This window comes from Pumilibacter muris (genome assembly GCF_943193045.1).
Lineage (GTDB): Bacteria > Bacillota > Clostridia > Christensenellales > Pumilibacteraceae > Pumilibacter > Pumilibacter muris.
In genome coordinates this window covers 173,015-230,685 of the sequence record NZ_CALPCN010000002.1, presented here as the reverse complement: position 1 = coordinate 230,685, position 57,671 = coordinate 173,015, and the positions used below count along the sequence as shown (strand labels likewise).

Sequence of the window (57,671 nt, the reverse complement as noted above, 5' to 3'; positions counted from 1 at the left end):
AACGTATCAGTAAGCCCGGTCTTAGAGTGTATTGCGGATACGAAGACCTTCCCAAAGTTTTGGGCGGTTTGGGTATAGCAATCATTTCCACAAGCAAAGGCGTTATGACGGATAAGCAGGCGCGCGCTCAAAAAGTGGGCGGCGAAGTGCTTGCTTACGTTTGGTAATAAGGGAGGCAAAGCATTATGTCGAGAATAGGAAGAATGCCCATTGCAATCCCCGCCGGAGTTAAAGTGGAGATTGCGGGTTCAACCGTTAAGGTGAGCGGACCCAAAGGCGCGTTAGAGCGCGAAATCGCAAGCAATAAAATAGAAGTTAAAGTTGAAGGCGCCGAAGTGCACGTTACGCGTTCCGACGAAAAGAAAGAAACGAAATCGAAGCACGGGCTTTACCGTCAGCTTATTGCCAACATGGTGGCGGGCGTGGTTACGCCGTTTAGCCGCACGCTTATAGTTCAAGGCGTAGGCTATAAAGCCGCAGTTTCGGGCAACAAGCTCACAATGAACTTAGGATACAGCCATCCAGTAGAGTTCACCGCTCCCGAAGGCATCACAATCGCTTGCCCCGACATTACTACCATAGTGGTTTCGGGCATAAGCAAAGAGCTTGTGGGGCAGACGGCGGCGACCATACGCAGTAAGCGCCCTGTGGAGCCTTACCACAACTACGGACTCCATTATTCGGACGAAGTTCTTGTGAAGAAAGAAGGTAAGACGGCGGGCAAGTAAGGAGCAAAGCGATATGATAAACAAACAGAATAAAAATCAAGTTCGTGTTAAGCGTCATTTGCGCGTTCGTCACAACGTGTCGGGAACCGCCGAGTGCCCCCGTTTGAACGTGTACCGCTCCACTTCGCACATTTACGCGCAGATTATCGACGACGTTGCGGGCGTTACGCTCGCGTCGAGCTCGACGGTTGCCAAAGACGTGAACGTGAAGGGCAAGACCAAAACCGAAGCGGCCGCTATTGTGGGCGCGAAAATCGCCGAAAAGGCGAAAGCGAAAGGAATCGAATGCGTTGTTTTCGACCGCGGCGGTTACCTTTACACAGGCAGGGTTAAAGCTCTTGCCGACGGTGCTCGTGAAGCGGGCCTCAAATTTTAGCGGAGGAATGCAGAAATGGCAAGACGTGAACGTGAAGAAATGAAGCCCGACGACGGCTTTAAAAGCAAACTCGTAGCGGTAAACCGTATCACAAAGGTTGTTAAAGGCGGACGCAACATGCGCTTTTCGGCGCTTGTTGTGGTGGGCGACGGCAACGGAAGCGTGGGAATCGGCACGGGCAAAGCGGCGGAAGTTCCCGAAGCAATTAAAAAGGCTGAGGGCGTGGCTCGCCGCAGTTTGGTGAAAATAGCTCTTTCCGACGGCACAATTCCGCACGAAATTATAGGCAAGTTCGGAACCTCGCAGGTTCTCATGCGTCCCGCTCCCGAAGGTACCGGCGTTATAGCCGGCGGCAGCGTGCGCGCGGTTGTGGAGCTTGCGGGAATTAAGAATATCACCACGAAAAGCTACGGTAGTCGCAATCCCATAAACAGCGTTAAGGCAACGTTCGGAGGGCTTACCGCGCTCCGTTCGCCCGAGCAGGTTGCGGCGCTCAGAGGCAAGACCGTAGAAGAAATTTTAGGATAGGAGAGGCGAAATGGCTACAAAAAAGACTGAGAACGCCGAAACTAAGAAATTAAAGGTTACTTTGGTGAAAAGCACAATCGGCAGCCTTGAAAAACATAAAAGAACGGTGCAGGCGTTAGGCCTCAAAAAAATTCGTTCCAGCGTGGTAGTTAACGACAATCCCGCAATGCGCGGTATGATTTTCGTTGTGAAGCACCTCGTTACCGTAGAGGAGGTATAAAAGTAATGAAAATGCACGATTTATCGCCTGCGGTAGGCGCAAAAAGAGGTGTGAAACGCTTGGGGCGCGGTATCGGTTCCGGTACGGGCAAAACGAGCGGCAAGGGTCATAAAGGCCAGTGGGCGCGTAGCGGAGGCGGGGTTCGTCCCGGCTTCGAGGGCGGGCAGATGCCCCTTTCGCGCAGACTTCCCAAAACGGGATTTGACAACCGCTACAAAAAAGTATACTCTATAGTTAATCTCGGCGACCTTAACGAATTCGAAGACGGCGCTGTGGTTAATCTCGAAACGTTGATTAAAAACGGAATAGTCGGCAAAGAGGAACCTTACGGATTGAAGGTGCTTGCAAACGGCGAGCTCACCAAAAAAATAACCGTGCAGGCTAAAAAATTCTCGAAATCCGCAATAGAGAAAATCGAGAAAGCCGGTGGTAAAGTAGAGGTGTTGTAATGTTTCAAACACTCGTTAACGCGTTTAAGAATAAGGATGTGCGAAAGAAAATCCTTATCACTTTGGCGCTGATGTTTGTTTACCGCTTGGGTTGTTGGCTTCCCATTCCCGGCATAACGGGCGAAACCTATGCCGGACAAGCAGGCAATTCGGGCGACATTCTTTCGTTGCTGAGTATGATTACCGGCGGCGCGCTTACTAACGGCGCGTTTTTGGCAATCGGTATTTCGCCGTATATCAATGCGTCGATTATCATTCAGCTCTTAACCGTCGCCATTCCCCCTTTGGAGCGTTGGAGCAAACAGGGTGACGAGGGTAGAAAGAAACTTAACAAACTCACAAGAATATTTACTCTTGTGCTTGCGGTGGCTCAGGCTATCGGCATTGTTATAAATTTCTCGCGCGGCGACCAAATAAGCACAACGGTGTTTAACGTTAACATGAAAAAGTGGCTCGTCTGCATTTTCGTGGGCGCTATTTTGGTGGCGGGCTCTATGTTCACAATGTGGCTCGGCGAAAGAATTACCGAAATCGGCGTTGGAAACGGCATATCGCTTCTTATCTTCGTGGGTATACTTTCAACTGCGGGTATAAGCATTGTGTCGGTAATCACCGCATGGGTTAAAGGAACCGACCAAAACGCGCCTTGGCAGTTGTTGGCATTCTTGTTGCTTGTTGTCGTGATTTTCGCGTTCATAGTGTTCGTAGACCTTGCCGAGCGCAAGATTCCCGTGCACTATGCAAAGCAAATAAAGGGACGCAAGCAATACGGCGGACAGACCACATATATCCCCATTAAAGTAAACGCGAGCGGCGTGTTGCCCATAATCTTCTCTACGGCAATACTTTCGTTCCCTCAGCTTATTATGAGTATGTTCAATATGGACCCGACGAAAGGTTTCTACAAATTCTGGACGAATTGGTTGGGAACGGGCAAGCCCATATACAGCGTTCTTGTTGGACTTTTGATTTTGTTTTTCAGCTTCTTCTATGCGCAGATTCAGTTTAACGCCGAAGAAGTTGCGCGCAACATTCAACAGTACGGCGGAAATATTACGGGACTTCGTCCGGGCAAGCAGACAAGCGATTATCTTAAAAAAATCAACAAGCGTCTCACCTTGTTCGGAGCTATTTTCCTTGCGATTATCGCAATAGTGCCCTCGATAATTTTCAACTTTGTGTTCAGCTCGGGCACTTCGATTGCGCTTGTTAACGCGTTCAGCTCCACAGGTATGCTCATAGTTGTTTCGGTGGCGCTCGAATTCGAAAAGCAGTTGCAGAGTCAGTTGATGATGAAGCAGTATCGCGGCTTCTTAAAGTAAATTGTCGCCCAAACGCAAGTCGGCGCTACGGTGCGCGTGCGTAAAGCGCACGCTTCCTTGCTTAACCCGACTTGGACGAGCTTAAAGGGGAGTCCTTTCGCGGTACACGCCCGCGAAAGTCGGATTTGGCAGCGACTATTGCGAAAATCCGCAACCCGTCTGCACCGCCTTAGGCGTACATGTCATTGCGAGCGTAGCGAAGCAATCTCAAACATAGAGTTGTAAAAGCTTTCGAACCATAAAAAAGGAAAAAATATGAAAATAGTTTTGTTGGGTGCGCCGGGTGCGGGAAAAGGCACGCAGGCGACTAAGATTGCCGAGAAATACGGAATAACGCACATATCAACGGGCGACATATTCCGCAAGAACTTAAAAGAGGGTACGCCCGTAGGTCTTAAAGCCAAAGCGTATATCGATAAAGGGCAACTCGTGCCCGACGAAGTTACTTGCGAAATCGTTGCCGAGCGCTTGAAAGAAAGCGATTGCAAAAACGGTTTTATGCTCGACGGTTTCCCGCGCAACGTATTTCAGGCGGAAGCGCTCGATAAAATGAGCGAAATCGATTTGGTGCTTAATATCGCGGTGGAGCTCGATAAGCTTATGGCGCGGCTCACGGGCAGAAGAGTGTGCTCGAAATGCGGCGAAAGCTACCATATTTCAACTTTTGCGGAAAAGAGATGCCCTAAGTGCGGCGGCGAAATAATTCAGCGCGCCGACGACACCGAAGAAACTGTTGGCAAGCGTCTCGGAGTTTATGCCGAGCAAACCAAACCGCTAATCGATTATTACTCCGCAAAGGGCAAACTTGAAAGCGTTGACGGAATGAAGCCGATAGACGAAGTGTTCGCCCAAATAGAAAAATTGCTGGACTCTCGGAATTGAGGGCGTCGGAAGCAAAATGATTACTGTTAAAAAACCGAGCGAAATAAACAAAATGCGCGTTGCGGGCAAGCTTACGGGCGACGTCCTTAAATTTATTGAGGAAAAAATCAAACCCGGAGTTACAACCGCACAAGTAAACGCCGCAATACACGAGTATATTGTGTCGCACGACGCAAAACCGTCGTTTCTCCATTACAGAGGGTATCCTGCGTCCGCATGCGTTTCGGTGAACGACGTCGTTGTGCACGGCATTCCGAGCGGCTACGTTTTGCAAGAGGGCGACATCGTTTCTATCGACGTGGGCGTGGTTAAAGACGGATGGCAGGGCGACGCCGCGCGCACGTTCGCGGTAGGAAAGATTTCGGACGGCGCGCAAAAACTTATAGACGTTACGCGCGAATGCTTCTTCGAAGGAATAAAGCACGCGCGCGACGGAAAAAGACTCGGCGACCTTTCAAACGCAATTCAGCGCCATGCCGAAAGTCACGGCTACGGCGTTGTGCGCGAAATGATTGGGCACGGTATAGGGCGCAATATGCACGAAGAGCCCAACGTGCCGAACTTCGGAAAGGAAGGAACAGGCGTGTTGCTTAAATCGGGCTATACGATTGCGGTTGAGCCTATGATTAACGCAGGAACGTTCAAGATAAAGTTCGACCCCGACGGTTGGACCACACGAACGGCTGACGGCAGCTTATCGGCGCATTACGAAAACACAATTCTCGTGCGCGACGGAGAGCCCGAAATTTTAACTCTTTAATAAGGCGGTGCGCCAAAAATGTTCGTTCTTCGACAGAGTTAGGTGTGTTAAGCCGCTTTACAAAAAGGAAATTATGTGCTATAATAAAATGTACGCCTTTGAGTTTCCGGGCGTCGGGCAGGCGGCGCAGAGCCGAATGGGGCACGACAAAGGAAGAATATATTTAATAGCGGCGGTTGTCGGCAAAGATTTTGTTCTTTTAACCGACGGAGACAAAAGACCGCTCGCAAAACTCAAAACAAAGCGTGTTAAGCATTTAAAGCCGCTCGGCGAAAGCGAGCAAGCGAAAACGGCGTTTGCAAGCGGTGGTCTTACCGATTCGGCGGTGCGGAAAATACTTAAAGAATTTTCGGGAAACGCTAAAAATTAAAAACGTTTCGCGGATTCGGCAGGGGTGGAACCCCGTATATTTATAAGGTTACGGCAAATAACTCGCTTTTATAAGCGAAAAAAAGAAAAGGAGAATTTATGCCAAAGTCCGACAATATCGAAGCAGAAGGCGTGGTGGTAGAGTGCCTGCGCAATGCTGTGTTTAAGGTAAAGCTGTCGAACGGTCATATTGTAACGTGCACGATTTCGGGTAAAATTCGCATGCACTACATCAAGATTTTGGAGGGCGATACCGTTAAAATCGAAATGTCGCCTTACGACATCACGAAAGGCAGAATAACCTACCGTAACAAAAACTGAGAAAGTCTGCGTTTGCAGTCGGTTACATTAAAAGAAGAGGTGTTTGAAAAATGAAAGTAAGAGCTTCGGTAAAGCCCATGTGCGACAGATGCAAGGTAATTAAGCGTCATGGCAAGGTTATGGTGATTTGCTCCAAATACGCCAACCACAAGCAGCGTCAGGGCTAAACGTTTTAATATGCGAACGAAATGCGTGCGGAATCCTTTAAACAGAAGGAAATTGTCCGTGCGCAGTTTTGGCGTTTAAGTACATTTTCAGTTTAACGAAATTAAAGTTTATATTGCAATAGGCGTTTCGGTTCAAACGCGACTAACACTGCAATAAAAAGAACGAAAAGCAATTTGTGCAACATTAAAAAAGCAATGCTCGCGGAGTAGCCTAAAACTTAACATTCCATAAGTTTTCGGAAAAACGCGTTTTATATATAATCACCTGATTGCGGCGCTGCGGGACTACGGAAAATCCGTTTGGGCGCAAGCATAACGTGAAGCGGCCTTCGTCGCGCAAAGTCCCGAAAAAGTTCGACATTTAACAAATTTAAGGAGAAAAAGAAAGTGGCAAGAATAGCCGGAATAGATTTGCCCCGCGAGAAGCGCGTGGAAATCGGACTAACGTATATTTACGGTATCGGCAAGCCCACCGCTCAAAAGATTTTGGCGGATACGGGCGTAAATCCCGATACGAGAGTTAAAGACCTTTCGGAAGAAGAGGTAAACAAAATCCGCAACTATGTGGAGCATAATCTTCGCGTTGAAGGCGATTTGCACCGCGAAGTTGCTCTTAACATAAAGCGTCTTATGGAAATCGGATGCTATCGCGGTGTGCGTCATCGCAAAGGGCTTCCTGTGCGCGGGCAGAACACCAAGCAAAACGCCCGCACCCGCAAAGGGCCGAAGCGTACCGTCGGCAGAGCGAAGAAAAAGTAGGAGAGCATAACAATGGCAGTTAAAAAGACTTCTTCCAGAAAGAGCAGAGTAACAAAAAATATAGATAAAGGGCAAGTGCACATTCACGCTTCGTTCAACAATACGATTATAACCGTAACCGACGAGCAGGGAAACGCCATTTCGGCGTGCAGCGCAGGCGCTCTTAACTTTCGCGGTAGCCGCAAGAGCACTCCGTTTGCGGCTCAGCAGGCTTCCGAAAAAGCTGCGGCTGCGGCAAAAGAGCACGGTCTTAAATCGGTAGACGTTTTCGTTAAAGGACCGGGAAGCGGAAGAGAATCGGCAATACGCGCGCTCGAAGTTGTGGGACTTAACGTTACGAGCATAACCGACGTTTCGCCCATACCGCACAACGGTTGCCGTCCGCCCAAACGCAGAAGAGTTTAATAGGAGAAATAGAATAAAATGGCTAAATATACATGTGCAGATTGTCGTCAGTGCCGCCGCGAGGGTCAAAAACTTTTCCTCAAAGGCGAGCGTTGCACCAGCAAAAAATGCGCTATGGAGCGTCGCCCCGTTCCTCCCGGACAGCACGGCATGGGACGCAAAAAGGCGAGCGAATACAGCGTTCAGCTCCGCGAAAAACAAAAGGCAAAGCGCGCTTACGGGTTGCTTGAAAAGCAATTCCGTAGCTACTACGAGGAAGCCGAGCGTATGCGCGGCGTAACGGGCGAAAATATGCTCGCACTCATAGAGCGCAGGCTCGACAACGTTGTTTACCGCATGGGAATAGGCGCAAGCCGCGCGCAGTGCCGCCAAATAGTTAATCACGGGCACATTACCGTGAACGGCAAGAGCGTGGATATTCCGTCGTATCAAGTTAAAATCGGCGACGTGATTGCGGTGAGCGACGCGAAGAAAGACAACGCTATTTTCAAAGAGTTGCGCGGCGCGAGAATCGTAATGCCCAAATGGCTCGAATTTAATACCGAAACTCTTGTAGGCAAAATTACAGACAGTCCGAAGCGTGAAGATATCGACCTCAACATAAACGAACAGCTTATAGTAGAGTTGTACTCCAAATAATAACGGAGTGCCGCAAGCGGCGGAAATTAAAACCGCTAAGGCGGCTTGAATGCGAGGCATAAACAGTAAAAACAGTGTTATAGGCAAACGCCGACTGATAGATGCGGCGAGTTGCCGTCAAGGAGAATTGAATGAATATGATGGAAATCGAAAAGCCACGTATTACGCTTGAGGAAAGCCCCGATTTAAGGGCGGGAAAATTTGTAGTTGAACCCCTTGAGCGCGGTTATGGCATCACGCTCGGCAACGCGCTTCGCAGAGTTCTTTTGTCGGCTCTGCCCGGCACGGCTGTGGTGGGGATTCGCATCGAAGGCGCAAGCCATGAGTTCACAACCATCAAGGGCGTTAAAGAAGACGTAGCCGAAATAATCCTCAATCTTAAAGGGCTAAATCTTAAAGCTAACTATTCGGATAAAACGCTCAAAAAGGTGTTGAAAATCGAGCGCAACACGCCGGGTATCGTAACCGCTAAGGATATAGAAATCGACCCCGAAATAGAAGTGCTCAACCCCGACATGTACATCTGCACGCTGGACGAGGGCGGCAAGCTCTTTATGGAAATGACGGTTGCGCGCGGCAGAGGTTACGTTGTGGCGGTGAACCACAAAGACGACACCCAGCCCATAGGCTACATTCCCATCGACGCTATTTTCACCCCCGTGAAAGCGGCGAGCTACTCGGTGGAAGCAACTCGCGTAGGGCAGAATATAGACTACGACAAACTTACGCTCGAAGTTAAAACGGACGGCAGCTTATCGGCGAAAGACGTTTTGAGTTTGGCAGCTAAGGCGATAGAAGACCATATCAGGTTATTCGTGAATTTGTCGGACGTTATATCGGGTATGGACATTCTTGTTTCGCGCGAGGAAGACAAACAGCAAAAAGTTCTCGAAATGAACATCGAAGATATGGATTTGAGCGTTCGCAGCTATAATTGCTTAAAGCGCGCCGCCATTCATACGGTGGAAGACCTTACTAAGAGAACGGAAGAAGATATGCTTAAAGTTCGCAATCTGGGACGCAAGTCGCTTGACGAGGTAATCGGAAAGCTTCGCAGCTACGGACTCGACTTGAAAAGCAACGACGATTAAGGAGTAAAAGTTAAACAGTATGGAACAGAGAAAATTGGGAAGACCCACCGACCAAAGAATGGCTCTTTTGAGAAATCAAGTTACCGAGCTTCTTTGGAACGGCAAAATCGAAACCACTTACGAACGCGCCAAAGAAGTGAGCCGTATGGCGGACAAAATTCTTACTATGGCGATTAACAGCTACACCGACACCTATAAAAAGGTGGAAACCCGCAAAACCGACAAGGGCGAAATCAAGGTGGAGCTCGTAAACGACGGACCCAAAAAACTTGCGGCTCGTCGCAGAATTATGAGCATTGTGTACGACCGTCAAGAACAGCGCGGCGCCAAAGAATCAGCGCTTGCGTTCAAGCAACGCACCGAACATATTCAGCATCCGCTTATTGAAAAAATCTTTAACGAGTACGCGCCCAAATACACAAAGCGCGCATCCGATTTAGGGCAAAAGGGCGGCTATACCCGCGTGCTCAAAATGGGATTCCGCAGAGGCGACAGCGCCGAAGCGGCTCTTATAGAATTAGTGTAACAAATTGTTTACAAAAGCGAACCTAACTTCAAATATCGATACGGTTCGCTTTTTGTATAGCAATTCGGCAGCGCTTTCGAACGGGGTATAATTGAATCGAAATCGGTTCGGGAGGATACAGTATGAAAAAGAACGCTAAATCCGTTGTTTTAAGCGCGGCGCTTGTTTTAATATGCGCGTTTGTGTTTTGCGGTTGCGGCATAACCGACCCTGCGGCGATAGAAGGCGAGGGCGGAATAGCGCCTGAAGGCTACGAGCGTTTGGAATATGCGGGAAGCTCGTTTTATATCCCGCCTAACTGCAAATACGATTCGCATGTGAACGGGGTGGACTTATATAGGTTTCCCGACGGCACTTTTAACGTTAATACGGTAGATAGCAGCGCGAAAGTGCAAAGAATAAAAGAGTCTAAGTTCGAGAAAGACATTAAAAGCGCGATGTCGGCAAGCGGTTTCGATTGCAAACTCGATTCGTTTAAATTTTATAAGCTCAGCGGGCTGTGGATTTTGGCTGACGAACTCACGCTAACAGAGCGCAGTTCTTCGAAAGTGATTAAGGAATATCAATTTTGCTACAATTCTTCGGGTAAACAAGTTACGTTGACTATCGCTTTCAATAATCCCGACGTTGCTGTGGAATCGGATTTTCCCGCAAAGCTCTTGTATTCGATAGCGATTTTATAAGCTAAAAGGCTTGTTATAAGAAAATGCAAACGGAAGAAAACACAACGGAATTAAACGATAAATCCGTTTCGGCAGAAAAAGCCGAGACGGATTCTTTCGTTGTGCAAGAGCAAAAAGACGTGTTGCCTAATCCGCTTGAACTTTTGCGGAAAGAGCGCGAGCGCCGAAAAAATCTTGTACGCCCCAAAATCGGCGTGTGGCGCGCGTTTGCTAATATCTTTTTTCCGCTTGCCGTTGCTTCTGGAATTTTTTGCGCGTTGTTTTTTACTTTGCCTAAACACAAATTAGCGCTTTCGCTCGGCATTAGTTTAAGCGTGCTTTTGCTATACGTTGTGTTGCGAATGCGTGCAATTCTAATTTGGTGCGTAAAAGCATATCAAGCTATTGCGCCCGACGAAGTGCGGCTCAGGTGCGTGTTCACTCCGTCATGCTCTGAGTATGCGATAGAAGCTTTGCAAAAATACGGTGTTGTTCGCGGCGTGCCGAAAATTATCAAAAGACTGCGTAGGTGCCACCCGCCCAACGGCGGCAAAGACGAACTCGAATAGAAAAGAACTTGACTTTTTAGTGTTTTAATGCTATATTAGCTTTAATAATAAGTTTATTGTTTGAGCCGAATATAAAGGAGAGCGAGAAATGAAAAGAGAAAGACATATCAAGCTTATTTTGCTTATATGCGTTTTGTTATGCGCCGCTTTTTTCGTGGCTTGCAAAGGCATGGTTAATACAAATATAGAACCGTCGCATACTCATACATATTCGGAAACTTGGAGCAATGATAATGAATATCATTGGCATGAGCCTACATGCGAGCATGAAACGGCAATAAAGGATAAAGCGGAACATACTTTTAAAAACAATATATGCACGTTATGCGGTTTTTCGGATAGCAAGATTAGCTATACTTTAAATAAAGATGGTTATACAGTGTCGGGCATAGGTATTGAAGATTCTAATGCAATAGCGGTTTCATCGACTTATAAAGGTAAACCCGTAACCGCAATAGGAGCTAACGCTTTTATAGGTTGCGTTTGGATAAAAAGTATTGAACTTCCTAATACGATTAAGAGCATAGGCGAGGATGCGTTCGGCGGTTGTAGTAGTTTGCAAAGTATAACGATTCCGTCTTCGGTTGAAAGTATAGGACGGCGCGCTTTCAACGGTTGTAGTAATTTGGTAAAAATAGAATTGCCGTTCATAGGTATGGGAAATGGCAACGATGAGTTTACGGACTTTTTTGGATATATCTTCGGAGCAAAGTCTTATTTATTTAATAAAGACTATGTGCCTGCATCGCTAAAAACGGTTGTTATTACGAACGATGCGGCGATAAGCGAAAAGGCATTTTATAATTGCACGGAGATTGAGAAAATAACGTTGCCTCAAAATTTAAAAACTATTCAAAGTAACGCTTTCGAGAACTGTAATAGTTTAACCAATATTCAAATACCGGATAGTGTTACTTATATCGGCAATTATGCATTTTATAACTGCGGGTCTTTGCAATATGCTAATTACGGGAAAGAGTTATATTTGGGAAATGAAGCAAATCCGTATTTGTGGCTTATAAATGTGTTCTCAAGTACGACGGAATGCAATGTGCATAACGATACCAAATATATGTGTAGTAGTGCGTTTAAAGGTTGCCATAGTCTAACGAATGTTGAACTGCCTAACAGTATTGTTAACATAGGGCAGGGCGCTTTCGAAAGTTGTCAAAGCCTTACAAGAATTGTTTTGCCGTTTGTCGGCAGAGATAGCGTAGGAACAAACGGCGCAAGTTATTTAGGTTATATCTTCGGAGCGCCTGATTATTATTACGACAATTATGTGCCGTCATCGTTAGAAACGGTTTTAGTTACGGATGGGACAAATATAGCGAATTACGCATTTTTTAGATGTAAGAATATTAAAAATATTATATTGCCGGATACGGTGGTACATATCGGCAAAAGCGCATTTAGCGATTGCTCCGGTTTAGTAAGCGTTAAACTTCCGAACTCAATTAAAAGTATCGGCGAAAGCACTTTTAGCGGTTGTGATAGTTTAACTGACATTACGCTGCCTCACGAATTATCATATATCGAAACTTTCGCATTTTTAGATTGTAAAAGCCTTGAAACTATTTCTTTTCCTAATAATATTGTTGGCATTGCTACTAACGCATTTGAGGATTGCGTCAGTTTAAAAACTATTTTTATTCCGAAGAGCGTAACTAAGCTTGGCGATAATGTATTTGGTGGTTGTTATGGATTAGAAAGCATTGCCGTTGAAAAGGGAAATGCGAACTATCACAGTAACGGGAATTGTATTATCGAAACGGACAGTAAAACGTTGATTATCGGTTGCAAAAACAGCATAATACCGTCTGACGGAAGCGTTACGGCTATAAAATATCTTGCTTTTGACGGCTGTTCTAATTTGGAAAGCATTACTTTACCCGACAATATAACGAGTATAGGATGGGGCGCGTTTCAATATTGCAATAAGCTTAAAAACATTAACATTCCCGACGGTGTAACAAATCTTGAAAGCAGTCTGTTTATGTATTGTAAAAGTTTAACGGATATTACGTTGCCCGATAGCATAGAAAGTATTTCGCATAGCGTGTTTAGCAATTGTTATAGTCTTACAAAAATCGTAATACCTAATTCCGTTGTCAGTATAGGCGATTTTGCGTTTGAGAATTGCGACAATTTGTCAGACGTTGTTTTGCCTCAGAAATTAACAAGTATAGGTTACAGAACTTTTAGCGGATGCAGTAGTATTGAGAACGTTGTTATTCCTAACAGTGTGATAACGGTGGGCGAAGAGGCTTTTAGCAATTGCGGGAATTTAAAAAACGTTAGTATTTCCGATAACTTGACAACAATCTCAAAACACATGTTTTCGGGCTGCAGTAATTTAGTTACAATTACACTACCTGTGTCTGTTACATGTGTTGAGGAATATGCTTTTAGTAATTGTACCAAGCTTACGAGTGTCAGTATTTCTAAGCAGGTACAAAATATTGAAAATAACGTGTTTAGCGGTTGTTTGTGTTTAAGTAGCATAAATTTCGACGGGACACAAGACGAATGGAATGCCATAAAAAAAGAGGAAGGATGGGATGCTGGTATAGGTTTCGGCTTTGATTCGAAAAAGTATACCGTTTATTGCACTGACGGGAATATAGAGAAACAATAAAAGAAAGCGGCGTTTTTAAGCGCCGCTTTGCTTAATAAAAATGTTTTCGGTATTATAGTCCCGCAAGCTTGGTTAAATGTTCAAGCGATTGAACGCCTACGGCGCGCGCCGCAACCTCGCCGCCTTTAAACACCATAATGGTGGGAATACTCATGATACCGAATTTTTGCGCAAGGTCGGGGTTTTCGTCCACATTTACTTTTCCTACGTTTACTTTTCCCGAATATTTTGAGGCGAATTGTTCGAGTATGGGAGTCTGACTGCGGCAAGGTCCGCACCACGGCGCCCAAAAGTCCACCACTGTGGGAAGTTCCTTGTTTGTTTCTTCCGAAAAAGTCATTGCGTTAAGTTCTTTCATTTTATGCTCTCCTTAATTATAAATTTTGCAATTATTTTGTTTTCCATACATAAAGACGTTTCAATCGCTTATACCGAAAAATACTCGATAATATTATTTAAGCGTAAGCTTCGTCAAGTTTTAAAATTGCCGCCTCGTAAATGTCGGGCAACTTGTTAAACAATTCGAACGGGAACGACTCGTCCACGTTGTGAATATTGGTTTCAAGGTTGGGGAATGTGGGCCCGAAAGCCACCGCGTTCGGAAGCTCGCGCGCGTATGTTCCGCCGCCGCAGTAGAGGCACTTTTTTTCGCCTCCGGTAGTTTCGGCGTATGCGCTCAAAAGCGCCTGCACCAACTTGCTGTTTTCGGGTATATAAAGGTTGGGCGACCAACGGTTCTCTGTGAGAGTGGCTGAGGGGAAGCATTCGCGTATTTTTTTCTTAACCGTTTCATGGTTTGCGCATACCGGAAGCCTAAGGTCGAGCGCTACCGTAAGTTTGCCGTCGGCTACGGTTACAATTCCCGTGTTCACCGTGAGGTTTCCCGAAACGTCGTCTTGCGCTTCTATGCTCAAAAGAGGAGCGGGGTTGGGCGCGCATAAATATTTGGTTACCGCCTTAAATTCTTCGGGAGCATATTCGCCCATAATTCCGCACAGCAGCGCAAGCATTTTCATTGCGGCGTTTTCGCCCTTTTCGGGGCACATGGCATGTCCTGCAACGCCGCGCGCTTCAAGCGCTATTCTGTCGGGGAAGAAATGCGCGGAAAAGTCTTGCGTGCGCATACCGCCGCTTATTATTATTTTGGCGACTTTGGGATTGAGAAAGAGCGAGCTGTCGGAGCCGAGCGAGCTAATCGCGTCGAACAGTTTGCTTTCTTTTGGCACGACAACCGTGCAAAGGTCGGGCACGATATTGTGGCGCATTCCCGCTTTAATCGAAACAAAGTTTTCGGCAAGCCGCTGTGAGCGGGGAAAAGTAAGCGTGAGGTGCAGTATGCCTTTTTCGCTGTTTATAATGGGAAAGTCTGCGTCGGGAACAAAGCTTGCTTTGGGAATTTCGCAGTGTTCTCTGTAATATTCGATACACTCGGAACCGTTCTCTTCGTTGCAACCCACAATAAGGCGAATGCGGTTGTTAAGTTTTTTACCGCTCTCTTTTAACCGCTTTAAGGCGTGCAAAGCCGCTACGGTAGGGCCTTTGTCGTCGGCAACGCCTCTGCCTTTTATCAAGCCGTCTTCGCAAACCATAGAATACGGTTCGTTACTCCAACCGTCTCCCGCAGGCACAACGTCGAGATGCCCGAGTATGCCGAGCATGTCCTTTCCGTCGCCGAGTTCCGCCCACCCGCAATAACCGTTTTCGTTATGCGTTTTCAGTCCGTAGCTTGCGGCTATTTCCAAAAAACAATCGAGCGCGGCGCGCGGAGCTTTACCGAACGGGGCGCCCTCTTCCGCCTCGCCCATAACCGACGGAATGGCAATCAACTTTTTCAAATCGTTGAGCATATTTAAAATTCCTCGCATTTTAGTATTCATAATAACTATACTATAATTACCGATTTTTGTCAAGGAGAGTAAAAACATGCGAAAGCGTCAGTTTTTTCTCTTGAGCAAAAAAGTAATATCTGCTATTGTGATGATTTGTAAACAACTACGAAAGAAAACAAAAACAATATGGAAGCACCCAAACATGTTATTGCCTTTTTCATTCTTTATCCCTCCTAAATATTTGTTTCCTAATTTGCAAAACCGAACGCATTTCTATTGCGGGACCGATAAAAGTAGGTGTATATATTGTAAGATTTGCCATAGCACATTACAAAGTTGACCCGAATTTAGAAAAATATAATTCTATAAGAAAAACAATTACCGTAGAGGTGGTTGAATAAAAAAATAAAGGGAGGGTTGGTGTTATGAAAAGGTCTCGAAGCTTTAAAAGCTGGGACGGTAAAAACGGAGCTAACGGTAGTGATGGTCAGGTGTATGTAACTAAAATTTAATAAACAATCAAAAAAACCGGCGCTAATAATTCAGCGTCGGTTTTTTCTCTTTTGCGTTGTTTTTGTTGCTTTATTTCGCAAATTTTATTATAATAATAGTTACGGCGGCAAAATAAGCCGCTTATGCAAAGGCGTGCTTTTTTACGTTTTGCAAAATTTGTTTCGTTATGCGGGAGGTTAAGCTCGAAATTATGGTAAGAACAAGATTTGCGCCCAGTCCTACGGGTTTTTTGCATGTGGGCGGTTTGCGCACGGCGTTATACGCATATCTTTACGCTAAGAAAGCGGGCGGAAAATTTATACTCAGAATAGAAGACACCGACTTGGAACGCACGGTGCCGGGAGCTGTGGAGCTCATTTACCGCACGTTGCGCGAAACGGGACTAAAATACGACGAGGGTCCCGACGTGGGCGGGGAATACGGACCGTATATTCAAACTCAACGCAAGCAAATTTATATTGACTACGCTAAAAAGCTAATCGAGAGCGGCGACGCATATTATTGCTTTTGCACAAAGGAGCGCCTCGAACAAATTCACAAAGACGGAGCCACAAAATACGACAAGCACTGCTTGCATATTCCGCGCGAGGAAGCGGAAAAACGTATTGCGGCGGGCGAAAAATACGTTATACGCCAAAATATCCCTGCCGAAGGAGTGTCGAGCTATGTGGACCTTGTTTTCGGCGAAATAAAAGTTGATTACAACGACCTCGAAGACAACGTGCTTATAAAGTCGGACGGTTATCCCACATACAATTTTGCCAACGTTATAGACGACCACCTTATGGGCATAACGCATGTTATTCGCGGCACCGAGTATCTTTCGTCTACGCCCAAATATAATTTGCTGTACGACGCGCTCGGCTTCGAACGTCCGCAATACATTCATTTGCAACCCATAATGCGCGACGCTCACCAAAAGCTAAGCAAGCGTCACGGCGACGCCAACTATGAGGATTTTATAGCGAAAGGCTTTTTGAAAGACGCAATCGTGAATTATATCGCACTTCTCGGTTGGAGCCCCAAAGACAATCGAGAAAAACTCACGCTCGAAGAAATGGAGCAACTTTTTTCGCTCGACGGCGTGAGCAAATCTGCGTCGATTTTCGACGAGACCAAAATGCGTTGGCTCAATTCGCTTTACGTTAAAGAGCTTTCCGAAGAAGAGTTTCATAAGCGCGCGCTTGCGTTTTACGCGCCGTATAAATACTTAAACGGGCTCGACCTCGAATATTTGAGCACGCTTTTGCATTCGCGTACCGAAGTGTTTACCGACGTTGGCAAGCTCACCGCTTTTATAGAAAATTTCGAGAATTTCGACACGGCGCTGTTTACTAACGCCAAATGGAAAACAGACGCGGCGCTCGCTGCGAAAATGTTGCCCGATTTAATAAAGGTTGCGGAAAACGAATGGGATAATTTGCACGACGCGTTAAACGCTTACGCCGAACGCGACGGCTACAAAAAAGGACAAGTTTTGTGGGTGTTCCGTATAGCGCTAACGAACGCGGCGTCAACTCCGGGCGGCGCGAGCGAAATGGCGCGCCTTTTCGGCAAAGACGAAAGCTTGCGTCGACTGAATTACGCGCTCGGTAAAGTTATCGCATAGTCGGTTTTGCGGCAAAGAACCAACGTTTAAAGTCTTAAAAAGATAAGCGGGAGGAGTATTGCGGTGCAATATAAAAAAGAAGCGGTGCGCGAAAGAATTTTAGAAGCCGCGCGAACCGAATATTTGGAACGCGGTTTTCGCGGCGGAAATATTAGCGCAATCGCGGAGCGAGCGGGAGTGCCCGTAGGCAATTTATACAGATATTTCGACGGCAAAAACGGAGTTTTGGACGCAATCGTAAAGCCCGCCTACGAAGCGTTGCCAAAGCTTATGGCGGAACTCCAACAGGTGGCTATTCTCGATTCGGTAACGCTGTCGCAAACCATGCCTTTGCTCAGTAATGGGCTTTTAAAATTTTTCGATGCGTTCGGCGACGATATTCTTATTTTAATGGATTGTTGCGACGGAACCCGTTACGAGGACTTTTTCGAGGATATAACGCGCGAAGTAGCCGTAGTTATTTGCCACAAGCTGTATCCGAGCGGCGCCGACGAGCGGAACACGAAATTCGCCGACGTTGTTAGCAAAGCTTTTTGCGGTTCGCTGTTCGACGTGCTTAGAATGAACCTTAACCATGAGCAAAAGCAAGAAATGGTTGAAAAGCTGTTGAAATTCTATTTTTACGAAGTTGACAAACGCAAATAGAAAATAAAAAGCAAAGCAATATAAAACTTGATTTGTCGGAGCGCAAAATGAACAACGCAAAAGAGCTATGGGAAAAAATGCTCACCAACCTCGAAATAGAGGTGAGCGCAGTAAATTTCGACGTGTGGATTAAAACCATAGAGCCGATTAGTATAATAGACGGTCGGCTTGTTCTTATGGTGCCCACCGAAGGAAGCCGACAGTTTGTTTCCGACAAATTTTCGGAACAGCTTACGAGTTCTATGAAAGAAGCGAATCCGCTCATGACGGGGCTTTTAATAATAGGTCCGAGCGACGCCGACACTTACCGCACCAAAGAAGAAACTTATGTTATAGAGGAAGAAGAGCCTCTTCCCAAAGTGGAAGCGAACGTTATAAATCCCAAATACAATTTTGAAAATTTCGTTGTGGGAAAATCCAATCAATTTATGTATGCGGCGGCGCGCGCGGTTGCCGACGAACCGGGTTCGCGGTATAATCCGTTGTTTATTTACGGCGGGGCGGGACTTGGCAAAACGCACATTATGCACGCAATCGGCAACAGCGTAAGGCTCAGTCATCCGCATTTAAAAGTGCTTTATGCGTCCAGCGAAAAATTTGTGAACGAGTTCATAGAATCCATTCGCACAACAAAGGGGAAAAGCACCAACTTCCGCGATAAATACCGCAGTGTAGACGTACTCATGATAGACGATATTCAGTTTATCGCCGACAAAGCGGGCACGCAGGAAGAAATGTTCCACACGTTTAACGACCTTTACCAAAACAGCAAACAAATTATTCTTACGAGCGACCGCCCGCCCAAAGAGATTTCGCCGCTCGAAGAACGTTTGCGCTCGCGGTTCGAGTGGGGGCTTATAGCCGACGTTCAGCCGCCCGACATAGAAACCCGAATTGCCATTTTGCAAAAAAAAGCGCAAATAGAAAAATACAATATTCCTTTCGAAGTTCTCTCGTTTATGGCAGAAAAAATGTCGAGCAATATTCGCGACATGGAAAGCCTACTGAACAAAGTAATCTTTTTGAGCAGGCTGTATAATTCCGCGCCGAGCATAGAACTTGTGCAAGAGGCGCTTAAAGATTACAGCGACAAAACGGAAGAGAGCGTTTCGGCGGATATTATAACCGATTGCGTATGCCGTTATTTTAACGTTAGCAAAGACGAACTTGTGGGCAAAAAGAAAAATAAAGAAATTGTTGAACCCCGCCAAATTTGCATATATTTGATTACAGATATGCTCGCGTTGCCGCTTGCCACAATAGGCGCCATGTTCGGCGGACGCGACCATACCACAATTATGCACGCCCGCGATAAGGTTGCGGAAAAGTTGCAAACAAACCCCAAATTAAAAGTAGCCGTATCCGATATTAAAGACATGGTGCTTAAAAAATAGTGCCGAAAACAACGCTTAAACAAGCGTTGTTTTTTTGTATATAAGTGTAAAAAAATATTTTAACTATTTTTGGAAAAGGTATTGACTTTTCGAAAAACCGTGATATAATAGTAATATAGAAGTGGTGTTGCTGTGTGCAACAGGCAAAAAAACAATCGACTCGCGCCCGCAGTGACGATTGTTGACGGAAAGGGCAACTGCATATATCGAAGGAGGAAAAATGAAAAAAGGCGTTTCGAAATTTGTTACGATATTTACTGCTACATTGTTGACGGCTATTATTTTGTGCGTGTCGTTGGTTGCTTTTTCCGAATGTAATCGCAAACTTAAAGGATATGGGCATCCGTATGTTAAATTTTACGACAATTTCGGTAACTGCTATCGCATATATGCGTTCGGAGAATATAAGGAGCTAAGGCTCGAGTATCCGCGTCAAAATCGGGAATTAAATTTTACAGGGCAACTGATTGTTGAACATCACAATGAAAAGACGGAAGCGAGCCCTGCAATGAAAATGTTCGACACAGTTGATTTAAATAAGCCGGGCGAATATACTATGAGTCAAAAATATGTTTTAAAGGTTGGTGGTGGTATCGAGTTTGTATTTAAGGTAGTTGTTGTTGAAAACAATACTGTTGACGGGGTTGTTGAGGATTAGGTTTTAAAATATATTAAACATAGGAGGGATGGGAAGATGAAAACAAAAGGGAAAAAGTTGACTGCAGTTTTTGCTGTGGCGGCGTTTTGTTTTATTTGCGCCGTAGGTTGCCTTGCATTAGGGGCTAAGTCAACTGCAAGTGCGGAACAGACTCCGCAAATGTTGAGGACGCAAAAAATTCAACCGCGTGCCGTAACCGCAACAAAAAACTTTGATTTTAATAGCGCTCAAACTCAACAACTTTGTGCGGAACTTACAAGCAACGATATTATAGAGGGAGAAAATATTACCCTAAGCGATTATATTGCGCGCGTAAAAGCGGGGTATTACGATATTAACAATAATGCGGAGCACGGAAATATTTTATCAAAGATTTTGCCGCTTGAGATTTTTTATAAAACGGGAAAATATAAATATATCGGGAAAGAATATTTTTTTTACGCTAACACAAAATGTATCTTTTGCGGCGGCGGTTGCTCGGAAGAAGCTTTGCATAAAAATGAATATGTCGCTTCTGTAATACTGATTGACTACAACAGCGTTTTTAAAACCGAAACAGATATGGCTACTTTAAAGCTAACCGTGTTATCCGCCGATTACTGTATGTCGGAATTGGACGGGCAGCATTATGCCTTAGCTACTTTAAATAATAACGGATATATTCTCAATCCCGTGATTAGCGGCACGGTGCAAAATTTGCACGATTTAAACGAATTCGATTCGGATTACTCGAAGTGTACCGATAACGGCGCAATTTTTAAACAAATTCGGTTAAATTATAACGGCTCTTACATAAAATCCGAAATTGATGTTATGCCGTTGGTGAACTTTGCGGTGTCGTTCGTATTCGGTAAAATTGCGGACCAAGTGCCCGGTTTGGCACAGTTGAAATTAGTATATGACTTTTTAGAGACTTTGTTGAGTATTGATACTGTTTCCACAACCGAAGTTTCGGCGAATAACGAAGACAATATTTTGGATAACGTTAAAAAAAGCGAACAAATTGCCGACCCTACGAGAGATAGGCTTACTAAGGTTTTTACTTTTAAACCCGACGGGATAGATTTATATATCAACGATTATATCGAGAGCAAAATTTTATTGTCCGAGCAAGACGTGCCGTCGCAGTTGTTTTTAGATGCGAAATTCGATTTGGTTGATTCTTCGGGTGCTAAACTGTTAGACGAGCCTGTTCATATTCCCGTATTTCATAATGTTTACGAACAAGAATATATGCACAATTACTATAACGAATCCCAAGTTTATATTTTGCCGTCGGGGAAGCAGGTGTTTAATTTCAGAACGGAGCTTGCCGCAGATTACAAAATTTTTGCCGACGACGGTTGCGGAATAAAATTGTATCAAGCTTACGACGTGAACAATTACAGCGGCACAAAAGAAATAAAAAGTAATGCGGGTGTGTATAAACTTGAACAAGATAAAGTTTATTATATAGAAATAAGCAATTTAAGCGACAGTCAAGTTTTACGCACGGCATTGCATTCTAAAATAGTTGCGCCCGAATTGCAAATAGGAGAAAACGTTCTTTCAAGCGAATACAGCGTTTTTAAACTGCCCGACAAAAAACGTTTTTACAACTTGCTCGCATCCGAACAAGACGCGAGAATAGTTGTGTGCAGCTTGCAACCGGGAGAAGCGGCGGACGCATATTTTCAAATTGTAGGCGATGCGACGGGCGAATTGCGCTTTGAGAAATCGGATTCGAATGAAATGATTGCGGTTGTGTACGGCGGCGGAACGTTGCAAATGAGTTCCGAAATAGAAGTGAACTTTATTTCCGTAAACGCCGTAGAGCCCGTTATTATTAGAAACGACGTTTGTTTAGAACTCCCCGAACCCGAGCAACAAAACGGATATTGTTTCGCGGGTTGGTTTTTAAATGAAAACTATGATGGCGAAGCTATAACCGCGCAAAATATTGCAAAAACGGGCGGCTCGCGCCTTACGCTCTATGCTCAGGAAATACCGGTTGTTTATTCGGTGCGTTTCGAAACATACGGCGGTTCGCAGATTCCCGACCTAATGTATACAATTCACGACGGAATAGTTTTGCCTATACCCGAAAAGCAAGATTTCATTTTCGCGGGATGGTTCGAAAGCGAAGATTTTTCGGGCAACGCAATAGAACGTTTGCCCGTTGGCAGTGCGGGCGATAAAACTTTTTATGCGTGTTGGGCGCAAAAAAGCTATGTTCTTATATTAAACGGAAATAGCGAAGAAGCGGACTATAAGAACGTTGTAATCGCTTCGGGAAGCAGAGAAGTGGAATACGGGAAACAATTCACGTTACCCGTTGCCACTGCCGAAAGTTTTGAATTCGACGGTTGGTATTACGGCGAAACCAAAATAACCGACGCCGAAGGCAATTCGCTTGTTCCGTATTCTTACCCTTACGTTATTGAGTTGAAAGCCAAATGGAGCCGCGAATACTTCGAGTTTCAGCTAAGCGGTTCGAGTTGGACTTTTATGGTTAAAAAGGGTGATAAATATTGGGACTATACTCCCAACGGCTTGCTTGCGCAACTTTTAATCGACGAAGACACAAAAGACGAAGCTTTTAAAGCAATTTATAAAAAAGGATATGTTTATAAGACCCTCACGGTTGATAAGGAAGGCACCGAAATTGCCGACAGTAATGCAACAAGGGCATACACGGACGCAAGCGGCAAAGCGCTTATGTATCCTCAATATGAAAAAGAGGTTTACACGCTCTATCTTGACGATTATTTCGGAGAGAAAAAAGAACTTAAAGTTCATTACGGAGACGTTTTGCCGTTTGTTTCTTGTTCTAAGCAAGGCTATACGGTAGACGGTTGGTACGATACAATTACGGGAATAAAATTTACATATACCACAATGCCGGATATAACCGAAAATAAAGAAGGAAATGGCTCGCTTTGGCTTGAATTGCGGTATAGCGCAATAGTATATTCCATAACGTATATAACAATTCCCAAAACAACAACAGGAGAAACGGTTGTGTCAAGCAATTATTCGTTTACGAATAAGAAAACAACATACACCGTTGAAGACGCGGTTGCATTCCCAACTATTTCGAGTAATTACTATATGGTTGAGGGGTGGTATACAAATTCTGCCGCAACGGTTAGAGCCGCTCCCATATCCGTCGGTTCGGTTGGAAATAAAACATTTTATGCAAAATTAAGAATTTGCACTTATACTGTTACGTTTAACGCTAACGGCGGTTCCGAATGTGCTCCGCTTACGGCAAAACACGGAGACATTATCACGTTGCCTTTAAGTTTGCGAAGCGGTTATATAGGTAATTGGGGCGCTTGGAATGCAAATTACGAGAGCAACTTCGAATCAAAGTTTACGGTTACTTCGAATATTACCTTTACGGCGCAGTGGAAAAGAATCGGTAATATATACTACGAAAATATTGTTGTAGACGGCGCTAAGGCTAATTTTATCGGAAAAAGTAATAAACCTACATATTATATAATGGGGGTAGGGTTAAATTTAAACGACGTGATTTTGGATTTGCCCAAAATAATGACTTATATATTCGAAGGATGGTGTTCCGATAAAGCTTTAACAAACCGCATAACAGCAATATCCGCGCAACAACAAGGAAATATAACGTTATATGCTAAATGGAAAGATTATTCAACTTACACAAGGACTGCCGAATATAAAATCGATGATAAAGGACGGTTTAAACAAGAATATGATGTGATAAATATTTACACGCAAAACAATTATGAACAGCTGAAAAAAGAGGGTGTAAAATATTTATATGTATATATTACAATCACTATATGGGAGGAATATGATGGCTATCAGTATATAATGCTTTATAACGGAACGGGAACAGGGGATAAAGAACTATGGAACGTGCAATTAGAACACGGAGGCGGCGGTAGAGACACATGGAAGCAAGAATATAATTATTTGGCGAAAATTTCAATAGACGATATTAGTAACACCAACGTTTTGTGCGTGCGATACGGGGCGAGCGGCGTTGGAAATGACGATTGGTATAACAGTAATTTAAAAATACTTATATTATACGCCAAGGGGTAAGGTTTATGAAAAATGTTAAAAACTTGATTGTAATTGTGGTTATTGCCGCTATACTTGCGGCACTTACGGGAACGCTCGGCACCATCCTTTTTGTTCAGGCTGTGTCGCCTGAGGTAGAAGTTGAAATATACGATATTTACGAAGAGTCGGGAGAGGAACTTAGGTTGGAAATTTGGGTGCGTTCTCCCGGAAAGTATAAAATAAAACATTGCGAAATGAAAATAGGCTTTTATTATCATTACGGTAAAAAAGTAAAAGAATTGGGAGAAGTGGTGAACGAAGGCGTAGAGAAAACCGTATACGTTAAAAAGGACTTTACCTCTTCAACTATTCCGTATCACGAAGTGGAAAAAATAGAAGTTTTAAAAATGTGGAACGTTAAAGTTGACAACGGTTTGGATATTGCGGTGTCGGTTATTCTTATGATTTTGGCTTGCGCTTCGATAGTCGCTTTAATATTTGCGTCGGTGCGGCTTGCGAAAGAGCGAAAAAAAGAGAATAAGAAATCTTTGCCGCCCGATAGGAACTAGTAAATATGAAAAAGAAGATAATTTATTCGGTTATTTCGGCATGTGTTGCCGCGCTTGCGTTGGTATTCGGAATAATATTGCTTGTGCAGGCGCTCACTCCCAAAATTTCCGTTAAGCTTGAAAGTGACTACGATGACGAAGCGCTCGAAATGCACGTTGCCGTCAGCGTTCGCTCAGAATGTAAGTACGATATAAAAAAATGTAAAATATTATTAGGCTATTATGCAAAAAAAGATGGAGACAAAGTATTTCGTGGAACGGTTTATGCAAAAAGCAACGAAACTGTGCGCGTTATTTTGCCGCATTACGATATCAACGATAGTACGGGGAAGGTGTCAACCGACGTTTGCTATAAAATAAATTATATCGATGTGGATAATGCGAGCGATATAGCGGTTTCGATAATTTTAATGGCAATAGGATGTGCCGCCACCGTTATTGTCGTGCTGTTGATTGTTGATATGATGAAAAACAAGAGGAATGAAAAGGACGACGTTTTATCGTTTAAGGAGGAGAAGTAATGTTGGCGAGAATGAAAAAATCGATTATAAGATTTGCGCTTGCTGTTGTGCTTTTTTTGTCGGTGTTTTCAGCTACGGCATGCTATAAAGAAAATTTATTGTTGCGCCTTGTGGTAACCGACAGTCTTGGTAATGAAATTGAAATGGTTGAAGAAGGTAGAAATGTCGTTTTATGTTTAACATACGGCTGCCGTGACGAATATTTGAGCTTTACGGGAAAATTCTATTACAGAGACGGAAGAAAGGTGCTCAGTGGGAATCTTGGTTCTGTTTTTGAGCGCGTTTCGTTGCGAGAACCCGGCAAACACCTCATTAAACATGCAGTGAAAATTAAAGAGGCTGATGATTATTTAAGAGGGGAGTTCGAATTGTTGATTAACGTTGTGGACTGTTATTGAGCGAGCTATTTTCACCTTTTTTCATACGCCGAAAAAATACCTCGCGTAATCCGCTTGACATTGTTGCGCGTTTGGTGATAAAATGGATAGGCTAAGGATTTAGGCGTTAAACGGTAACGCAATACGGCAAGAAACGGCGGCGACGTGACGCTTGCGCGGCGCGCGGGCGGTTGCGGCGGATAAGCCGAGAAATAAAAAAGGAGAAACGCGGAATGAAAGAGAATTTACATCCCGACTACCACGAGGTTACTATGGAATGCGCTTGCGGTGCGAAATTCGTAACGGGTTCCACCAAAAAAGGCGACGTGGTTAAGGTGGACGTTTGCAGTCAGTGCCACCCTTTCTACACGGGCAAGCAAAAGCACGTTGACACGGGCGGACGTATTGATAAGTTCAACAAACGCTACAACAAAAAGTAGATATTTAAGCAAAGAGCAAAAAAAGACCATGTTTCCTTTTGTGTTTTTAAGGCATGGTCTTTTTGTATTCTTTTGAAAAGGAATTTTTGAAGTGTCGGAAAAGAAAGTTAAAACCGAAAAGCCGAAGCGCGCCATGATAGGCGGGCAGGCGCTTATGGAAGGAGTTATGATGCGCGGACGCACGAGCATGGCTATGGCGGTGCGAGTGCCCGACGGCTCGATTGCGCTCGAAACAACGCGACTCGGCGGAAGAAAATGGTATCATAAAGTTCCCGTGCTTAGGGGCGTGGTGAGTTTTGTGCAAAGTCTTGTTGGCGGCGTTAGCACTCTTATGCGCAGCGCCGAAGTTTCCACGCCCGACGAAGATACTCCCGGAAAAGGTTGGATGGCGTTCGCCGTTATTCTCGGCGTGATTTTGGCGGTGGGGCTGTTTATATTGTTGCCGGGTTTTTTAAACGATTTATTGCTCGGCAAGGTTATAAAACTGTATAACTACGTCAGCCCCAAAACGCTTATTCTGCTTGAAAGCTTATTCGAGGGCGTGCTGAGAATACTTATTTTCGTGCTATACCTTTTAATTGTGTCGAGAATGAAAGATATTCGCAGAACGTTTATGTATCACGGAGCGGAGCACCGCACTATAAATTGCTACGAAAAAGGGTACGACATGACTGTTGAGAACGTGCAAAAGTGCTCCACGCGGCACAACCGTTGCGGCACCACGTTTTTGTTCTTCGTTATGCTTGTTTCCATTCTCGTGTTCGCGCTCGCGCGGTGGGCGCTAAGTTACGTTCCGTTCGGAAACGGAAGCCTAAGCGACAACCGTTGGATTCTTACGGTCGTGCGGCTTGCAATGTTGCCGCTTGTGGCGGGGCTAAGCTACGAGCTTTTGCGCGGGCTTGCGTGTCTTCCCGATAATTGGTTCACAAACATTTTGCGCGCGCCCGGCCTTGCGCTACAACGGCTAACCACATATCCGCCGCAAGACGAAATGGCGGAGGTTGCTTTAAAGAGCTTTTTGGCTGTGCTCAATATGGACGCCGACCCGTCGATTAAGCCCGTAAAGTTTTACGAACACAATATGCCCGACGTGAAAAAAGAGTTTAACACGGCGCTCAAAGTTTACGGACTTGACGAACGCGAAGCGCAAGCCGAAACGGATTGGATTTTGTGTAGCGTGGCGCAGGTGCGTCGTAACGAACTTGCGGGCATGAAAACGCTTAACGAAAAGCAATATAAAACGGCGGTTGGTTTTTTGGAAAAGCGAATTGCGGGAACACCGCTCGATTACGTTTTGGGTGAAAGCGAATTTTTCGGGCACAAAATTAAAGTGAACGAAAACGTGCTCGTTCCGCGCATGGAAACCGAAACGCTTGTAAGCGAAGCTATTCGCCTAATAGGAGAGCGTGAAGCCGAAGTGCTCGACTTATGCACGGGAAGCGGCTGTATTGCTCTCGCGGTAGCAAAAGCGACGCGTGCGAAAGTAACCGCGTCCGACATATCCGATGCGGCTTTGGCTGTTGCGAGAGAGAACCTTAAAAATACCGAAGCGGTAGTTTTGCAAAGCGATATGTTTTCGTCGGTTGACGGTAAGTTCGATTTTATAGTAAGCAATCCGCCTTATATAGAAAGCGGGGTAATAGAATCGCTTTCGCCCGAAGTTAAGGCGCAGCCCCTTGCCGCGCTCGACGGCGGCGCCGACGGGCTTGAGTTTTACCGCAGAATACAGAGCGAATACCGCGAACATTTGAACGAAAACGGCGTTTTGCTTATGGAGATAGGATATAATCAAGCGGAAAGCGTAAAAAAGATTTTCGACGACGCAAACGTTGAAATTGTGCGCGACCTCGACGGCAACGACCGCGTAGCCGTTGTAACGCCGAAAAACCGAGCCGCGTTTTAAAGAAGAGAAATAATTTTTTGCGGTTTGAAAATATAAAATAAAAACGGAAAACTTTTTATGAACACCGAAAAATTAAAAAGCGTAAAAGAAAAATACGAAGCGCTCGGAGCGCAAATAATTCAGCCCGAAGTGATTGCCGATAATAAGGAGTGGACGCGTCTCGTTAAAGAACATTCGTCGCTCGAACCGATTGTTTCGGCATACGACAGGCTTGTTAAAACGCAGTCCGACATAGACGGCGCGCTTGAAATGCTTAAAAACGAGCGCGAGCCCGAAATGCTCGAACTTGCCAAAGAAGAACTCGAAGAAAAAAAGGCGGAGCTTGAAAAAGTTACCGAAGAGCTCAAAATTTTGCTTTTGCCCACCGACCCCAACGACGAAAAGAACGTTATTGTTGAAATTCGCGGCGGCGCGGGCGGCGAAGAAGCGAACCTTTTTGCGGCGGAGCTTGTGCGCATGTATAAAATGTGGGCGGCGGCTCACCGCATGAAAGTGGAAGACATAGACGTGAACGAAACCGAGCTCGGCGGAATAAAAGAAGCGGTGTTTCAAATATCCGGCGAGAGCGTGTATCGCGTGCTTAAATACGAAAGCGGCGCGCACCGCGTTCAGCGCGTGCCCGAAACCGAAACGCAGGGGCGTATTCACACTTCAACGGCTACCGTTGCGGTGCTTCCCGAAGCGGAAGACGTGGTTGTGGAAATAAACGAAAAGGATTTGAAAATAGACACCTACCGCAGTGGCGGCGCGGGCGGTCAGCACGTTAACAAAACCGATTCCGCCGTTCGCATGACGCATTTGCCTACGGGTATAGTTGTGCAGTGCCAAGACGAGCGTAGTCAAATTAAAAACCGCGAAAAAGCGATGCGGGTGCTCAAAAGCAAGCTTAACGATTATTACCGTTCGCAAGCCGACGCCGAATACAGCGAAAACCGCCGTATGCAGGTGGGCACGGGCGACCGCAGCGAACGTATTCGCACCTATAACTTTCCGCAAGGCAGAGTAACCGACCACCGCATAGGAATGACGATTTACAGCATAGGCACGTTTATGGACGGAAACATAGACGAAATGTTAGAGGCGTTGCGGCTTGCCGACCAAACGGCGAAACTCGAAAGCTCGCAGGAATAGCGGAAAGCACAGTTGCGGGGAGTGTTGGAACTTTATGCGTTTTCCCGATTACAACAAACTTATGAAAGAGTGCGCTCTCGGCGGCAAGCTTTTGTTGCACGTTTGTTGCGCGCCTTGTTCGGCTGGAGTTTTGCCGCGCTTGGGCGGCTTTGATATATTGCCGTATTTTTATAATCCGAATATAAACACAAGCGCGGAATACTTTTTGCGTGCGGAGCAATTTGGTAAGCTCGGAGTTGAGCCCATTATAGAAAAATACGAGCACAACGAGTTTTTGCAGGTTGCGCGCGGACTTGAAAGCGAGCCCGAAGGCGGAGCCCGTTGCAGAGCTTGTATTGCGCTAAGGTTGGAACGCGCGGCGCAAAAAGCGGCGGAGCTTAAAGCGGATTTGTTTTGCTCTACTTTAAGCGTCAGTCCGCATAAAGACGCCCGCTTTATAAACGAAACGGGAGAAGCCCTCGCTAAAAAGTACGGAGTGCCGTTTTTGCCGAACGACTTTAAAAAAGAAAACGGTTTTTTATTGTCTGTTCAAAGGAGCAGGGAGTGCGGGGTGTATCGGCAGAACTACTGCGGTTGCGAGTTCGGGAGCTAATACGAGCCCATATAGGCGCTACGTTCGGCACGCCGACTTGGTTGCGTAGTGTAAAATTCGCGCCCTCGTCGGCGAGCCGACTGTTGCGCCTCTCTGAACCCGTCTTAACTCCCGATTGCGTGCCGTTGAGCTTTTTTCTTTGCGCGACTGCGCCACCGAACGGTTTCGTTTTTTGTCGGAGCCTGACAGTAAACCTCTCCGCATAGTGCGCGGAAGCACACTCCCGTCGCGTGCTCGGCAACTGTTGCGAAAATCCGCAACCCTTCTTTGCCGCCTTAGGGGCTAAGGTCATTGCGAGGAGGGCTATGCCCGACGCGGCAATCCCGAACATAAAAAAGTAGTTTAGAAAGGTAATTCGAAAATGGCTGAACGCAGCGAACTGCTTAAAGAAAAAATAAAAGCGCTTCCCGAAAATCCCGGCGTGTATATAATGAAAAACGCGGCGGGGGAAATTATTTATATCGGAAAAGCCGTTGTTTTGCGCAACCGCGTGCGTCAATATTTTAACAATTCGCCCAAACTTCCCAAAGTGCAGGCGATGGTAGATAATATTGCGGATTTCGAATATATAATAACGCTCAGCGAAAAAGACGCGCTAACACTCGAAGCGAACCTCGTTAAAAAACATAAGCCCAAATACAACATTTTATTAAAAGACGACAAGCACAGTCCGTATATAAAAATAGACACGTCGGTGCCGTTCCCCACGCTCGAAGTTACGCGCAAGCTGAAAAAGGACGGCGCGCGCTATTTCGGACCGTATTTTAACGGCATAAGCGTGCGCGACGTAGTGAACATAATTAAAACGGCATACGGAATGCGCACATGCAGCAATAAAATGAAGGTAAACAAAAACTCGCGCGAGTGCCTCGATTATTTTATAGGACTGTGCAAAGCGCCTTGCACCGAGCGAGTGACGGAAGCGGAATACCGCGAAACGGTGAACCGCGTTATTGCGTTTTTAACGGGCAAAGACGACGGCGCCGAAAAGCTAATCGAAGAGCGCATGGCGCGCGCCGCCGAAAACGAAGATTTCGAGCGAGCTATTACCTACCGCAATCAACTTGCTATTTTAAAAAAGCTTAACGAGCGCACCGTTGCGAATCTCGGCAATATTTCGGATATAGATTTGTTCGGCTATGTGTCGGACGGTTCGGGCGCCGCCGTGAGCGTGTGCCTTGTGCGCGGCGGCAAAATGATGGGTGTGCGCAATTTTTACGTTACCGACGCGGGGCTCGGGTATTCCGACACTATGCTCGGATTTTTGGGGCAATATTACCGCAAAGATTCGTTTGTTCCGCCCGAAGTGTGTTTGCCCGACGAAGTTGAGTCGGCGGCGGCGCTCGGAGAATCGCTTGCTTCTCTCTGCGGAAGAAAGCCCGAAATAGTTTTTCCCAAAATCGGCACAAAAAAGTCGCTGTTGCTTTGCGCCGAACAAAATGCGTCCGACTTTTTATCCAAATGTTCGGCGGAAGAAAAGCGCAAAGCCGATATGACGGCGGGTGCGTGCGAGCGTTTGGCGAATGTGCTCGGAATCCCGTCCGCTCACAGAATGGAGTGCTACGATATAAGCAATATCAGCGGGGTAGACAAAGTTTCGAGCCAAGTCGTGTTTATAGGCGGCGCGCCGAGCAAGTCCGATTACCGCAAATACAAAATTAAAACGGTTGAGGGCGCAAACGACTTTGCGAGCATGGAAGAAACGCTCAAAAGGCGTTTCGAACGCGCCAAAGCGGGCGACGAAAAATTCTCCGATTTGCCCGACCTCATAGTTATAGACGGCGGCAAAGGTCAGCTTTCTTTCGCGCACGCCGCAATGACGTCGCTCGGCTACAACATTCCAATGGTGGGGCTTGCGAAGCGCGAGGAAGAAATTTTCACTGTGGGGTCGAGCGAGCCTATTTTGCTCTCGAAGTCGGACAACGCGTTAAAACTGTTGCAGCGCATACGAGACGAAGCCCACCGCTTTGCCATAACGTATCATAGAACGCTAAGAAAGTCGCGCTATATTTCAATGCTCGAAAAAATACCGCTTGTGGGCCCTACCAAAGCTAAGATTTTGCTTGCGGCATTTCCTAATTTCAACGACATAAAAGAAGCCGACGAAGCCACTCTCACCGCAATAGAGGGAATAGACAAAGCGTCGGCGAGGAGCGTTGTTGAATATTTTAAGACGCGCGCGAACGAAAAAGACGTTAAATAAGTTCTCTCAGTTTGCAATGTGCAATTTCCGCCTAGGAGAAGCGTGCATTTTAAAAGATTGACAAATTTTTGCGAATGGAGTACAATAGGTTAGCTCAAAATAAATTTGGGACGGGCATATTAAACGCTCGTTCAATAAAAAAAAGGAGAAAAATTATGGCTAAGATTACCGAAGATATGCTTATTTACGAGGTGTTGCAACTTGCGCCCGACATCGGACCGGTGTTTTTCGAATTCGGAATGCACTGTCTCGGTTGCCCCGTTTCTCGCGGCGAAACCGTAGCTCAGGCGGCTGCCGCTCACGGCGTGGACGTGCAGGAAATGCTCGATAAGCTCAACGATTTTGTGGAAAAGAATTCGTAATTAAACTATGAAGATAGTGGTGGGGTTAGGGAACTTTGGCGATAAGTATGCCTATACGTTTCACAATATGGGCTTTTTGGCGGTTGATTGTATTGCGGACAGGCTCGGCATAAAACTGAAAACGAAAGAATGTTCGTCGCTTACGGGCGTAGGCTCGTATAACGGCGAAAAAGTTGTGCTTGCAAAACCGCTTACTTATATGAACTTATCAGGTCGCGCCGTTAAAGAACTTATGGCGCGATACAAAGCCGAAAGCGAAGACGTTACCGTTATATTCGACGATATAGACATTCCGAAAGGAACTGTTCGAGTTAGGCAGAGCGGAAGCGGCGGCACGCACAACGGCATGCGCAATGTTGTGGCGGAGTGCGGAACGGAGAATTTTCCGCGCATTAGAATAGGTATAGGGCGCCCTCCCGAAAACGTTCCGCTTGCGGATTACGTTCTCGGAGACGTTCCTCGCGCCGAGCGTCCCGCGCTTTGCGAAGCAATAGAAAAAGCTTGCGACGAATGGATTGAAAGATTGTAGATTCGGCTGCGGTTTTTAAATCCCGATAGTCTTATTATTTTAATCGATTATATGTAACCGACCTTTTGTAACCGAAAGGTCGGCGATTCTTCGTTGCCGAATAAGGGAACGGAAAAGGAAAAATTATGTTAGCGGAAGAGTTGATAAGCCCCAAGCGGGAGCTATCCGAAATGCTGAATTTTGTTCGCGGCGGCGGTAAGGCGTCGGCTTTCGGCATGCGCGAATTCGGCAAAATGATTGCGGCGGCGGTTTTAGGACGCTTCGTGTATGTGTGCGCCGACATATCTTCCGCGCGTAACGCCGAAGAGGAGTTTTCCGCGTTAGGACTGAAAACCGCGTTTATGCCGCAAAAAGACGACATGCTTTCTTGCGCGGTGAGTAGGTCGAAAGACAACGATTTTTCCCGCCTATCCGCCGCCGCGTCGTTTCTTGCGGGAAACGCCGACGTACTCGTTGCAACGAGCGCCGCGCTTATAGAACTTTTCCCGCCAAAAAAAGAATTTCTCGGCGGAGCGCTTAAAATCGAAAGGGGCAAAGAATACGATTTAAACGCGCTTAGCGGCAAACTTTCCCGTCTCGGCTACGAGCGTTGCGAACAGGTTACGGCGCGCGGAGAATTCGCTGTGCGCGGCGACATTTTAGACGTATGGAGCATAGGCGACGAACGCAGCGTTAGAATAGAGTTTTTCGGCGACGAAGCGGAATCGGTGCGCGCGTTCGACCCGTCGGAACAAACGGCTCGCGTCTCGCTTGACGTTGCGCGCATATTTCCCGCGACCGACGTGTTCGTTCCCTTAGGCGAAGAAAGGAAAATAACGAATAAACTTTCGGCAAAGGATAAGTCGCAAAGACTTGAATCGGTTGCGAGCGTAACCGAACTTATGTTTTGCGAGGGCGACCGCTCGGCGCGTTTTTCGTTCTTATTGCCGCTTTGCCCGCATGAGAGCTTCGGTGAATTTTTTAACGGCGAAATAGTTGTTTTCGACGATGCCAAAAGCGTTGCCGACAATGTGACGGTATTGCGCAGCGAACACCTTGCTCGGTTTAAAAGTTTGCTTTCGGGCGGCGACACTTTTTTGTTTTGCGAAAAGTCCCTTTACGACTGCGCGCAAACAGACTGCGGCGCGGGGCTTTTGGCTTTTCACCGCGTGAACGGAAACAACAGGCTGTTCAACCCCGAAAAACTGTTTAATTTTAAATCTGCGGATATTCCCGACTATTCGCGCGACCTTCCCGCGTTTGCCGCCGATGTTGAAATGTGGACGCGCAGGGGATATTCGGTTAGCGTAATGTGCGGTTCGAGCGCCGCGCGCGAAAAATTGCGCGACATGTTTTCCGAACTCGGCAAAGGCGGCGGCGCGAAACTTTTCGACGAATTTTTGCCGCACGGCGGAACTTTTTTCGAAAGCGACGCCGTTGTTGTGGGCACGCTCGACATAGGGAAGCGCACGGCTAAAAAGGTTATTAAGCGCACGGGGCGCGACGCGTTCGTGCTGCCCGAAGTGGGCGACTACGTTGTGCACCGCGTGCACGGCATAGGATTGTGCGAAAATATATGCAGGTTAAATTTGAGCGGAAGCGAGCGCGACTATGTTGTTGTGGTGTATGCGGGCGGCGACAGGCTGTATTTGCCTATCGAGAATATAGACAGCCTCAGCAAACTTGTTGCGAGCGAGCATCCTAAGCTGAGCAAAATAGGCGGCGCGGAATTTGCGCGTCTGTGCGAAAAAGTTAAGCGTTCGGTAAAAGACATGGCGCTCGGGCTTGTGGAGCTTTACGCCAAGCGAGCCGAAGCTAAGGGGCACGTCTATTCGCAAGACGATTCGCTTTTAGACGAATTTTGCGCGGATTTTCCTTACAGCGAAACCGAAGACCAACTGATTGCCACGCGCGACGGACTTGCCGACCTTAAAGCGGGCAAAATTATGGACAGGCTGTTGTGCGGCGACGTAGGGTTCGGCAAAACCGAAGTGGCAATGAGGCTTGCGTTTAAAGTGATTTGCGAAGGCAAACAGGTGGCGTTCGTGTCGCCGACTACCATTCTTTCGAACCAGCACTACGAAACCGTGCGCGAGAGAATGGAAAAGTTCGGCATAAAGGTTGCGAGCTTAACCCGAATGAATTCGCAAGCTCAAATAAAAGAGGCGCTCGGCGGGTTGAAAAGCGGAAAAACGGATATAGTTTGCGGAACTCACCGCGTTTTGAGCAACGACGTTGAGTTTGCCGATTTGGGGCTTTTGATACTCGACGAAGAACAGCGTTTCGGCGTTGCCGACAAAGAGAAAATCAAAAAACTCAAAGTGAACGTAAACGTGTTGAGTTTGTCCGCAACTCCCATTCCGCGAACGCTTCATATGTCTATGACGGGCATACGCGACATATCGGTGCTCGACACTCCGCCCGCCGACCGACTGCCCGTTCAAACGTTCGTAACCGAATACAGCGAGGCTCTCGTTGCCGACGCAATCAACCGAGAAATAGGCAGGGGCGGGCAGGTGTTCGTGGTGTATAACCGCGTCGCCGACATAGACCGTTTTGCCGCGTCGGTGCTTTCGCTTGTTCCCGAAGCGAAAGTGCGCGTTGCTCACGGGCAGATGGACGAAGGCGCGCTCGGGCGTGTTATAGAAGAATTTGCGGCGGGCAACGCCGACGTGCTTGTGGCGTCTACAATAATAGAAAACGGAATAGACATGCCGCGAGCGAACACTATGCTCGTTGTGGATTCCGACAGGCTCGGTCTGTCGCAAATGTATCAACTGCGAGGCAGGGTAGGCAGAAGCAATCGCCTTGCCTATGTATATTTTACTTACGAGCCGTCGAAAATACTCAGCGAGGCTGCGTATAAACGGCTTGACGCTATTACTCAGTTCACCGAATTGAGCAGCGGTTTTAAAATAGCTATGCGCGACCTTGAAATTCGCGGCGCGGGAAATATTCTCGGCAAAGAACAGCACGGGCATATAGAAAAAGTGGGCTACGACATGTATTGCAAAATTTTGCAGTCTGCCGTAAACGAGCTTCGCGGCGAAAAAGCGGCGGCGGAGAAAAACGACGTTGTGGTTACTTGCGATTTCAACGCGTTCGTTCCCGAAAGTTACGTTGCCGACAAAGATTGGCGAGTTAGGTTGTACGCACGCATAGCTAAGCTTTCGAGCGAGAGCGATTGCCGCAGTTTGCTATCGGACGTCGCCGATATATACGGCGCGCCGCCTCAGCCTACCGTGAACCTTGTTCGTTTGGCGCTAATCAAAAATCTTGCGGCAAAAGCGGGAGCGGCAAGCGTGAACATTCGTTCGAATGCGGCGCAGCTTACGTTTTCGTCGGTTAAAGATTTGCCCGACTACGTTTCGGCTTATATCGCAACGGGAAAAGGAGTGTCTTTTTCGGCGAAAGACGTGCGCGTGAAATTCACAGGACGGGACGCAACCGAAGAGCTTACGAAATTTTTGGTTGATTGTGGCAAAAAGTAAGCTTATTTAATTGATTTTTCCCGACGTTTCCTGTATAATTAGAGTTGATACTCGAAAAGTGTCATAATTTTTTCGACTCACTCGGAGGGTTTAACATATATATGCGAAAAAGAGTTGTAGCGTTGATTCTCGGCATACTGATGAGCTGTTCCTTGTTCGCGGGGTGCTCGCTTATAGAGCATAACGACGATAAAGACGCCCGTCAGGTAATTGCCGTTATAAATTCGATAGAAGACACGTCGAACGGCGTAAAATACACGAGCGAAACCAAATATATTTACAAGAGCGACCTTATCCGTTCTATGAACACTTACGCTCAGCAATATATGACGAATTACAATTTGTCGTTAAAACAAGCCGCCGAGCGTTTGCTCGACGAACTTATAACGCGCGAGCTGTTGCTAATAGAAGCCGACAGGATAGAAAAGCAAGGGCTTATAGAATGGACGCAGAAAGACACCAACGAGCAAATACGTAACATTTATTCAACTGTTGACAGTCAGCTTCAAACTATTCGCAAAGAAATTCTCGGCGACTACGACGAGTCCGCTCCGAGCGACGACGAAGAGGAGAGTTCTTCCACGACTTACCCCGTGCCCGAAACGGAAAAAGACGAGGACGACAAGTCGGACTACGAGCTCGATAAATTCGGCAACATTCAATATACCGTTAAAAAAGACAAGGACGGAAACGTAGTGCAGGAGCAAGCTGTGGATTCCAACGGCTACCCCATGTACGAAAAGAAAAAAGACGAAGACGGCAACGAGGTGGACGACCTTACGAAACCTATTATGGTTGACGTTATGGTTCCCGTTTATAAAAACTGGTACGAAGAGTTAAAGAAGGACGAAAGCAAGTGGCCGGGAACGCGTGGCACCGAAGAGCAAAAGAGCTTAGACCGCGAGGCTGTGCGTCGTTTCGTTTCTTTAATTAAAGAACTTGCCGATTCCGATATTAAAGCCACAAAGGAAGACAAGAAGAAGTTTGCCGACGATTTGAAAAAAATCAACGACGTTATCGGCAACAAGGGCGCCGAATACGTTTATCCCATGCTCGGCGAAACTTATATTATGGAATACCTTGTTGGCGAATCGGCTCATCAAAGCATTCTTATAAACAAATTGCGCGATTATATTGTGGGTGACGTTGAAGTTACCGACGAGGAAGTTGTAGACGCGTATACGAAACAGCTTACTTATCAGGTTGAAACTTTCACAAACGACCAAAGCGCGTATCAAACCGCTTTGTCGGAAGGCAACACAACTATGCTTTATATGCGCGACGACAGTTATTTTTACGTTAAGCATATTTTGCTTCCGTTCTCCGAAAAGCAGACTGCCGCGCTTACCGCTTATAAGAACGACCCTAAGAATGCCGGCAAAGATTACAGGATTATGCGCGACACCCAAATGGTGAACGAAACCGTTGTATACGCCCATGTGAACGGCGAAAACGATTTGAGTAATCCTAAAACCGTAAACGAAGTGTTCGACGAAATATACGGAGCTATGGCGCTTGTTGCAAGCAATCCCAAAGAGGCTGAACGTAAGTTCGACGAGTTGACCTATAAGTATAACACCGATACGGGCGCGTTCGGCTACGGAAAGGCGTATGCCGTTAAACGCAACGACGACGAAGGGCATTCCGGCTATATGGAAGAGTTCTACGACGGCGCGATAAAACTTTACGACGAACACAAGGTGGGTGAGGTATTGCCCGAAATCGTTGTTACCGACTACGGCGTGCATATTATGTATTTCTCGCAAGCGGTGGTTCCCGGAACGATACGCACGCTCAACGATTACCTTACGCCCGGCGCGTATAAAACTGTGCGCGAGTCGTTTGCCGAAGTTATTCGCTCCACCAAAGAGAACAACGCTTTCACGTCGTGGCAAAACGAACGTATAACTTATTACAGAGAAAAGCCCGGCACTGTTAAAACTTACGAAAAGCGTTACAAGAGCTTATACGAAGACTAACGGTGCGGCGGACTGCGCTTCAACCAAAATACCGAATATAAAGAATTTACTTTCGCGGAACTATGCGAAATAACTTACGCAGTCGAGTGTTTTTTCGACTGCGTTTCGTTTAAACAGGGAGAAATAAAAAGTGATTTCCGAGCTTGCGAAAAAACTTGTGCCTTATGTTGCGGGAGAACAACCGCACGACAAAAGCTACGTTAAACTGAACACTAACGAAAATCCGTATTCGCCGTCGCCTGAGGTGGCGAAAGCAATCGCGGCTTTCGACGCGGCGCGTTTAAAATTGTATCCCGACCCCGACTGCACCGCGCTCCGCGACGCGATAGCGAAAAAAGAAGGAGTTGAAAGGGAAAACGTTTTTGTGGGTAACGGAAGCGACGAAGTGCTCGGATTTGCTTTTTTGGCGCTCTTTAATAAAGACGCGCCCGTAAAATTTGCCGACGTGACATACAGCTTTTACCCCGTTTATTGCGAGCTTTTCGGATTGCCTTACGAAAAAGTGCCGCTTACCGACAATTATATACTGAACAGGCAAGGTTATGCGGATTGCGGCGGAGCTGTGTTTGCAAACCCTAACGCCCCTACGGGAATTTGGGAGGATGTGTCGGAATACGCGAATAAAAATTTTCCCGTTATTATCGACGAAGCGTATATAGACTTTTCGGGAAAGGAGAGTTTGGCAAAATCGGCGGCAAAAAGCGCCAACGCCGTAACGGTTAAAACTTTTTCCAAAAGTTACGGACTTGCGGGAATGCGTTGCGGCTACGCGGTGGCAAGCGCCGAAAACATAGAGGGAATAAATCGCGTTAAAAACGGATTCAACAGTTATTCTGTGAACGCGCTCACGCAGACGGCGGCGCTCGCGGCAATCCGCGACGAAGAATATCATAAGAGCACCGTAAAAAAGGTTATAGGAACGCGGGGCAAACTTATTGCGCGTCTTAAAGAAATGGGATATGCTTGCTTAAATTCGAGCGCTAATTTCGTGCTTGCGACAACGCCCGACGGAAACGGCGGTCGCGTTTACGAGTATTTGAAAGAGAACGGCGTTTTGGTACGCTTTTTCGACGCGCCGCGTTTGCGCGACAAACTTAGAATTACGGTCGGGACCGACGAAGAAGCGGAAAAGTTGATTTCGGCGCTTAAACGCATGTAAAAACGCGCTTAAATCGCGGCGAAAAAATCCGACGCTTTTCGGCATTATTTCGCATTTTGCACACAGCGAAGCCGTGCTATACTGTTCTTTTCGGAGGACGGCAGTAAATGAGAACAGAGGATTTTGCGACGAAAGCTTTTCCGTTTGAAAAAAGCGTAGAATGCGAATGCGGCGGACATTCGCTTATAACGCGGGTGGCGGAGGGCGACGGAATCGCCGAAATTGCGGGCATGTTGCCCAAAGGCTCGGTGGCGGCGGTAATTGCCGAAAGCGAAGATTTTACCCGCGATTTTATGCGCGCGCTCAGAAGGCAAGGGGTGGCAACAAGGTTTATACTATCCGAAACCGACGAGCGTAAATTAAGGATAGAAGATGTGGGCGACGAGGTGAGGCTGTTTATAGCCTACGGCGGCGAGCGCGAAGCCGATTGCGCCAAACGTTACGGAAAATTGCGTGGATTGCCCGTTTTTGTGTGCGTTTGTTCGCCCGACGCCGTTACCGTTCTCGACGGTTATTGCGAACTTTGGGACGGCGACGTGCTTGTGCTGAAAGAGGGAGCCGTTCCCGTAGGCGCGGCGCTTGCGCGCGATAAGCTTTACGGCTCGCATAATTTGCCGTCGGCGTTCGGCGGAATTTGCGCGGTTGCGGCGGGGCTGTTCGACCGCGAGGCTTACGCTCGCGCGACGGGAAAAACGCGTTGCGCGGTTGTGAGGGAAGCGGCGTTCGACCTGCTTTATGCCGCGCTCGACGTTGCGGCGCGAAAAGAACGCGCCGGCGCGGATTTGCCGTTCGCTCTTGCCGAAATAGCTTTAAAGCTGTCGCTTTTGGCGCAAGCCGACGGCGGTTGTTGGGTGCGCGGCGCCGCCGACGAGTGCGCTCGGGCGGCAAGCTCTCTTTTCAGGCGCGAAGAAAGGCGCAGGCTTACGCGCGGAGAATTTGCGTACGTTTTCGGCGCGGTGCTATCAAACGTATATCGGGAATTTGCGCGTATGCCGCGAGCTTTCACTCCTCCGCCCGACAATAACCTAAGAGCGGAGAGAATAAGCGAGTATTTCGGAATAGACGAGCTTGCGTCGGCTAAGCTTGCCGTAGGCAGAATGAAAAACGTGGGGCTTGCGGCATATCGAGTGCACGAATACGGCGAAGAACTTTGCGAAATTGCCGAAGAATCGGCGCGCGTGTTTGCCGACGCGAAACGTCGTTTTAAGCGTATGTATCCGGACGATGGTTACGGGCTTACAAGCGTTATAGACGCGTCCGACGTTAAAACGGTTATCGCGCTCGCGCCCGACTTGTATCCCGTGCGCGGCAGCGCCCTAACTCTTATGCGTGAATTCGGACTTTTGGAAAGATATTTATAAAAACAAAGATAAAGGCATAAAAGAGAATAAAAACCGAAACAATGGAAAATAAAAATATAAAATTGTTGAAAATAGTATAATTAAAAAGCAAAAAGCGGAAAAACGAAGAAAACAGAAGAAAAACGGAGAAAAACGAATGAATTTGGAATGTGTGCAATGTTTTATGTTCGACCTCGACGGAACTGTTTGGCTATCCGACACTTTGTTGCCCCGTGCCAAAGAAACTCTCGATTTTCTTCGTGCGCGCGGCAAGGTTATGTATTTAACTAACAATGCGTCGGTGTCGCGAGAAAAATACGTTGAAAAGCTCGCGCGGCTTTCCATTCCCGCTTCGGTTTACGACGTATATACTTCCGCGACTGCGGCAATCGACTACATAAACGCGAACATGAAAGGGGCGCGCGTTTATGTTTTCGGCACAACCGACCTCGTGCAAGAGGCGAGAGACGGCGGCGTGAACGTGTGCGAAAAAGAGCCCGAGCTAATCTTGCTTGGCTTTAAAACCGATTTGAATTTTAACGACCTTTCCGCGCTGTGTACCGCTATTCGCAACGGCGTGCCGTATGTGGCTACCCACGCCGACCCGTTTTGCCCCGTTGAGGGCGGAATAATTCCCGATGCTGGCGCTTTCATTTCTTTAATACAAACGGCGACGGGCAAAAAACCGCTTGCCGTGTGCGGCAAGCCTTACGAACCTATGCTCGCGGGCGCCGTTAAAGCGTGCGGAACGGAGGCGAAATATTGCGCAATGGTGGGCGACAGACTTTCCACCGATATGGAATTCGCAATGCGTGGAGGAATGACGAGCGTTTTGGTGCTTACGGGCGACGCAACGAAAGCCGACGCGGAAAAATACCGACGAGCGCCCGACTACGTTTTTAACGACATAGGCGAGTTCGGCGACGCTGTTAAAAGCCGTTGCCGAAAAATTTAATACAATTTTAATCTTATGCTAATTGCCTTAAAATGACGGTATTTTATTATATTAGTGAAACGCAAGAGCGTGAAGAAGGTTTGCGCACCGAAGCTTCGATTGCAAGCGCGAGAGCGTCGGCAATTTCGGCGGCGAGGGCGTAAACGAGCCCGAGCCTAACCGAATATAAGTTGTCGGAACTTCCCGTTGTAACGGTTGCGGTAATGCTCACGTCGCCCACCTTAGGTAGCGACTTTCCGCAGGCAAGGCCCGGACGCAAACTTCCTTTTTTAACTCGCACGGTGCCGAGTTCGTCTATTTCGCCCACGCAAGAATCCACCGCTATAATTTTGCGACCCGCGTAAGAGCGCTTAATGGTTAGAACGGCGTCGGCAAGGTTGAGGGCGGTTATAGGCTCTTTAAGGGTGCCGAGCACTGCGCAGTCGTGAAGTCGGGAAGAAAGCATGTGTCCAACAAGCGGACCTATGCAGTCGCCCGTAACGCGGTCGGAACCTATGCACAGCACAACGGGCGGACGGCGCAGAGAGCCGAGCGCGTCGCATAAGTCGGCGGCGGTTCGGTTGGGGCTAATAGGTTTAACGTTTTCTTTTCTCATACGGGTGGATTGTTGCCCGTATACGAAGCCTTTATACGTTTAAAAAACGAAAATAAGGCAATATTTATTTTTAAAGTTCAGTGCCGCTTTTGCGGCGGGAGGTTGCCTTTTTATGTCGTGGCTCGATTTGGCAATAATAGGTATAGTGGTGCTCGGCGCTTTATTAGGTTTATGGCGCGGGTTCTTTAAGTCGGTAATTTCGTTGTTCGGCTGGCTCGTGTCGTTTATTATAGCGTTTTTTATCACAAAGCCGATAGTGGGCGCTCTGTTAGACGCCGAAAAGGTGAAGAACTTTGTTGTTGGCGACGGAAGCGGGTGGTCGCTTTATAGCTGGATATACCGCAGTTTGCCCGACCTTTCGAGCGGCTTTTGGAGCAAGCTCTTAAAATCGCTTATAAGCGTTGCCACCGACGTTGCTGCGAGCGGCAACGGCGACGTGAACACAAACGTTGCTTTAATGCTTGCGAACGGCGTGTTCAGCGTAATCGTATGTTTGGGGATTTTTATCGTTATACGTTTTCTGTTGTTGCTGTTTACAATGTTCGCCAACGCAATGACGAAAGATAAGCTTACGGGAGCCGCCAACCGTCTGTTCGGTTTGGTAATCGGAGCGGTTAAAGGCGTGGGCTTTGTGTGCGTTATTATGGTTCTCATGACTTTTCTTATGGGCGTCGGCTTTATGGCGCCTGTGCGCGAGCAGCTCGATAAAAGCGTTATAGGCGCACCGCTGTATAAACAAATTTCCCGAGCAACCGACAGCGTGATTTCGGGCGGAAAGAACAGGCTTGAAACTTTGCTCAGAATTTGGGCGCGCGGCAACGAAAACACCGACGGCGACAACGAAAACAACGGCGGAAATAACGGTGAAACGGAAGAAAAGCCGTATGTGGGCGAATACAGCTTCACCGAGATGAGCAACAATGACGAACTCACTTATAAGCTCGAACTTAAAGCCGACGGAACTTTCAGTTTGAAAACTTACGTTGACGGAGTGCCCGACGCGAGAGAACAACACGGAAACTATACGGTCGGCGGCGAAAACGTTACGCTCAGCTTTTCGGACGGAGACGAAGACACCGTTATTTTAGGCGACGGATGGATTTATATGTGGGAACAGTTCTTCACAAAACCGGGAGTAACTCCTCCCGCCGAAATTGAAAACGGCGGCGAAGAAAAACCGCCTGTTCCCGAAAACGAACCCGTTCTTCCCGCAAGACTTGTGTTCGCTCTGTAAAAACTATATTTAGCAAATTAAAAACGCGACTGTTTTAAGTCGCGTTTTTTGTTTGCGTTCATCTTTTAAACGGCAAAAAGTCCTCGTCGTCGTTCTTGTCGTATATAAAGTCGGCGCCGGGAATACCCGCGCGATAAATGGCGTCCTCGCCGTATTTTTTGCGGATTGCGTCTATTGCTTTTTCGAGATTTTCGCTTTTCAACGATTTTTGTTCGTCGAACATTCCCATCTGAACGGCGTCTACCGAAGTTAAGTCGAATACGCTTACGGTGATTGTTCGCAGCGCGACGTCTTCGTGCCAATTAGAGTGCAACAGTTCGAACGCGGCGGCGCGAATGTCGGCGCTCGAACACGTTGCGGAGCTAAGCGGTTTTTGGCGAGTAAGGTGTTTTAAATCGTAGCTTCTTAGCCCCAAAGCAACGCCGCTTCCCCTTAGCGAAGCCTTTCTCAATCTGTGCGCCACTTTGTCGGCAAGATAAGTTATTAGCGCTTCGGCGTCGGCATAGCAAACGAGGTCGCGCGTTGCGGTCATGCCGTGCCCCATAGATTTTTCTTCCCGATTTGCAACGTATTCGCGCACGGGCTCGTCGTCGTTGCCGTTGGCGTACCCGTGCAGTTTTTCGCCCACTATTCCGAAATGCGATTTAAGCAGTTTTACGTCGGCGGCGGCGAGGTCGCCCACTGTGAAAATATTTAATTTTCCGAGTTTTTCCGCCGTTCGTTTTCCCACCATAAGCATATCCGACACCGGCAAAGGCCACAAAATCTTTTTATAAGTCACGCGGGTTACAACCGTTGTCGCGTCGGGCTTTTTTAAGTCGCTTGCCATTTTAGCGAAAACTTTGTTAAAGCTAACGCCCGCGCTGCACGTAAGACCCGTTTCGCGCTTAATCGCTTCGCGCACGCTGTCGGCAATGTTTTTGCCCGTTCCGAATATTTTAGTGGATGCGGTAACGTCTAACCAACACTCGTCGGGTCCGAACGGCTCAACTTGGCTTGTAAAGCGGGTGTATACTTCGAACGCGAGGCGGGAATAGCGCATGTATTCCGAAAAGTGCGGCGGCACGCATTTTAGAGCGGGTTCTTTTTGAAGCGCCTGCCAAATCGTGTCGCCCGTTTTTATTCCTTTTTTCTTTGCGAGTTCGTTTTTAGCTAAAATAACTCCGTGCCGCTTGTCGGGATTTCCCGCCACCGCGAGCGGAAGCTCTCTCCACTCGGGATGTTCCACGCACTCTACCGACGCGTAAAAATTATTTAGGTCGCAATGCAAAATAAGTCTGTCCGACGGCGTTACCATGAAAATAGTATAACACATAACGAAAAAATTTTCAAGGGGCGAACCTGTACGAAATTGTAAGTTTCTTTTAGTTTTTCAAGCGTATTCAGCGCTTGCGAATTTTTTGCGGTTGTGGTAAAATAAGCTTATGGATTTTAAGTTATGCGCGCCGTATGCCCCTACGGGCGACCAACCCGAAGCTATCGACAAATTGTGCGAAGGGCTGCGCGACGGACTTCGTAGCCAAGTGCTGTTGGGAGTTACGGGAAGCGGCAAAACCTACACTATGGCGAACGTTATAGCGAGAATGGGGCGTCCCGCTCTTGTGCTTGCTCACAACAAAATACTTGCAGCTCAGCTTTGCAACGAGTTCCGCGAGTTTTTTCCGCATAACAGAGTGGAATTTTTCGTGTCGTATTACGACTACTACCAACCCGAAGCCTACATTGCGTCTACCGACACATACATCGAAAAAGACATGCAAATAAACGACGAAATAGACAAGCTTCGCCACAGCGCCACTTGCTCGCTTTACGAAAGGCGCGACACTTTGGTGGTGGCGTCGGTTTCGTGCATATACGGTTTGGGCGCGCCCGAACAATATTATAAGCTTGCGGTTTCGTTGCGTCCCGGCGACGCAATAGGGCGCGACGAGCTTATACGCCGTTTGGTGGGAATAAATTACAAGCGCAACGACACGGCGGCGGAGCGCACGAATTTCAGAGTTAAAGGCGACACGGTAGACATATTTATAGCGTCGTCGAGCGAACTGGGGGTGCGCGTCGAATTTTTCGGCGACGAAATAGAAAGCCTCGGCGAGTTTGAAATTGTTTCGGGGCGAGTGGTGAACAGATTGAAGCACGCGGCGATATTTCCCGCAAGCCACTATGCCGTAGAGCAAGACATATTAAACCGAGCGCTTGCACAAATAGAGCGCGACATGGAAGAGCAGGTTAAATTTTTTACCGATTCGGGAAAACTTATAGAAGCGCAACGAATAGGGCAACGCGTGAAATACGACATGGAAATGATGCGCGAAATGGGATACTGCACGGGCATAGAAAACTATTCGCGCTATTTCGACGGGCGCGTTACGGGACAACCTCCGTTTACTTTGCTCGATTATTTCCCGCGCGACTTTTTGCTGTTCGTAGACGAAAGCCACATGACTCTTCCGCAGGTTCGCGCAATGAACGCGGGCGACAGGAGCCGAAAGCAAAGCCTTGTTGACTACGGATTCAGGCTTCCCGCCGCCTACGACAACCGTCCGCTCACGTTCGACGAATTTAACGCGCGAATAGGGCAAACGGTTTACGTTTCGGCTACGCCCGCGCCATACGAGCGCGAAAAGGCGGGCGGGTTTGTTGCCGAACAGATTATTCGCCCCACAGGGCTTTTAGACCCCGAAATAACTGTGAAACCTACGGAAGGGCAAATAGACGATTTGCTTTCCGAAATAAAGAGCACTGTGGAAAAAGGCGGCAGGATTTTGGTTACTACGCTTACTAAGCGAATGGCGGAAAGTTTAACCGACTATCTTGCCGACCACAGCGTTCGGGTGAACTATTTACATTCCGACATAGGAACTATGGAGCGCATACAAATCGTTAATTCGTTGCGAGCGGGCGATTTCGACGTTCTCGTGGGAATAAACCTTTTAAGAGAGGGACTCGATATTCCCGAAGTGCGGCTTGTTGCTATTCTCGACGCCGACAAAGAGGGCTTTTTGCGAAGCGAATCCGCTTTGATTCAAACGGTGGGCAGAGCCGCGCGCAACAGCGAAGGGCGGGTTATTATGTATGCCGACACGCTTACGGGTTCTATGGAACGGGCGATAGGGGAAACCGAGCGGCGCAGACAAAAGCAAAAGGAATATAACGAGCGCAACGGCATAATTCCCAAAACCATAGTTAAGCCCATTACCAACACTTTGGAAATATCGCAAAAAGAAGAGGAGAAAATAGACGAGGAGGACATTCCCCGCCAAATCGACAAGCTCCGCAGCTTGATGAGCGTGGCTTCGTCGTCGCTCGATTTCGAAACCGCCATTAGGTTGCGCGACAGAATAACGGAGCTCAGAAGGCTGCAAGATAATATTAAGAGAGCGAAGAAGTAAAAGTTTTGACGACAGTGGAAAAATACGAAAGGAACTTACAATGGAAAATATAGTAATTAAAGGCGCGAATGAAAACAATTTGAAAAACGTTGACATAACGTTGCCGCGCAACAAGCTTATTGTGTTTACCGGGCTTAGCGGAAGCGGCAAAACGAGCCTTGCGTTCGACACGATATTTGCGGAAGGACAAAGGCGTTATGTCGAATCGCTTTCAAGCTACGCCCGTCAGTTTTTGGGGCAAATGGATAAGCCCGACGTTGAAAGTATAGACGGATTGAGCCCCGCAATATCAATCGACCAAAAAACGACGGCGCGCAATCCGCGCTCAACCGTTGGCACCGTTACCGAAATATACGATTATTTGCGCTTGTTATACGCCCGTTTGGGCGAGGCTCATTGCCCCAAGTGCGGCAAGAAAATAGAACAGCAGTCTATAGACCAAATAGCCGACGCTATAACGGCATATCCCGAAGGAAGCAAAATTTTGTTGCTTGCGCCCACCGTGCGCGGCAGAAAAGGCGAATTCGGCAAACTGTTCGAAAGTTACCGAAAACAAGGTTTTTCGCGCGTGTGGGTAGACGGAAACACTTACACGCTCGACGAGGAAATACCTCTCGATAAGCAAGTTAAGCACAACGTAAGCGTTGTGGTTGACCGTCTTGTTATTAAAGAGGGAATAAACAAACGCCTTACCGACAGTTTGGAAACCGCTTTAAAGCTTGCCGAAGGAACGGTTGTTGTGGAATGCGACGGCGAGCAAAGGCTGTTCAACACAAAATACGCGTGCACCGATTGCGGCATATCGCTTGCCGAAATAGAGCCTCGCTTGTTTTCGTTTAACAGCCCGTTCGGAGCGTGCCCCGAATGTTTGGGGCTCGGCTACAAGCAGGCGATAGACCCCGAGCTTATTTACGGCGACGGCTCCAAAAGCTTGCGCGAGGGGGCGCTGACCATAACGGGGTGGAATTTTGACAGCGGCGCGCAAACGCAGTTGTATTTCGAAGGGCTCAGCAAACGTTACGGCTTTTCGCTCGACGTGCCTTTTAAAGATTTGCCCGAAAATATAAAGAACATACTTTTGTACGGCAACGGCGGCGAGAAAATAGAAATGCAGTACAATTCGTACAATTTTAAAGGTAGTTTTAACACTTCGTTCGAAGGTATTGTAACGAATCTTGAAAGGCGCTACCGCGACACGGCTTCCGACTACGTTAAGAGCGACATAGAGCGGTATATGCGCACAAAGCCTTGCGACGCTTGCGGCGGCAGACGTTTGAAAAAAGAGGCTCTTGCGGTAACGCTTTTCGGTAAAAACATAGAGGAAATCGCAAGGCTCAGCATTGTGAACCTACTTGCGTTTATAAGCACGTTTAAATTCACGCAAAGCCGGGATATTATAGCGAAGCCGCTTTTAAAAGAAATTCGCGCCCGTCTCGGCTTTTTGAAAGACGTCGGACTCGGCTATTTAACGCTGTCGCGCGGGGCGGCGACGCTTTCGGGCGGCGAGGCTCAGCGCATACGTCTTGCCACGCAAATAGGTTCGGGGCTTCAAGGCGTGCTTTACATTCTCGACGAGCCGAGCATAGGGCTTCATCAACGCGACAACGAGAAACTTTTGGGCACGCTCACGAAGCTTAGGGATTTGGGAAACACTTTGATAGTTGTGGAGCACGACGAAGAAACCATACGCGCCGCCGACTACGTTGTTGACGTAGGTCCGGGCGCGGGCGTTCACGGCGGCGAAATCGTGGCGGCGGGTAGCATACCCGAAATTATAGCCTCGCCGCGTTCGGTAACGGGAAAATTTTTGAGCGGCGAGCGGAAAATTTGCGTTCCGAGCGAGCGTCGAACTGTTTCCGACAAATTTATAACTCTTTCGGATTGCAAACAAAATAATTTAAAAGGGGTGAACGTAAGATTTCCGTTAGGACTCATAACGGCTGTAACGGGAGTTTCGGGAAGCGGAAAATCCAGCCTTGTGAATCAAATTCTGTATCCCGCAGCGGCGAACGCGGTTATGGGCAGCAGGCTGACGGTTGGCGCGCATAATAAAATAGAGGGGCTCGAAAATATCGACAAAGTAATTTGCATAGACCAAAGCCCGATAGGGCGCACTCCCCGAAGCAATCCCGCGACATATACGGGAGTGTTCGGCGCAATCCGCGAGTTGTTCGCCAAAACGCCGGACGCGCAGGAGCGCGGTTATAAAGCGGGCAGATTCTCGTTTAACGTTAAAGGCGGCAGGTGCGAAAGTTGCAGCGGAGACGGCATTATAAGGGTGGAAATGAACTTCTTGCCCGACGTATACGTTCCGTGCGAAGTTTGCGGCGGCGCGCGCTACAACCGCGAAACTCTAACGGTTAAATACAAAGGAAAGAGCATTGCCGACGTGCTCGACATGACAATCGAGGAGGCGTACTCGTTTTTCGAAAACGTGCCGCAGGTGGCAAATAAAATCCGCACTCTCTACGAGGTCGGACTCGGCTACATTAAAATGGGACAGCCTGCGACCACGCTTTCGGGCGGCGAGGCTCAGCGCGTGAAATTAGCAACGGAGCTAAGCCGTAGGTCCACCTCTCGCACATTGTATATACTCGATGAACCCACAACGGGCTTGCATGTTGCCGACGTTGAAAAACTTATAGTTATTCTCGACCGTTTGGCGAAAGGCGGAAATACGGTGGTTGTTATAGAGCACAACCTCGACGTTATTAAAACCGCCGACTACATTGTGGATTTAGGACCGGAAGGCGGCGACATGGGCGGCAAAATCGTGGCTGCGGGCACGCCTGAAGAGGTTGCGAATAACGCGGCGAGCGTAACGGGCAAATTCCTTAAACCGTTGCTCGAAAGAGGGTATTAAAACCGATTCGACCCTATTCGACTAATATTAAAAATTCAAAAGTCTTTTTAACCTAACTTTAATGGGTAATACGTTGACAAGATTTTGCATAAATGTCATAATATAAGAGAAAAGCTTGCGTTGCAAGGTTTCACAACGTATAAAGCTATTTATTTGCGTTTAGTCGAATAATATTACGACGATAATACGAAAAACAGAGTTTTGTAAGCCATTTCACTTTATAGTGGAACGAAAGACTAATTTACGATAATTTAAGAAACTACAACGGGCGTTTTAAAGCGAACGCGCCCGTATGATTTTATGAGACAAATACGGCGAGAATTGAGCCGTTCGGATTTAACGAAAATGCGGGAGCGACGATATTTGACATGGTTATAACGTTTGTAGTGGACCAATTCGGCGAAACGAGCAACGGTACCACGATAACGGCAATGCGGTTTGCCGATATGCTTAGAAAAAAAGGACACGAGGTGCGTGTGCTCACCACTTCTAAGGTGGATGGCGAGGGGATTTATATTTTGCCCGAATACCGTATTCCCGTGTTTCAGTCTATTGTGGATAAACAGGGTATGAAATTTGCGGAGCCCGACGATGAAATTATAACGAAAGCGATTGAGGGAAGCGACGTTGTGCACATGCTTATGCCGTTTTGGGTGCAGAACGCGGCGGCGGCGATTGCCGAAAAGTTGCACATTGCGACAACTGCGGCATTTCATATTCAACCGCAAAACATGACTTATTCGGTGCACATGGGCAAGTTTCCGGGCGCCAACAAATTGATTTACACATATTTCCGCCGTAAATTCTATAAAAAATTCAATCACATACATTGCCCCAGCCAGATGATGAAAAATCTTTTGATTAAAAACAAATATCGCGGCAATATTTATGCTATAAGCAACGGTGTGAGCGAAGATTTTGTGCCTAAGTCGGTGGAGCGTCCCGAAAAATATAAGGATAAGTACGTTATTTTAATGATAGGGCGTTACAGCAAAGAAAAGCGGCAAGACCTTATTATTAAAGCTATCGGCAAAAGTAAGTATAACGAAAAAATTCAGCTTGTGCTTGCGGGGAAAGGGCCCACCGAGAAAAAGCTTAAAAAGATGGGCGATAAGTATTTGAAAAATCCTATTGAATTTACGTTTTTGCCCAAAGACGAGCTTATTAACCTTATCAATTCGTGCGATTTGTACGTTCATTCGTCCGACGCCGAGAGCGAGGCTATTTCCTGCATAGAAGCGTTTACTTGCGGGTTGGTTCCTGTGATTTCCGACAGTAAAATATGCGCTACAAAACAATTCGCGTTAAGCGAGCAAAATTTGTTCCACAGAGGCAAATATAAGTCGTTGCGCGAAAAAATAGAATGGTTTATCGAACACCCCGCCGAAAAGGCAAAACTTTCGAGCGAATATATAGAGTATGCAAAACAGTATGCAATAGACGCGTGCGTAGATAGGTTGATAGACGTTTTCCACGCGGCGATAGCCGAAAACAAAGAGCGTTGGGCGAATGCCGAACTCGAAAAGCAGTATCTTGAAAAACTTTCGCCCGCAGAGCAAAAGGCGTATTTTTCGGGAAAGAAAAAATACGTTCGAAATTGCCGCAAACGTAAGACGGGCGACTTCACCGATTCTTATATTAAATTCGCAACAAATGTTTTGGGCACTCGGTGATAATAACAAACGGACTGTCGTTTTAGGCAGTCCGTTTGTTTTTACGTTCTTTTTCGGAAAAGCATTTCTCCGAGAGAGCCGAAGCGTTTTCCCCTAACGTGCAAATAAATCATATTGAACGCGAAGTCGCCCGCTATAATAACGAACAGCGCTATTGCAAGAATCGCAAGCACCGAAGTGCGCGCCCGCGCGAGAACGTTTTGCATAGGGTGCCACACGAGCCCCATAGCCGACACCGCGAGTATTCCCCAAAGCAGAGAATACCTCAAACTAACATAGCCGTTAATGGTGTCGTCGTAGCGGCGGTAGCTCCACAGCCGCACTCCGAATTTGCGGTCGAAGAACAAGCCCGTTATATATTCAACCGCCGACGCGAGAAGCGCCGCAAGGGTGGCGTACACTATAAGGCACAATACCGTTGCCAAAAATCTGCCGGTTTTGGTTTGGGGACGCGAGCATATCTTTTCCCACAGTCCCGACTGAGGCGTTCTTAAAACGGCGTACACTCCGAGCATTCCCAGCCCGTATAGCGGGCAAAACGGAAGCGTGAGCAAACCCCTGTCGCAAAACTCGCCGCGCACTATTAAAAACATTACGGTTTCGCAAATCCAACCCGCGAACGAGAACAAAGCCGTGAGTATTGTAAGAATAAATATTTTTCGCAAAGCCGATTGCTCCGAGTATGCGCCGCTTACGCTTTTTGTGCGTGTTATTTCCATAAGTGTAGTATGCGCGCCGTATATTCGTATTATGTGTTGACATTTTATGCGTTTTCGGGTATAATATTTAAATACTGCATGCAATGCGGCATTAAAGGGAAATAGCTATGACGAATAAAGAAAGGTGGCTTTCGAGCGCCGCGCTTTTAATATCAATATTGCCGTTCATTTTGGTGGCGGGCTCAATACAGTTGCTTCCCGACAGTATAGTTTTGCCGAACATTGTTTTGGCGGAAGACGTAATAAGACTTCCCAAATATCAATATCTTGTGCTCGGCATTTTCGGACTTGTTCCCGTAGTGCTTGTAGTAGTTGCGCGTTTATTGAGAGAGCGCAAACTCGTGGAACGTAATTTTATGTGGATGATAATCGCGTCTTTCGTGCTCGGATTTATGTTTTTGAGCTCATCTGTTTACGGCATGATAGACAACATTATTAAAAACGATATAGATTTATTGAAAAAGTTCGATTTTTTTGGCGGTTCGGTTGTGGTCGCGTCGCTAATCGGGGGAATGCTTGCCAACTTTTTTCCTCAACTGCGGCGCAACGACGTGCTCGGATTAAAAAATAAATACACCATGAGCGACAACCGCGTTTGGGTTAAAGTGCATTATGCGGCTGCCGACGTTTATATGAGCGTGCTGTATGCTTTCGCGGTGTTTACAAGCGCTTTAAGCATTTGGCTCGATTTCCGTTTGGGTTGGTTGCACCTTGTTTTGTGGGTGGCGGTTATATCGGGACTCATAGTGTGGGGCAGGTTGTATTCTCGCAAACAATGGCGAAGATTGAACCGAGACACCGAAAAAAACGTGTTATGAGAATTTAAAAAACCTTCGTAAAGAAACGAAGGTTTTTTGCGCTTTAAAACGCATAAGATTTAAACGGATACGTTAGTTTTTAGAATTGCCGTTCGCCGTTATATTTTTTTCACCGATTCGCGTTCCACAAGTCGGGTAGGCACTATTATGCGTTTTGGAAGCGAAGAATCGCCGCTTATGCGTTGCAAAAGAGTGCTCGCGGATATTTCGCCTATTTCTTTTTGCGGTATTGAAATTGTGGTGAGCGGCGGATTGAGGTATTTGGAGTCTTCTATATCCGAAATGCCTATAATCGATATTTCGTCGGGAATGGATATTTTGAGCGAGTGCAAAGCCGACATTGCCGCAATAGCCATGTGGTCGCTACTTACAAACAAAGCGGTGGGGCGGTTCGCGCATTTCATGAGCTCTACGGTTTTATCGAAGCATATTCCTCTGTGCCACTCGCTGTCGAGAATCCAGGCGGGGTCGATTTCGAGGTTGTAGCGTTTCATTATTCGCAAATACGCTTCATGACGCCCTATGTTGGTTGCGTTGGAAGATATGTGCGCCCCTATGTACGCAATCTTGCGGTGCCCGCTTTCCACAAGGTAACGCATGGCTCGGCACCCCGCTTCGTAGCGGTCGTAACAAACGTTGTCTATCATGGGTTGCCCCGTGTCTATCCCCACAATGTGTTTTACTTTGCTCAACAAATAGCCCATTGTGTCGGAGTCAAGTTGGTCGTCCATTAAAATTAGCCCCTTCGGCGGGTGCGACGCGAGCGATGCGAGATTTTCGGCGTTCATAATGTCGAATTGCGACTGAACGAAATCGAAGTCAAAGTTTTGCGTTTTCAAAAAATTTTGGGCGCCTTCCAAAATGGCTGCGTAATAGCTGTCTTGCGTGTGTTCTACCGTAAGGCGTGAAATGCAACCGACCGTAACTTGATTACGGTTTTTTTTCTTTTTGTAGTTCGGGTTTGGCTCGTAGCCGAGCTCATTGATTGCGCGGAAAACTTTTTCGCGTGTGGAGTGCGTCGCTTTGTATGTTTCGTCGTTGTTTAGAATGCGCGAAACCGACGCAATCGACACACCCGCTTTTTCCGCTACGTCGCGGATTGTAGCCATGCCGGTCTCCTTTAATAAAGGTATATATAAAGTATATCACTCGCAAGCGGTTGTGTCAATATGTTTAGTAAACAAAATTAAAAAAATCGACAAATTTCTTTAAATTCGTCAAAATAATTAGAAAAACATATTGACAAAAGGCAAAATTTGCAGTAAAATCAAGATAAATAGATTGTGTTTACTAAAATACCGTATTTTTATTGTTATTTACTTATGCGTTTAAAAAGACGAAAGGGAGAGAAATTTTTATGAAAATTTTAAAGAGGACGCTCGCAGTTTTGGTAGTTTTGGGAATGTTGTGCGTAGGCTTCGGAGGATTTGATATGAGAGAAGCGAGGGCAAAAGAAATAGAGTGGACGGCAAGCGTAGTGTCGGAAAAAGAAAGCGTCGAGACGGTGCTCAATCCCGATTGCGGATTTTATAAGGCGATTGCGTATAAGCTTGCGGGCACGGAAAAACTTCCCGCCGTTTTCGCCGCGCAAGCTTTAAAAAACTATTCGCAATCATACGGCGTTCTGCATTTCCGTTTCGGTTTGGAGCGGTATTCGTCGAATGCGGGCGGAGCTGACGGCGACATATCGCAAGCGGATTTAACCTGCCTCGAAAATATTTTCGCGTCGGCGCGCGAAGCGAACGTAACCGTTATCGCGCGGTTTTCGTATAACGTTTCGGGAGAGCAATCGGGCGGAAAATACCGCAACAGCGAACCTTCTATGGAACTGATTAAGCGCCATATCGCGCAACTCGGCGAAGTGCTGAATAAAAACCTCGACGTTATAACTTCGGTGGAAACGGGCATGTTGGGACCTTGGGGCGAACAGCACTCCACAACGCTCGGAAACGCTATGGCAAACGAAAGTTCGGGAATAGCTTACGAACTTGTGAATTCGTGGCTTGCGGCTCTCGACGAAAACAGAACGGTTAGCGTTCGCCGTCCGCTTTTCTATGCTTTTTGGGCTAATCGCGCATACCCCGAACTCGGAATTTCTATAAACAATATAGATTCTAAAATCGCAAACCTTTTGGAAATGGGAGGCGACGCTCTTAGAGTGGGCGTGTTCAACGACGGATATTTGGGTAACGCAAGCGATTTGGGCACGTTCGTAAACCGTGAAAAAGAAGTCGCTTTTCTCGGAACAATAGCCGAACACGTTCCTTACGGGGGCGAGGTTGTAACCGACAAAAGCTACTCCTCGAATAATCCCGAATCGGCGCTAAACGACTACAACACTGTGGAATATATATCGAAAGAGGGTTACGAAACGCATACTTCGTATTTGAATATAGACTGGAACGACGTTGTTATAAAGGCGTGGAAAGGTACGGCTGTTAGCGGACTTAAAGGCTCCGACGAAATATACAACGGGCTCGACGGCAAAAAATACGTTCAAAACAGGTTGGGTTACCGCTTGCTTTTGTCGGGAGCCGAAACGATTGCGGCTTGCGGAAAAGGCGGAGTTACGGGAATACGCGGCAAGATTAAAAACGTCGGTTTCGGCAACGTTATAAACGCAAAGAAAGCTACGCTCATTTTGCGCAGTGAAGACAAAAGCGTTGTTTATTCTGCCGAAATAGAGCTTGATTTGCGCAAAGCCAAGAGCGGCGGCGAGCTTTCTTACGAGCATTATTTCAGATTGCCCGCAAGCATAACGTCGGGCTTCTACGATTTTTACCTGCAATTTACGGGCGCCGAAGAACGGGAAGGTTCGGTTAAACGCGCGATTAAATTTGCCAACGAACAAGCGGTTTTCGATTCGGAAATAGGCGGCAATTACGCGGGCACGGTATATGTGGGCAATGAAGAGGAATCTAATTCCGAACAGTTCGAAGAGGTGGATAAATCCGTTTTCGACGACGCGGACGTTCCGCCTCCGTCAGGCGGAAACGAACCGACTAACCCGCCCGCAGAGAAAAATTCCAAAGGCTGTCGTTCTATTTTAAGCGCTTTTTTGCTGTTGCCCGCGTTCGCGTTAGCCTCGCTTAGAAAATTGCGCTAATAACGGTAAACAAATTAGTAAACAAAATTGTTTTATGAAAATTTTGTGAAACCTATTGACAAAGTTAAAAATCGGTGATATATTATTAGTGTAAGCATAAAATTGTTGACTGTGAGGGGACAATGAAGCAATATACGGTAGCTATAATAGGGCTTGGCGGAAGAGGACTGCACACTTACGCTAAATATGCGAAACTGCATCCCGAGCGAATGAAAATCGTCGCCGTTGCCGACATTATACCCGAAAAGGTGACTTTTGCGGGCGATACATACGGCGTGCCTCAAAGCGGGCGTTTTAACAGCGCCGAATCTTTGTTGGAGCGCGAAAAACTTGCCGACGTTTTGATTATAGCCACGCAAGACCGCCAACACCGCGACCATACGTTGAAAGCTCTCGATAGGGGCTACGACGTTCTTTTGGAAAAACCTATTTCCACTTTTGCGAACGAATGTATTGAAATACGCGACGCCGCTAAAAAAGCGGGCAAACTCGTAACCGTTTGCCATGTTCTTCGGTACGCGCCTTTTTTCCGTAAAATAAAAGAAGTTATTTTAAGCGGGGCAATAGGAAAGCCCGTTACGGTGAACGCGTTGGAAAACGTGGGGTATTGGCATCAAGCGCACAGTTTTGTGCGCGGTAATTGGCGAAACGACCAAATAGAATCGCCTATGATATTGCAAAAGTGTTGCCACGACTTCGACATTCTCGCTTGGCTTTTGGATAAACGGTGCCTTGCCGTGAGTTCTTTCGGTTCGCTTGAATATTTCAGAGAGGAAAATGCGCCAAAAGGGAGCGCGGCGCGGTGCGTTGATTGCGCCGTAGGCGATTCGTGCCCGTATAACGCGGTAAAAATTTATTTCGACAGCGAAATCGGATTCAATCGCGGGAACAGGGAATGGCCGTGCGATATTTTGGTGCAACAGCCCACAGCCGAAACGTTGATGGAAGCCATTAGAAAAGGTCCTTACGGTAAATGCGTGTTCCGTTGCGACAACAACGTTGTTGACCATCAAATTGTGAACATGCAAATGGAAGATAACGTCACCGTGTCGCTCACCATGACGGCGTTCACTGCGGTGAACACAAGGCATGTGAAAGTTATGGGAACGCTCGGCGAAATAGTTGCCGAGCAAGATAAAAACCTTGTAACGGTTACGCCGTTCGGCGGCGAAAGCACCGTGTACGACATTGCCGCCATTGCCGACGACCTTTCGGGACACGGCGGCGGCGACAACCGTATGCTTACCGAAATGTTCGACGCGCTCGACTGCGGCGGCGACGTGAGTTCGTCGGTTGCGGATTCGGTTGCGTCGCATTTGTCGGCTTTGGCTGCCGAGAAATCGCGCGTCAGCGGCGGCGAACTTATTACAATCGCCGACTTCGAACGCGAAAATTGCAAACAGAAATAAAAGCGGAGGGAATTGTTATGAAAAAAATTACGCTTACGCTTCTTTCAATGTTGCTCGCCGTTATTACGGCGGCTTCGTTCGCGGGATGCGGCAGAGTCACGCAGGTGCAGACGGAAAAAATCAGCATTTTCTCGCGTCCTACCGTAGAAAAAGTTGCGGGCGAACATAAGGCGTGGAACGACGTGGATTCGTTCACATGCTACTACGGCTCGCTTACGGGCAACGCGGAAGAAAACCCTGTGCT

General features: G+C 47.0%; 54 protein-coding genes (2 of these 54 running past the window's edge). 48 read left to right on the top strand and 6 right to left on the bottom strand.

Annotation, left to right across the window (positions count from 1 at the left end):
• The 20 genes from rpsH to NFR62_RS03595 all read left to right on the top strand — a co-directional run.
• Positions 1-167: the final stretch of a 30S ribosomal protein S8 gene (gene rpsH / locus NFR62_RS03690; RefSeq protein ID WP_251614371.1), read on the top strand. It extends 232 nt beyond the left edge of the window; the window shows 167 of its 399 coding nt (coding positions 233-399); its start codon lies beyond the left edge, outside the window; it ends in the stop codon at positions 165-167.
• An 18-nt stretch (positions 168-185) separates the two neighbouring features.
• Positions 186-728, top strand: a complete 543-nt coding sequence (gene rplF, locus NFR62_RS03685) for a 50S ribosomal protein L6 (protein ID WP_251614368.1) — start codon at positions 186-188, stop codon at positions 726-728.
• A 13-nt stretch (positions 729-741) separates the two neighbouring features.
• Positions 742-1,104 carry a 50S ribosomal protein L18 gene (gene rplR / locus NFR62_RS03680; RefSeq protein ID WP_251614356.1) on the top strand — a complete coding sequence of 121 codons (363 nt, stop codon included), beginning with the start codon at positions 742-744 and terminating at the stop codon, positions 1,102-1,104.
• A 15-nt stretch (positions 1,105-1,119) separates the two neighbouring features.
• Positions 1,120-1,632: a 30S ribosomal protein S5 gene (gene rpsE / locus NFR62_RS03675; protein WP_251614343.1), complete on the top strand. Its 513-nt coding sequence runs from the start codon at positions 1,120-1,122 to the stop codon at positions 1,630-1,632.
• A 10-nt stretch (positions 1,633-1,642) separates the two neighbouring features.
• Positions 1,643-1,852 carry a 50S ribosomal protein L30 gene (rpmD, locus tag NFR62_RS03670; RefSeq protein WP_251614328.1) on the top strand — a complete coding sequence of 70 codons (210 nt, stop codon included), beginning with the start codon at positions 1,643-1,645 and terminating at the stop codon, positions 1,850-1,852.
• Positions 1,853-1,857: 5 nt separating this feature from the next.
• On the top strand, positions 1,858-2,301 hold the full coding sequence (rplO, locus tag NFR62_RS03665; RefSeq protein WP_251614312.1) for a 50S ribosomal protein L15: 444 nt from the start codon (positions 1,858-1,860) through the stop codon (positions 2,299-2,301).
• 38 nt (positions 2,302-2,339) lie between these two features.
• Complete coding sequence (gene secY, locus NFR62_RS03660) at positions 2,340-3,623, top strand: preprotein translocase subunit SecY (protein WP_251614308.1); 1,284 nt, start codon at positions 2,340-2,342, stop codon at positions 3,621-3,623.
• A gap of 255 nt (positions 3,624-3,878) precedes the next feature.
• The gene (locus tag NFR62_RS03655) at positions 3,879-4,505 is read left to right on the top strand and encodes an adenylate kinase (RefSeq protein ID WP_251614306.1); all 627 of its coding nucleotides are present in this window, start codon (positions 3,879-3,881) and stop codon (positions 4,503-4,505) included.
• A 16-nt stretch (positions 4,506-4,521) separates the two neighbouring features.
• Positions 4,522-5,265 (top strand): type I methionyl aminopeptidase, encoded by a 744-nt coding sequence (gene map / locus NFR62_RS03650; RefSeq protein WP_251614303.1) that lies wholly within the window; start codon positions 4,522-4,524, stop codon positions 5,263-5,265.
• Between the two features lie 73 nt (positions 5,266-5,338).
• Positions 5,339-5,635: a KOW domain-containing RNA-binding protein gene (locus NFR62_RS03645; protein WP_251614300.1), complete on the top strand. Its 297-nt coding sequence runs from the start codon at positions 5,339-5,341 to the stop codon at positions 5,633-5,635.
• Positions 5,636-5,733: 98 nt separating this feature from the next.
• The gene (gene infA / locus NFR62_RS03640) at positions 5,734-5,955 is read left to right on the top strand and encodes a translation initiation factor IF-1 (RefSeq protein WP_251614297.1); all 222 of its coding nucleotides are present in this window, start codon (positions 5,734-5,736) and stop codon (positions 5,953-5,955) included.
• Between the two features lie 50 nt (positions 5,956-6,005).
• Positions 6,006-6,122, top strand: a complete 117-nt coding sequence (gene rpmJ, locus NFR62_RS03635; protein WP_251614294.1) for a 50S ribosomal protein L36 — start codon at positions 6,006-6,008, stop codon at positions 6,120-6,122.
• A 387-nt stretch (positions 6,123-6,509) separates the two neighbouring features.
• Positions 6,510-6,881: a 30S ribosomal protein S13 gene (gene rpsM, locus NFR62_RS03630; RefSeq protein ID WP_251614291.1), complete on the top strand. Its 372-nt coding sequence runs from the start codon at positions 6,510-6,512 to the stop codon at positions 6,879-6,881.
• A 12-nt stretch (positions 6,882-6,893) separates the two neighbouring features.
• Entirely contained in the window at positions 6,894-7,286 is a 393-nt protein-coding gene (gene rpsK / locus NFR62_RS03625) for a 30S ribosomal protein S11 (protein ID WP_251614286.1), read from the top strand.
• Between the two features lie 18 nt (positions 7,287-7,304).
• Complete coding sequence (rpsD, locus tag NFR62_RS03620) at positions 7,305-7,925, top strand: 30S ribosomal protein S4 (RefSeq protein WP_251614283.1); 621 nt, start codon at positions 7,305-7,307, stop codon at positions 7,923-7,925.
• Between the two features lie 137 nt (positions 7,926-8,062).
• Positions 8,063-9,016, top strand: coding sequence for a DNA-directed RNA polymerase subunit alpha (locus NFR62_RS03615; RefSeq protein WP_251614253.1), 954 nt, complete (start codon positions 8,063-8,065; stop codon positions 9,014-9,016).
• A gap of 19 nt (positions 9,017-9,035) precedes the next feature.
• Positions 9,036-9,542, top strand: coding sequence for a bL17 family ribosomal protein (locus NFR62_RS03610; RefSeq protein WP_251614251.1), 507 nt, complete (start codon positions 9,036-9,038; stop codon positions 9,540-9,542).
• Positions 9,543-9,664: 122 nt separating this feature from the next.
• Entirely contained in the window at positions 9,665-10,225 is a 561-nt protein-coding gene (locus NFR62_RS03605) for a hypothetical protein (RefSeq protein ID WP_251614249.1), read from the top strand.
• A 23-nt stretch (positions 10,226-10,248) separates the two neighbouring features.
• Entirely contained in the window at positions 10,249-10,773 is a 525-nt protein-coding gene (gene yidD / locus NFR62_RS03600; protein WP_251614247.1) for a membrane protein insertion efficiency factor YidD, read from the top strand.
• An 88-nt stretch (positions 10,774-10,861) separates the two neighbouring features.
• Entirely contained in the window at positions 10,862-13,411 is a 2,550-nt protein-coding gene (locus NFR62_RS03595) for a leucine-rich repeat domain-containing protein (RefSeq protein ID WP_338049885.1), read from the top strand.
• Between the two features lie 52 nt (positions 13,412-13,463).
• On the opposite strand, the gene trxA is transcribed toward NFR62_RS03595, so the two are convergent.
• Together trxA and NFR62_RS03585 are read right to left on the bottom strand one after the other, a co-directional pair.
• Positions 13,464-13,769 (bottom strand): thioredoxin, encoded by a 306-nt coding sequence (gene trxA, locus NFR62_RS03590; protein WP_251614241.1) that lies wholly within the window; start codon positions 13,767-13,769, stop codon positions 13,464-13,466.
• Positions 13,770-13,866: 97 nt separating this feature from the next.
• Positions 13,867-15,258 (bottom strand): Sapep family Mn(2+)-dependent dipeptidase, encoded by a 1,392-nt coding sequence (locus NFR62_RS03585; protein WP_251614238.1) that lies wholly within the window; start codon positions 15,256-15,258, stop codon positions 13,867-13,869.
• 685 nt (positions 15,259-15,943) lie between these two features.
• Here NFR62_RS03585 and gltX point away from each other — a divergent pair.
• From gltX to NFR62_RS03485, 20 genes are all read left to right on the top strand, one after another.
• Positions 15,944-17,362, top strand: a complete 1,419-nt coding sequence (gltX, locus tag NFR62_RS03580) for a glutamate--tRNA ligase (protein ID WP_251614235.1) — start codon at positions 15,944-15,946, stop codon at positions 17,360-17,362.
• 63 nt (positions 17,363-17,425) lie between these two features.
• Complete coding sequence (locus tag NFR62_RS03575; protein WP_251614232.1) at positions 17,426-18,007, top strand: TetR/AcrR family transcriptional regulator; 582 nt, start codon at positions 17,426-17,428, stop codon at positions 18,005-18,007.
• Positions 18,008-18,054: 47 nt separating this feature from the next.
• Positions 18,055-19,401 (top strand): chromosomal replication initiator protein DnaA, encoded by a 1,347-nt coding sequence (gene dnaA / locus NFR62_RS03570; protein WP_251614229.1) that lies wholly within the window; start codon positions 18,055-18,057, stop codon positions 19,399-19,401.
• A 220-nt stretch (positions 19,402-19,621) separates the two neighbouring features.
• Positions 19,622-20,059, top strand: a complete 438-nt coding sequence (locus tag NFR62_RS03565) for a hypothetical protein (RefSeq protein ID WP_251614226.1) — start codon at positions 19,622-19,624, stop codon at positions 20,057-20,059.
• 36 nt (positions 20,060-20,095) lie between these two features.
• Positions 20,096-24,127 (top strand): InlB B-repeat-containing protein, encoded by a 4,032-nt coding sequence (locus NFR62_RS03560; protein WP_251614210.1) that lies wholly within the window; start codon positions 20,096-20,098, stop codon positions 24,125-24,127.
• Between the two features lie 5 nt (positions 24,128-24,132).
• Positions 24,133-24,657, top strand: a complete 525-nt coding sequence (locus tag NFR62_RS03555) for a hypothetical protein (RefSeq protein ID WP_251614207.1) — start codon at positions 24,133-24,135, stop codon at positions 24,655-24,657.
• 5 nt (positions 24,658-24,662) lie between these two features.
• The gene (locus tag NFR62_RS03550) at positions 24,663-25,178 is read left to right on the top strand and encodes a hypothetical protein (RefSeq protein ID WP_251614204.1); all 516 of its coding nucleotides are present in this window, start codon (positions 24,663-24,665) and stop codon (positions 25,176-25,178) included.
• Positions 25,178-25,576: a hypothetical protein gene (locus NFR62_RS03545; RefSeq protein WP_251614201.1), complete on the top strand. Its 399-nt coding sequence runs from the start codon at positions 25,178-25,180 to the stop codon at positions 25,574-25,576. The genes NFR62_RS03550 and NFR62_RS03545 overlap by 1 nt, the downstream gene beginning before the upstream one ends.
• A 212-nt stretch (positions 25,577-25,788) precedes the next feature.
• Entirely contained in the window at positions 25,789-25,995 is a 207-nt protein-coding gene (rpmE, locus tag NFR62_RS03540; protein WP_251614198.1) for a 50S ribosomal protein L31, read from the top strand.
• Between the two features lie 91 nt (positions 25,996-26,086).
• Positions 26,087-27,898, top strand: a complete 1,812-nt coding sequence (gene prmC, locus NFR62_RS03535) for a peptide chain release factor N(5)-glutamine methyltransferase (protein ID WP_251614195.1) — start codon at positions 26,087-26,089, stop codon at positions 27,896-27,898.
• 57 nt (positions 27,899-27,955) lie between these two features.
• Positions 27,956-29,029 carry a peptide chain release factor 1 gene (gene prfA, locus NFR62_RS03530; RefSeq protein WP_251614192.1) on the top strand — a complete coding sequence of 358 codons (1,074 nt, stop codon included), beginning with the start codon at positions 27,956-27,958 and terminating at the stop codon, positions 29,027-29,029.
• 34 nt (positions 29,030-29,063) lie between these two features.
• Positions 29,064-29,621 carry an epoxyqueuosine reductase QueH gene (locus tag NFR62_RS03525; protein ID WP_251614189.1) on the top strand — a complete coding sequence of 186 codons (558 nt, stop codon included), beginning with the start codon at positions 29,064-29,066 and terminating at the stop codon, positions 29,619-29,621.
• A 361-nt stretch (positions 29,622-29,982) separates the two neighbouring features.
• Positions 29,983-31,824: an excinuclease ABC subunit UvrC gene (uvrC, locus tag NFR62_RS03520; protein WP_251614186.1), complete on the top strand. Its 1,842-nt coding sequence runs from the start codon at positions 29,983-29,985 to the stop codon at positions 31,822-31,824.
• A 155-nt stretch (positions 31,825-31,979) separates the two neighbouring features.
• Positions 31,980-32,186 (top strand): DUF1858 domain-containing protein, encoded by a 207-nt coding sequence (locus NFR62_RS03515; RefSeq protein ID WP_251614183.1) that lies wholly within the window; start codon positions 31,980-31,982, stop codon positions 32,184-32,186.
• Positions 32,187-32,193: 7 nt separating this feature from the next.
• The gene (gene pth, locus NFR62_RS03510) at positions 32,194-32,715 is read left to right on the top strand and encodes an aminoacyl-tRNA hydrolase (RefSeq protein WP_251614180.1); all 522 of its coding nucleotides are present in this window, start codon (positions 32,194-32,196) and stop codon (positions 32,713-32,715) included.
• 125 nt (positions 32,716-32,840) lie between these two features.
• On the top strand, positions 32,841-36,185 hold the full coding sequence (mfd, locus tag NFR62_RS03505; protein ID WP_251614177.1) for a transcription-repair coupling factor: 3,345 nt from the start codon (positions 32,841-32,843) through the stop codon (positions 36,183-36,185).
• A gap of 101 nt (positions 36,186-36,286) precedes the next feature.
• On the top strand, positions 36,287-38,164 hold the full coding sequence (locus tag NFR62_RS03500) for a hypothetical protein (protein WP_251614174.1): 1,878 nt from the start codon (positions 36,287-36,289) through the stop codon (positions 38,162-38,164).
• A gap of 130 nt (positions 38,165-38,294) precedes the next feature.
• On the top strand, positions 38,295-39,323 hold the full coding sequence (locus tag NFR62_RS03495; RefSeq protein ID WP_251614171.1) for a pyridoxal phosphate-dependent aminotransferase: 1,029 nt from the start codon (positions 38,295-38,297) through the stop codon (positions 39,321-39,323).
• 107 nt (positions 39,324-39,430) lie between these two features.
• On the top strand, positions 39,431-40,684 hold the full coding sequence (locus NFR62_RS03490; protein WP_251614155.1) for a hypothetical protein: 1,254 nt from the start codon (positions 39,431-39,433) through the stop codon (positions 40,682-40,684).
• A 136-nt stretch (positions 40,685-40,820) separates the two neighbouring features.
• The gene (locus tag NFR62_RS03485; RefSeq protein WP_251614152.1) at positions 40,821-41,618 is read left to right on the top strand and encodes an HAD-IIA family hydrolase; all 798 of its coding nucleotides are present in this window, start codon (positions 40,821-40,823) and stop codon (positions 41,616-41,618) included.
• A gap of 46 nt (positions 41,619-41,664) precedes the next feature.
• Here NFR62_RS03485 and yyaC read toward each other — a convergent pair whose 3' ends face one another.
• The gene (yyaC, locus tag NFR62_RS03480; protein ID WP_251614136.1) at positions 41,665-42,213 is read right to left on the bottom strand and encodes a spore protease YyaC; all 549 of its coding nucleotides are present in this window, start codon (positions 42,211-42,213) and stop codon (positions 41,665-41,667) included.
• A 112-nt stretch (positions 42,214-42,325) separates the two neighbouring features.
• Here yyaC and NFR62_RS03475 point away from each other — a divergent pair, with 112 nt between their 5' ends.
• Positions 42,326-43,447, top strand: coding sequence for a CvpA family protein (locus NFR62_RS03475; RefSeq protein WP_251614133.1), 1,122 nt, complete (start codon positions 42,326-42,328; stop codon positions 43,445-43,447).
• 58 nt (positions 43,448-43,505) lie between these two features.
• Here the strand turns inward: NFR62_RS03475 and dinB are convergent, their stop codons facing one another.
• Positions 43,506-44,762, bottom strand: coding sequence for a DNA polymerase IV (gene dinB, locus NFR62_RS03470; RefSeq protein WP_251614130.1), 1,257 nt, complete (start codon positions 44,760-44,762; stop codon positions 43,506-43,508).
• 109 nt (positions 44,763-44,871) lie between these two features.
• Here dinB and uvrB point away from each other — a divergent pair, with 109 nt between their 5' ends.
• The 3 genes from uvrB to NFR62_RS03455 all read left to right on the top strand — a co-directional run bounded on the left by uvrB (position 44,872) and on the right by NFR62_RS03455 (position 51,375).
• Entirely contained in the window at positions 44,872-46,839 is a 1,968-nt protein-coding gene (uvrB, locus tag NFR62_RS03465) for an excinuclease ABC subunit UvrB (RefSeq protein WP_251614127.1), read from the top strand.
• Positions 46,840-46,879: 40 nt separating this feature from the next.
• Entirely contained in the window at positions 46,880-49,702 is a 2,823-nt protein-coding gene (uvrA, locus tag NFR62_RS03460; RefSeq protein ID WP_251614124.1) for an excinuclease ABC subunit UvrA, read from the top strand.
• A gap of 368 nt (positions 49,703-50,070) precedes the next feature.
• A complete protein-coding gene (locus NFR62_RS03455; RefSeq protein WP_251614121.1) occupies positions 50,071-51,375 on the top strand; it encodes a glycosyltransferase in 1,305 nt (434 codons plus the stop codon).
• 41 nt (positions 51,376-51,416) lie between these two features.
• On the opposite strand, the gene NFR62_RS03450 is transcribed toward NFR62_RS03455, so the two are convergent.
• Positions 51,417-52,094: a putative ABC transporter permease gene (locus NFR62_RS03450; RefSeq protein ID WP_251614118.1), complete on the bottom strand. Its 678-nt coding sequence runs from the start codon at positions 52,092-52,094 to the stop codon at positions 51,417-51,419.
• A 107-nt stretch (positions 52,095-52,201) separates the two neighbouring features.
• On the opposite strand from NFR62_RS03450, the gene NFR62_RS03445 reads away from it, so the two are divergent.
• Positions 52,202-52,912: an SdpI family protein gene (locus tag NFR62_RS03445; protein ID WP_251614115.1), complete on the top strand. Its 711-nt coding sequence runs from the start codon at positions 52,202-52,204 to the stop codon at positions 52,910-52,912.
• Between the two features lie 98 nt (positions 52,913-53,010).
• On the opposite strand, the gene NFR62_RS03440 is transcribed toward NFR62_RS03445, so the two are convergent.
• Complete coding sequence (locus NFR62_RS03440) at positions 53,011-54,021, bottom strand: LacI family DNA-binding transcriptional regulator (RefSeq protein WP_251614112.1); 1,011 nt, start codon at positions 54,019-54,021, stop codon at positions 53,011-53,013.
• Between the two features lie 248 nt (positions 54,022-54,269).
• Between NFR62_RS03440 and NFR62_RS03435 the strand changes: the two genes are divergently transcribed.
• From NFR62_RS03435 to NFR62_RS03425, 3 genes are all read left to right on the top strand, one after another.
• Entirely contained in the window at positions 54,270-56,018 is a 1,749-nt protein-coding gene (locus tag NFR62_RS03435; RefSeq protein ID WP_251614110.1) for a DUF4832 domain-containing protein, read from the top strand.
• A 122-nt stretch (positions 56,019-56,140) separates the two neighbouring features.
• Positions 56,141-57,427: a Gfo/Idh/MocA family protein gene (locus NFR62_RS03430; protein WP_251614107.1), complete on the top strand. Its 1,287-nt coding sequence runs from the start codon at positions 56,141-56,143 to the stop codon at positions 57,425-57,427.
• Between the two features lie 17 nt (positions 57,428-57,444).
• A protein-coding gene (locus NFR62_RS03425; protein WP_251614104.1) for a discoidin domain-containing protein crosses the window boundary here: on the top strand, positions 57,445-57,671 show its beginning. It continues 1,390 nt past the right edge of the window; 227 of the gene's 1,617 nt are visible here — the first part of the coding sequence; the start codon lies at positions 57,445-57,447; its stop codon lies beyond the right edge, outside the window.

Excerpts from the sequence above, each read along its gene's own strand:
- NFR62_RS03455 (WP_251614121.1), top strand. The coding sequence starts at position 50,071 with ATGGTTATAACGTTTGTAGTGGACCAATTCGGCGAAACGAGCAACGGT.
- uvrC (WP_251614186.1), top strand. The coding sequence starts at position 29,983 with ATGGCTGAACGCAGCGAACTGCTTAAAGAAAAAATAAAAGCGCTTCCC.
- NFR62_RS03550 (WP_251614204.1), top strand. The coding sequence starts at position 24,663 with ATGAAAAAGAAGATAATTTATTCGGTTATTTCGGCATGTGTTGCCGCG.
- NFR62_RS03450 (WP_251614118.1), bottom strand. The coding sequence starts at position 52,094 with ATGGAAATAACACGCACAAAAAGCGTAAGCGGCGCATACTCGGAGCAA.
- pth (WP_251614180.1), top strand. The coding sequence starts at position 32,194 with ATGAAGATAGTGGTGGGGTTAGGGAACTTTGGCGATAAGTATGCCTAT.
- rplO (WP_251614312.1), top strand. The coding sequence starts at position 1,858 with ATGAAAATGCACGATTTATCGCCTGCGGTAGGCGCAAAAAGAGGTGTG.
- yidD (WP_251614247.1), top strand. The coding sequence starts at position 10,249 with ATGCAAACGGAAGAAAACACAACGGAATTAAACGATAAATCCGTTTCG.
- NFR62_RS03475 (WP_251614133.1), top strand. The coding sequence starts at position 42,326 with ATGTCGTGGCTCGATTTGGCAATAATAGGTATAGTGGTGCTCGGCGCT.
- rpsK (WP_251614286.1), top strand. The coding sequence starts at position 6,894 with ATGGCAGTTAAAAAGACTTCTTCCAGAAAGAGCAGAGTAACAAAAAAT.
- NFR62_RS03595 (WP_338049885.1), top strand. The coding sequence starts at position 10,862 with ATGAAAAGAGAAAGACATATCAAGCTTATTTTGCTTATATGCGTTTTG.
- NFR62_RS03615 (WP_251614253.1), top strand. The coding sequence starts at position 8,063 with ATGATGGAAATCGAAAAGCCACGTATTACGCTTGAGGAAAGCCCCGAT.
- mfd (WP_251614177.1), top strand. The coding sequence starts at position 32,841 with ATGTTAGCGGAAGAGTTGATAAGCCCCAAGCGGGAGCTATCCGAAATG.
- uvrA (WP_251614124.1), top strand. The coding sequence starts at position 46,880 with ATGGAAAATATAGTAATTAAAGGCGCGAATGAAAACAATTTGAAAAAC.
- NFR62_RS03605 (WP_251614249.1), top strand. The coding sequence starts at position 9,665 with ATGAAAAAGAACGCTAAATCCGTTGTTTTAAGCGCGGCGCTTGTTTTA.
- rpsE (WP_251614343.1), top strand. The coding sequence starts at position 1,120 with ATGGCAAGACGTGAACGTGAAGAAATGAAGCCCGACGACGGCTTTAAA.
- NFR62_RS03430 (WP_251614107.1), top strand. The coding sequence starts at position 56,141 with ATGAAGCAATATACGGTAGCTATAATAGGGCTTGGCGGAAGAGGACTG.
- NFR62_RS03435 (WP_251614110.1), top strand. The coding sequence starts at position 54,270 with ATGAAAATTTTAAAGAGGACGCTCGCAGTTTTGGTAGTTTTGGGAATG.
- NFR62_RS03585 (WP_251614238.1), bottom strand. The coding sequence starts at position 15,258 with ATGCTCAACGATTTGAAAAAGTTGATTGCCATTCCGTCGGTTATGGGC.
- trxA (WP_251614241.1), bottom strand. The coding sequence starts at position 13,769 with ATGAAAGAACTTAACGCAATGACTTTTTCGGAAGAAACAAACAAGGAA.
- NFR62_RS03645 (WP_251614300.1), top strand. The coding sequence starts at position 5,339 with ATGTGCTATAATAAAATGTACGCCTTTGAGTTTCCGGGCGTCGGGCAG.
- NFR62_RS03440 (WP_251614112.1), bottom strand. The coding sequence starts at position 54,021 with ATGGCTACAATCCGCGACGTAGCGGAAAAAGCGGGTGTGTCGATTGCG.
- NFR62_RS03610 (WP_251614251.1), top strand. The coding sequence starts at position 9,036 with ATGGAACAGAGAAAATTGGGAAGACCCACCGACCAAAGAATGGCTCTT.
- dinB (WP_251614130.1), bottom strand. The coding sequence starts at position 44,762 with ATGTGTTATACTATTTTCATGGTAACGCCGTCGGACAGACTTATTTTG.
- NFR62_RS03445 (WP_251614115.1), top strand. The coding sequence starts at position 52,202 with ATGACGAATAAAGAAAGGTGGCTTTCGAGCGCCGCGCTTTTAATATCA.
- NFR62_RS03490 (WP_251614155.1), top strand. The coding sequence starts at position 39,431 with ATGAGAACAGAGGATTTTGCGACGAAAGCTTTTCCGTTTGAAAAAAGC.
- gltX (WP_251614235.1), top strand. The coding sequence starts at position 15,944 with ATGGTAAGAACAAGATTTGCGCCCAGTCCTACGGGTTTTTTGCATGTG.
- rpmD (WP_251614328.1), top strand. The coding sequence starts at position 1,643 with ATGGCTACAAAAAAGACTGAGAACGCCGAAACTAAGAAATTAAAGGTT.
- dnaA (WP_251614229.1), top strand. The coding sequence starts at position 18,055 with ATGAACAACGCAAAAGAGCTATGGGAAAAAATGCTCACCAACCTCGAA.
- NFR62_RS03555 (WP_251614207.1), top strand. The coding sequence starts at position 24,133 with ATGAAAAATGTTAAAAACTTGATTGTAATTGTGGTTATTGCCGCTATA.
- rpsD (WP_251614283.1), top strand. The coding sequence starts at position 7,305 with ATGGCTAAATATACATGTGCAGATTGTCGTCAGTGCCGCCGCGAGGGT.
- NFR62_RS03655 (WP_251614306.1), top strand. The coding sequence starts at position 3,879 with ATGAAAATAGTTTTGTTGGGTGCGCCGGGTGCGGGAAAAGGCACGCAG.
- uvrB (WP_251614127.1), top strand. The coding sequence starts at position 44,872 with ATGGATTTTAAGTTATGCGCGCCGTATGCCCCTACGGGCGACCAACCC.
- NFR62_RS03500 (WP_251614174.1), top strand. The coding sequence starts at position 36,287 with ATGCGAAAAAGAGTTGTAGCGTTGATTCTCGGCATACTGATGAGCTGT.
- NFR62_RS03565 (WP_251614226.1), top strand. The coding sequence starts at position 19,622 with ATGAAAAAAGGCGTTTCGAAATTTGTTACGATATTTACTGCTACATTG.
- rplR (WP_251614356.1), top strand. The coding sequence starts at position 742 with ATGATAAACAAACAGAATAAAAATCAAGTTCGTGTTAAGCGTCATTTG.
- rplF (WP_251614368.1), top strand. The coding sequence starts at position 186 with ATGTCGAGAATAGGAAGAATGCCCATTGCAATCCCCGCCGGAGTTAAA.
- infA (WP_251614297.1), top strand. The coding sequence starts at position 5,734 with ATGCCAAAGTCCGACAATATCGAAGCAGAAGGCGTGGTGGTAGAGTGC.
- map (WP_251614303.1), top strand. The coding sequence starts at position 4,522 with ATGATTACTGTTAAAAAACCGAGCGAAATAAACAAAATGCGCGTTGCG.
- NFR62_RS03485 (WP_251614152.1), top strand. The coding sequence starts at position 40,821 with ATGAATTTGGAATGTGTGCAATGTTTTATGTTCGACCTCGACGGAACT.
- rpmE (WP_251614198.1), top strand. The coding sequence starts at position 25,789 with ATGAAAGAGAATTTACATCCCGACTACCACGAGGTTACTATGGAATGC.
- NFR62_RS03525 (WP_251614189.1), top strand. The coding sequence starts at position 29,064 with ATGCGTTTTCCCGATTACAACAAACTTATGAAAGAGTGCGCTCTCGGC.
- yyaC (WP_251614136.1), bottom strand. The coding sequence starts at position 42,213 with ATGAGAAAAGAAAACGTTAAACCTATTAGCCCCAACCGAACCGCCGCC.
- NFR62_RS03545 (WP_251614201.1), top strand. The coding sequence starts at position 25,178 with ATGTTGGCGAGAATGAAAAAATCGATTATAAGATTTGCGCTTGCTGTT.
- prfA (WP_251614192.1), top strand. The coding sequence starts at position 27,956 with ATGAACACCGAAAAATTAAAAAGCGTAAAAGAAAAATACGAAGCGCTC.
- rpmJ (WP_251614294.1), top strand. The coding sequence starts at position 6,006 with ATGAAAGTAAGAGCTTCGGTAAAGCCCATGTGCGACAGATGCAAGGTA.
- NFR62_RS03515 (WP_251614183.1), top strand. The coding sequence starts at position 31,980 with ATGGCTAAGATTACCGAAGATATGCTTATTTACGAGGTGTTGCAACTT.
- NFR62_RS03560 (WP_251614210.1), top strand. The coding sequence starts at position 20,096 with ATGAAAACAAAAGGGAAAAAGTTGACTGCAGTTTTTGCTGTGGCGGCG.